This is a genomic window from Vibrio sp. Vb1337 (assembly GCF_033338715.1).
Lineage (GTDB): Bacteria > Pseudomonadota > Gammaproteobacteria > Enterobacterales > Vibrionaceae > Vibrio > Vibrio alginolyticus.
Map to the genome: position 1 here is coordinate 170,643 of NZ_JAWOTD010000005.1, position 57,671 is coordinate 228,313.

At 44.0% G+C, this 57,671-nt stretch carries 55 protein-coding genes and 1 pseudogene (1 of these 56 only partly in view); 27 read left to right on the forward strand and 29 right to left on the reverse strand.

The annotated features are described in order from the left end of the window. Nucleotides 1-189, reverse strand: the start of a protein-coding gene (locus R7E42_RS07880) for a chitinase C-terminal domain-containing protein (protein WP_213871098.1). It extends 2,973 nt beyond the left edge of the window; 189 of the gene's 3,162 nt are visible here — the first part of the coding sequence; the start codon lies at nt 187-189; its stop codon lies beyond the left edge, outside the window. A 277-nt stretch (nt 190-466) separates the two neighbouring features. Then, complete coding sequence (locus R7E42_RS07885) at nt 467-1,348, reverse strand: AraC family transcriptional regulator (RefSeq protein ID WP_017634187.1); 882 nt, start codon at nt 1,346-1,348, stop codon at nt 467-469. Between the two features lie 206 nt (nt 1,349-1,554). Here R7E42_RS07885 and R7E42_RS07890 point away from each other — a divergent pair, with 206 nt between their 5' ends. The 7 genes from R7E42_RS07890 (at nt 1,555) to R7E42_RS07920 (ending at nt 8,089) form a co-directional block, all read left to right on the forward strand. Beyond that, entirely contained in the window at nt 1,555-2,703 is a 1,149-nt protein-coding gene (locus R7E42_RS07890; protein ID WP_054700944.1) for an iron-containing alcohol dehydrogenase, read from the forward strand. A 294-nt stretch (nt 2,704-2,997) separates the two neighbouring features. Next, complete coding sequence (locus R7E42_RS07895) at nt 2,998-3,654, forward strand: lysoplasmalogenase (RefSeq protein WP_005376394.1); 657 nt, start codon at nt 2,998-3,000, stop codon at nt 3,652-3,654. A 162-nt stretch (nt 3,655-3,816) separates the two neighbouring features. Then, complete coding sequence (locus R7E42_RS07900) at nt 3,817-4,551, forward strand: amino acid ABC transporter ATP-binding protein (RefSeq protein ID WP_005376395.1); 735 nt, start codon at nt 3,817-3,819, stop codon at nt 4,549-4,551. Further along, a complete protein-coding gene (locus R7E42_RS07905; protein ID WP_005376396.1) occupies nt 4,551-5,348 on the forward strand; it encodes an amino acid ABC transporter permease in 798 nt (265 codons plus the stop codon). The genes R7E42_RS07900 and R7E42_RS07905 overlap by 1 nt, the downstream gene beginning before the upstream one ends. 9 nt (nt 5,349-5,357) lie before the next feature. Continuing rightward, on the forward strand, nt 5,358-6,176 hold the full coding sequence (locus tag R7E42_RS07910; protein WP_318072565.1) for a transporter substrate-binding domain-containing protein: 819 nt from the start codon (nt 5,358-5,360) through the stop codon (nt 6,174-6,176). Between the two features lie 81 nt (nt 6,177-6,257). Next, nucleotides 6,258-7,178 (forward strand): amino acid ABC transporter permease, encoded by a 921-nt coding sequence (locus R7E42_RS07915; RefSeq protein ID WP_062730991.1) that lies wholly within the window; start codon nt 6,258-6,260, stop codon nt 7,176-7,178. A 92-nt stretch (nt 7,179-7,270) separates the two neighbouring features. After that, nucleotides 7,271-8,089 (forward strand): EAL domain-containing protein, encoded by an 819-nt coding sequence (locus R7E42_RS07920; RefSeq protein ID WP_318072566.1) that lies wholly within the window; start codon nt 7,271-7,273, stop codon nt 8,087-8,089. 106 nt (nt 8,090-8,195) lie between these two features. Here R7E42_RS07920 and R7E42_RS07925 read toward each other — a convergent pair whose 3' ends face one another. Then, on the reverse strand, nt 8,196-8,729 hold the full coding sequence (locus R7E42_RS07925; RefSeq protein WP_005376400.1) for an RNA-binding S4 domain-containing protein: 534 nt from the start codon (nt 8,727-8,729) through the stop codon (nt 8,196-8,198). A 226-nt stretch (nt 8,730-8,955) separates the two neighbouring features. Between R7E42_RS07925 and R7E42_RS07930 the strand changes: the two genes are divergently transcribed. Beyond that, nucleotides 8,956-9,909, forward strand: coding sequence for an endonuclease/exonuclease/phosphatase family protein (locus R7E42_RS07930; RefSeq protein WP_213893435.1), 954 nt, complete (start codon nt 8,956-8,958; stop codon nt 9,907-9,909). A gap of 17 nt (nt 9,910-9,926) precedes the next feature. Here R7E42_RS07930 and cra read toward each other — a convergent pair whose 3' ends face one another. Then, the gene (gene cra / locus R7E42_RS07935) at nt 9,927-10,907 is read right to left on the reverse strand and encodes a catabolite repressor/activator (RefSeq protein ID WP_062730994.1); all 981 of its coding nucleotides are present in this window, start codon (nt 10,905-10,907) and stop codon (nt 9,927-9,929) included. 373 nt (nt 10,908-11,280) lie between these two features. Between cra and fruB the strand changes: the two genes are divergently transcribed. From fruB to fruA, 3 genes are read left to right on the forward strand one after another with little or no spacing between them, the layout of a single operon-like run. Further along, nucleotides 11,281-12,414, forward strand: a complete 1,134-nt coding sequence (fruB, locus tag R7E42_RS07940; RefSeq protein ID WP_053307673.1) for a fused PTS fructose transporter subunit IIA/HPr protein — start codon at nt 11,281-11,283, stop codon at nt 12,412-12,414. Nucleotides 12,415-12,423: 9 nt separating this feature from the next. Continuing rightward, nucleotides 12,424-13,395: a 1-phosphofructokinase gene (gene pfkB / locus R7E42_RS07945; protein ID WP_213970397.1), complete on the forward strand. Its 972-nt coding sequence runs from the start codon at nt 12,424-12,426 to the stop codon at nt 13,393-13,395. Between the two features lie 18 nt (nt 13,396-13,413). After that, nucleotides 13,414-15,153, forward strand: a complete 1,740-nt coding sequence (fruA, locus tag R7E42_RS07950; RefSeq protein WP_213871093.1) for a PTS fructose transporter subunit IIBC — start codon at nt 13,414-13,416, stop codon at nt 15,151-15,153. 82 nt (nt 15,154-15,235) lie between these two features. On the opposite strand, the gene R7E42_RS07955 is transcribed toward fruA, so the two are convergent. From R7E42_RS07955 to R7E42_RS07970, 4 genes are all read right to left on the reverse strand, one after another. Further along, nucleotides 15,236-15,946, reverse strand: a complete 711-nt coding sequence (locus R7E42_RS07955; RefSeq protein ID WP_064377087.1) for a hypothetical protein — start codon at nt 15,944-15,946, stop codon at nt 15,236-15,238. Nucleotides 15,947-16,121: 175 nt separating this feature from the next. Continuing rightward, nucleotides 16,122-19,181, reverse strand: coding sequence for an efflux RND transporter permease subunit (locus R7E42_RS07960; RefSeq protein WP_005386052.1), 3,060 nt, complete (start codon nt 19,179-19,181; stop codon nt 16,122-16,124). Next, nucleotides 19,181-20,242 carry an efflux RND transporter periplasmic adaptor subunit gene (locus R7E42_RS07965; RefSeq protein ID WP_005376420.1) on the reverse strand — a complete coding sequence of 354 codons (1,062 nt, stop codon included), beginning with the start codon at nt 20,240-20,242 and terminating at the stop codon, nt 19,181-19,183. The genes R7E42_RS07960 and R7E42_RS07965 overlap by 1 nt, the downstream gene beginning before the upstream one ends. Beyond that, a complete protein-coding gene (locus R7E42_RS07970) occupies nt 20,242-21,315 on the reverse strand; it encodes an efflux RND transporter periplasmic adaptor subunit (protein WP_017820965.1) in 1,074 nt (357 codons plus the stop codon). The genes R7E42_RS07965 and R7E42_RS07970 overlap by 1 nt, the downstream gene beginning before the upstream one ends. A 160-nt stretch (nt 21,316-21,475) precedes the next feature. Between R7E42_RS07970 and vdeR the strand changes: the two genes are divergently transcribed. Beyond that, a complete protein-coding gene (gene vdeR / locus R7E42_RS07975) occupies nt 21,476-22,204 on the forward strand; it encodes an efflux transporter transcriptional repressor VdeR (RefSeq protein ID WP_005376423.1) in 729 nt (242 codons plus the stop codon). A gap of 70 nt (nt 22,205-22,274) precedes the next feature. On the opposite strand, the gene gcvT is transcribed toward vdeR, so the two are convergent. Further along, nucleotides 22,275-23,393 (reverse strand): glycine cleavage system aminomethyltransferase GcvT, encoded by a 1,119-nt coding sequence (gene gcvT / locus R7E42_RS07980; RefSeq protein WP_042520787.1) that lies wholly within the window; start codon nt 23,391-23,393, stop codon nt 22,275-22,277. A 260-nt stretch (nt 23,394-23,653) separates the two neighbouring features. Continuing rightward, nucleotides 23,654-24,277 (reverse strand): helix-turn-helix domain-containing protein, encoded by a 624-nt coding sequence (locus R7E42_RS07985; RefSeq protein ID WP_005376429.1) that lies wholly within the window; start codon nt 24,275-24,277, stop codon nt 23,654-23,656. Between the two features lie 379 nt (nt 24,278-24,656). On the opposite strand from R7E42_RS07985, the gene R7E42_RS07990 reads away from it, so the two are divergent. The 3 genes from R7E42_RS07990 (at nt 24,657) to gcvP (ending at nt 29,377) form a co-directional block, all read left to right on the forward strand. Further along, nucleotides 24,657-25,952 (forward strand): serine hydroxymethyltransferase, encoded by a 1,296-nt coding sequence (locus tag R7E42_RS07990; RefSeq protein WP_005376430.1) that lies wholly within the window; start codon nt 24,657-24,659, stop codon nt 25,950-25,952. Between the two features lie 53 nt (nt 25,953-26,005). Continuing rightward, complete coding sequence (gene gcvH, locus R7E42_RS07995) at nt 26,006-26,386, forward strand: glycine cleavage system protein GcvH (protein ID WP_005376432.1); 381 nt, start codon at nt 26,006-26,008, stop codon at nt 26,384-26,386. Nucleotides 26,387-26,512: 126 nt separating this feature from the next. Beyond that, the gene (gene gcvP / locus R7E42_RS08000) at nt 26,513-29,377 is read left to right on the forward strand and encodes an aminomethyl-transferring glycine dehydrogenase (RefSeq protein WP_318072567.1); all 2,865 of its coding nucleotides are present in this window, start codon (nt 26,513-26,515) and stop codon (nt 29,375-29,377) included. Between the two features lie 241 nt (nt 29,378-29,618). Here gcvP and R7E42_RS08005 read toward each other — a convergent pair whose 3' ends face one another. The 3 genes from R7E42_RS08005 to R7E42_RS08015 form a co-directional block, all read right to left on the reverse strand. After that, nucleotides 29,619-30,020, reverse strand: a complete 402-nt coding sequence (locus R7E42_RS08005; RefSeq protein WP_005388788.1) for a VOC family protein — start codon at nt 30,018-30,020, stop codon at nt 29,619-29,621. A gap of 250 nt (nt 30,021-30,270) precedes the next feature. Next, nucleotides 30,271-31,098: an MBL fold metallo-hydrolase gene (locus tag R7E42_RS08010; RefSeq protein ID WP_225455282.1), complete on the reverse strand. Its 828-nt coding sequence runs from the start codon at nt 31,096-31,098 to the stop codon at nt 30,271-30,273. Between the two features lie 266 nt (nt 31,099-31,364). Then, nucleotides 31,365-32,270 (reverse strand): LysR family transcriptional regulator, encoded by a 906-nt coding sequence (locus R7E42_RS08015; RefSeq protein ID WP_054730378.1) that lies wholly within the window; start codon nt 32,268-32,270, stop codon nt 31,365-31,367. A gap of 93 nt (nt 32,271-32,363) precedes the next feature. Here R7E42_RS08015 and R7E42_RS08020 point away from each other — a divergent pair, with 93 nt between their 5' ends. The 3 genes from R7E42_RS08020 (at nt 32,364) to R7E42_RS08030 (ending at nt 34,779) form a co-directional block, all read left to right on the forward strand. Next, a complete protein-coding gene (locus tag R7E42_RS08020; RefSeq protein WP_047104114.1) occupies nt 32,364-33,275 on the forward strand; it encodes a DMT family transporter in 912 nt (303 codons plus the stop codon). 197 nt (nt 33,276-33,472) lie between these two features. Next, nucleotides 33,473-33,934 (forward strand): carboxymuconolactone decarboxylase family protein, encoded by a 462-nt coding sequence (locus R7E42_RS08025; RefSeq protein WP_005376442.1) that lies wholly within the window; start codon nt 33,473-33,475, stop codon nt 33,932-33,934. 104 nt (nt 33,935-34,038) lie between these two features. Further along, a complete protein-coding gene (locus R7E42_RS08030) occupies nt 34,039-34,779 on the forward strand; it encodes a helix-turn-helix domain-containing protein (protein ID WP_172563782.1) in 741 nt (246 codons plus the stop codon). Between the two features lie 119 nt (nt 34,780-34,898). Here R7E42_RS08030 and R7E42_RS08035 read toward each other — a convergent pair whose 3' ends face one another. The 4 genes and pseudogenes from R7E42_RS08035 to R7E42_RS08050 form a co-directional block, all read right to left on the reverse strand. After that, on the reverse strand, nt 34,899-35,393 hold the full coding sequence (locus R7E42_RS08035; RefSeq protein WP_318072568.1) for a YcxB family protein: 495 nt from the start codon (nt 35,391-35,393) through the stop codon (nt 34,899-34,901). 224 nt (nt 35,394-35,617) lie between these two features. Next, nucleotides 35,618-35,878, reverse strand: coding sequence for a DUF5062 family protein (locus tag R7E42_RS08040; protein WP_005376453.1), 261 nt, complete (start codon nt 35,876-35,878; stop codon nt 35,618-35,620). An 82-nt stretch (nt 35,879-35,960) separates the two neighbouring features. After that, nucleotides 35,961-36,329 (reverse strand): annotated as a pseudogene (locus R7E42_RS08045) (threonine aldolase); the annotation flags it as partial. Continuing rightward, the gene (locus R7E42_RS08050) at nt 36,330-37,190 is read right to left on the reverse strand and encodes an immunity 49 family protein (RefSeq protein WP_017820973.1); all 861 of its coding nucleotides are present in this window, start codon (nt 37,188-37,190) and stop codon (nt 36,330-36,332) included. Between the two features lie 355 nt (nt 37,191-37,545). Between R7E42_RS08050 and R7E42_RS08055 the strand changes: the two genes are divergently transcribed. From R7E42_RS08055 to R7E42_RS08070, 4 genes are all read left to right on the forward strand, one after another. After that, on the forward strand, nt 37,546-38,160 hold the full coding sequence (locus tag R7E42_RS08055; protein ID WP_017820974.1) for a PolC-type DNA polymerase III: 615 nt from the start codon (nt 37,546-37,548) through the stop codon (nt 38,158-38,160). 252 nt (nt 38,161-38,412) lie between these two features. Then, on the forward strand, nt 38,413-38,940 hold the full coding sequence (locus R7E42_RS08060; RefSeq protein ID WP_248486356.1) for a carboxypeptidase-like regulatory domain-containing protein: 528 nt from the start codon (nt 38,413-38,415) through the stop codon (nt 38,938-38,940). Nucleotides 38,941-39,057: 117 nt separating this feature from the next. Next, on the forward strand, nt 39,058-40,818 hold the full coding sequence (locus R7E42_RS08065; RefSeq protein WP_318072569.1) for an ABC transporter ATP-binding protein/permease: 1,761 nt from the start codon (nt 39,058-39,060) through the stop codon (nt 40,816-40,818). A gap of 499 nt (nt 40,819-41,317) precedes the next feature. After that, nucleotides 41,318-41,710 carry a hypothetical protein gene (locus tag R7E42_RS08070; RefSeq protein ID WP_213969411.1) on the forward strand — a complete coding sequence of 131 codons (393 nt, stop codon included), beginning with the start codon at nt 41,318-41,320 and terminating at the stop codon, nt 41,708-41,710. Between the two features lie 40 nt (nt 41,711-41,750). Here R7E42_RS08070 and R7E42_RS08075 read toward each other — a convergent pair whose 3' ends face one another. The 4 genes from R7E42_RS08075 to R7E42_RS08090 form a co-directional block, all read right to left on the reverse strand. Next, nucleotides 41,751-42,755, reverse strand: a complete 1,005-nt coding sequence (locus tag R7E42_RS08075; RefSeq protein ID WP_213891365.1) for a metal-dependent hydrolase — start codon at nt 42,753-42,755, stop codon at nt 41,751-41,753. A 328-nt stretch (nt 42,756-43,083) separates the two neighbouring features. Continuing rightward, entirely contained in the window at nt 43,084-43,542 is a 459-nt protein-coding gene (locus tag R7E42_RS08080; RefSeq protein WP_005388759.1) for a hypothetical protein, read from the reverse strand. A gap of 93 nt (nt 43,543-43,635) precedes the next feature. Further along, nucleotides 43,636-44,664, reverse strand: a complete 1,029-nt coding sequence (locus tag R7E42_RS08085) for a phospholipase A (RefSeq protein ID WP_017820977.1) — start codon at nt 44,662-44,664, stop codon at nt 43,636-43,638. Between the two features lie 226 nt (nt 44,665-44,890). Further along, on the reverse strand, nt 44,891-45,394 hold the full coding sequence (locus R7E42_RS08090) for a DUF2938 domain-containing protein (protein ID WP_005376471.1): 504 nt from the start codon (nt 45,392-45,394) through the stop codon (nt 44,891-44,893). Nucleotides 45,395-45,478: 84 nt separating this feature from the next. On the opposite strand from R7E42_RS08090, the gene R7E42_RS08095 reads away from it, so the two are divergent. Continuing rightward, nucleotides 45,479-45,886, forward strand: coding sequence for a helix-turn-helix domain-containing protein (locus R7E42_RS08095; RefSeq protein ID WP_021707542.1), 408 nt, complete (start codon nt 45,479-45,481; stop codon nt 45,884-45,886). A 72-nt stretch (nt 45,887-45,958) separates the two neighbouring features. Here R7E42_RS08095 and def read toward each other — a convergent pair whose 3' ends face one another. From def to R7E42_RS08120, 5 genes are all read right to left on the reverse strand, one after another. Next, nucleotides 45,959-46,465 carry a peptide deformylase gene (gene def, locus R7E42_RS08100; protein WP_005388756.1) on the reverse strand — a complete coding sequence of 169 codons (507 nt, stop codon included), beginning with the start codon at nt 46,463-46,465 and terminating at the stop codon, nt 45,959-45,961. 233 nt (nt 46,466-46,698) lie between these two features. Then, nucleotides 46,699-47,163: an ABZJ_00895 family protein gene (locus R7E42_RS08105; RefSeq protein WP_017635325.1), complete on the reverse strand. Its 465-nt coding sequence runs from the start codon at nt 47,161-47,163 to the stop codon at nt 46,699-46,701. A 537-nt stretch (nt 47,164-47,700) separates the two neighbouring features. Then, nucleotides 47,701-49,146, reverse strand: a complete 1,446-nt coding sequence (locus R7E42_RS08110) for an AGE family epimerase/isomerase (protein WP_085569062.1) — start codon at nt 49,144-49,146, stop codon at nt 47,701-47,703. 107 nt (nt 49,147-49,253) lie between these two features. Beyond that, on the reverse strand, nt 49,254-49,796 hold the full coding sequence (locus tag R7E42_RS08115; protein WP_170960430.1) for an AAA family ATPase: 543 nt from the start codon (nt 49,794-49,796) through the stop codon (nt 49,254-49,256). A 288-nt stretch (nt 49,797-50,084) separates the two neighbouring features. Further along, nucleotides 50,085-51,428: a magnesium transporter gene (locus R7E42_RS08120; protein WP_171342916.1), complete on the reverse strand. Its 1,344-nt coding sequence runs from the start codon at nt 51,426-51,428 to the stop codon at nt 50,085-50,087. A gap of 215 nt (nt 51,429-51,643) precedes the next feature. Between R7E42_RS08120 and R7E42_RS08125 the strand changes: the two genes are divergently transcribed. After that, nucleotides 51,644-52,519, forward strand: a complete 876-nt coding sequence (locus R7E42_RS08125; RefSeq protein WP_025767825.1) for a universal stress protein — start codon at nt 51,644-51,646, stop codon at nt 52,517-52,519. 43 nt (nt 52,520-52,562) lie between these two features. On the opposite strand, the gene R7E42_RS08130 is transcribed toward R7E42_RS08125, so the two are convergent. Then, entirely contained in the window at nt 52,563-52,952 is a 390-nt protein-coding gene (locus R7E42_RS08130; RefSeq protein ID WP_005376487.1) for a MazG nucleotide pyrophosphohydrolase domain-containing protein, read from the reverse strand. 26 nt (nt 52,953-52,978) lie between these two features. Continuing rightward, nucleotides 52,979-53,407: a PaaI family thioesterase gene (locus R7E42_RS08135; RefSeq protein WP_031781242.1), complete on the reverse strand. Its 429-nt coding sequence runs from the start codon at nt 53,405-53,407 to the stop codon at nt 52,979-52,981. 211 nt (nt 53,408-53,618) lie between these two features. Between R7E42_RS08135 and gloA the strand changes: the two genes are divergently transcribed. Then, entirely contained in the window at nt 53,619-54,005 is a 387-nt protein-coding gene (gene gloA, locus R7E42_RS08140) for a lactoylglutathione lyase (protein WP_005376490.1), read from the forward strand. A gap of 11 nt (nt 54,006-54,016) precedes the next feature. Beyond that, on the forward strand, nt 54,017-55,117 hold the full coding sequence (locus R7E42_RS08145; protein ID WP_137282681.1) for an alkene reductase: 1,101 nt from the start codon (nt 54,017-54,019) through the stop codon (nt 55,115-55,117). A gap of 117 nt (nt 55,118-55,234) precedes the next feature. Here the strand turns inward: R7E42_RS08145 and R7E42_RS08150 are convergent, their stop codons facing one another. Next, entirely contained in the window at nt 55,235-55,510 is a 276-nt protein-coding gene (locus R7E42_RS08150) for a nitrogenase-stabilizing/protective protein NifW (RefSeq protein WP_017635333.1), read from the reverse strand. A 241-nt stretch (nt 55,511-55,751) separates the two neighbouring features. Between R7E42_RS08150 and R7E42_RS08155 the strand changes: the two genes are divergently transcribed. After that, nucleotides 55,752-57,602, forward strand: a complete 1,851-nt coding sequence (locus R7E42_RS08155; RefSeq protein ID WP_262629102.1) for an acyltransferase family protein — start codon at nt 55,752-55,754, stop codon at nt 57,600-57,602. Nucleotides 57,603-57,671 lie beyond the last annotated feature (69 nt).

The following is a 57,671-nucleotide window of genomic DNA, read 5'->3' on the forward strand; positions in this document are numbered from 1 at the left end:
GTAACGCGCTTTATAAGCATTACCTTCATGCTGAACTTGGTCGCCACCGTTATAAACTTTTGATGATTGCCAAGTTTCTAGAGGGGCACAGTCAACTGCTGCGTAGCTATTGAAGGCCATAAGACAAGAAGCGGTGAGTGTGCTTAGTGTGAACACGTTTTTCACTGCGTTGCCGTTTTTAAGGTGCATAATCGCTCTTCCTTAAGTTATTGTTAAAACAATACTAAATGCGCTAAACGAAGCGCATCTATACTTTTATTTCGACGTAAAATAACTTAAGTACAAGTTGGTGATTTCACACTATCTATTTACGAGTTTTCCACACCGCCTCGCAACAATCCACTAAATGATTGCAACAACGTACCTATTATTTGGCACCAGTAACTAATTTTATAACTTAAATAAATATGTCACTCGCAAATTAATAAAAAAGGTAAAAAAAGTCGCCATTTTGAAATAAAGATCACTAAGCCTTTGTTGACCTTGGCGTTTCATTAAAATGCCGCTTGTACTCGCGACTAAACTGTGATGGGCTCGTGTACCCAACCATTCTCGCTGCATCATTAACACGTCGCCCCTCTAACTGGATCAATTCGCGCGCTTTGTTAAGTCGAACTTTCTTAATATATTGCAACGGAGATTCAAGCGTGACATTGCGAAATGCTTGATGGAAAGCAGACACACTCATGTTGGCTTCTTCAGCCAATGCTTGTACGTTCAACTGTTCGTGATACGCTTGATGTACACGATTTAGTGCTTTAGCTACCCTCGCGTAAGAACCTTCTTGATGTGCTAGGTCAAATAAAACATACCCCTCTTTGCTCACCAAAGTACGATACACAATTTCCTCAAGAAGCAGCTCGCCAAGCATGATGACATCAAGCTCGTCACACATTGCTTTCATTAACCGCTTGCACGCATCCAACATACCTTCATTCATACGTACCGACTTAAGGCCGCAACGGGTCGCATCCAGACACTTATTACTGAATTTCTCACCCTCTAATTTTTTAACGAGTTTATGAAGAAGCGTTGGCGAAATATCTATCGAAATGCCAAGTAAAGGCTCATTGTTTGTCGCAAACGCTTCGCACTCTAGTGGCATGGGAACCCCGACAACAAGGTAATCATCGGGCCCATATTGCACTGGTGTATCACCAATATGAATGTTCTTATGCCCTTGACCCAATACGATGATGCCGGACTGATAGACAAACGGCTGGCGATGATTCCCTTTGCTACTGCGATAAAACCATACGCCATCTATCGCTGTTTTCTTCATACCTTCTAGGTCATGCAGCCCCTGCTTTTCAACATATTGCTGCATGATATCTGCGAGAGTGTGCATTAGAGCGCTCCATCAATGACCAACGAGTTTGGTCTCTATTATCGTTTCGAGCACTATACTTCCTCTCGACTTTAACTTTCTAGCTCAAGAGCATTAATTTTGTAGAAATAGGCAAATTATTTGCAGAAATCGACCTGTTAACCATCGTTAATCAGGACTAATATGCATGTATTCAATCTCCTTCACTGGAAGCAAGAGGGCTAATAATGAACTTTTCTTATGTAAACCCAACCAAGATTTTCTTTGGTCAAAAACAAATCGCAGCAATCAAAGAAGCTATCCCATCCGACCAAAAAGTTTTAGTGGTATACGGTGGTGGCTCCATCAAAAAAAATGGCGTGTACGACCAAGTAGCGGAAGCTCTTGAGGGACATGAATGGCTAGAGTTTTCAGGTGTTGAACCAAACCCAACCAAAGAAACACTCGATAAAGCAGTCGCAATGGTAAAAGAGCATGGCGTTGACTTTATTTTAGCGGTAGGTGGTGGTTCAGTCATCGATGGTTCCAAATACGTAGCAGCGGCATCAAAGTACGATGGTGATGGTTGGGATATCATGATTGGTAAGCACCAAGTCACTGAAGCGACGCCTCTAGCTGCAATTTTGACATTGCCAGCAACAGGCTCAGAGTCAAACATGGGCGCAGTTATCACTAAAAAAGAAACTCAAGACAAACTTCCGTTCATGTCTCCAGCAGTGCAGCCAAAATTTGCCGTGTTAGACCCAGATGTAATGAAAACACTGCCAGAACGCCAGCTTATCAACGGCATTGTTGACGCATGGGTGCACGTATGTGAGCAATACTTGACGCTTCCTACCGGTGCAATGGTTCAAGATGGTTACGCAGAAACACTGCTGAAAACTTTAAAAACACTCGGAGAACAGTTTGCGGAACGAGACGACGATATGTGGCGCGCAAACTTAATGTGGTCTGCTAACCAAGCATTGAATGGGTTAATTGGTAGTGGCGTTCCACAAGACTGGGCGACACATATGATCGGCCATGAATTAACGGCTCTATGGGGCGTTGATCATGCGCGTTCTCTTGCAATTGTCCAACCGTCGTTACTTCGTAACCAAATGCAGTTTAAGCGCCCTAAGTTAGAACAAATGGGTCGCAACGTATTTGGTCTTGAAGCAGGTGAGGATTTAGCAGAGCGCACAATCGAAGCTATCGAAGCGTTTTATCATCAACTTGATGTCGCAACTAAGCTCGAAAACTATGGTGAGAGCCGTGAACAAGCTATCGATGCCATCATTGATCAACTAAACAAACACGGCATGACTGTTTTAGGTGAAAACCAGGCGATCACACTTGAACGTAGCCGAGAAATCTTAGAGTTAGCTGTCTCATAACTGCAACAATTCTTCACTGCCCTTCCTAGGGTTTAACGGTATTGTGACTTAACAGTCACAATACCGTTTTTTTATGCTATTTTGTAAGCCACATCACGTTCAAAACGAGGAGGCTTCTAAAAACAACGATTCCCTCCAGACAAAAAATCGGCCGTGTTGGTTAGTAAAGAGACAACTGTCCAGCTTTACACAAATAAAAATAATTGAGATCAAAGAACGAGTTAACTCGTTAATTAAGTTTTGATTTGTTGTAGTGATGTACTACATAATTTTGTCTGTTCGAGAAAACACTTTATGTGGCTAGTTGTTGTCGTATTAGCATTCATACATATCATCAGTATCCGTAAAGGCTCTAAATGGCTCTTTTACGTTTCTAAACCATTACCAGTGCTCTGTATGCTTGGTATTTTAATTCAGTCCCCGGCTTACCCAATGCCATATGCGCATTGGATTTTGATTGGCTTATCGCTCTCGTTGCTTGGTGACGTGTTATTAATGCTCCCTAGAGACAAGTTCATTACAGGATTAGTGCTCTTTTGCTCTGCCCATCTCTCCTATAGTTATGGTTTTGCCATCATGTCAGCGTGGCATTTTACACCTTGGCTCCCAATTGCCTTGTTCGGACTCGGTATATGCGTCTACTGGTTGTTCCGACCGGATCTCGGTAAAGAAAAACGGCCAGTTGCTAGTTATATATTGGTACTGATGACTATGTGCTGGGCTTCGATCGAGTATTATTTGAGTGGGAAAACACAATCCTCCTCTTTTGCAGTGCTCGGAAGCTTTATCTTTATTATCTCTGGCATCGTATTGGCTTTCGAACGCTTTGGAGGACGGTCAATATTTTCACGACAAGTTGTCATGGTGACCTACTATTCTGCACAGACACTAATGGTTATGTCTGTTGTTGCGATTGTTGTTCGTTATCCGTATCTCGTTGAACTGAGTTAGTCATACTCTAGACTGCACCAACATTAAAGAAACATGGATGTCTCTTGTAAGCGATCTGAATAGAGTCTTAAAATCATCGCCTAAACATTAGCTTATTCTTAATGAAATTACGCGCACAACTTGCTATTGTAAAAGGATATTTTTCCGTTATAGCGTGCCCCTTTGAAAGAGAATACTCCCGTCGTTGAGTTTAGCGACGTAAATAAGTGGTATGGCGATTACCACGCTCTAAAAGACATCAACTTCTCCGTGCATTCTGGCGAGATCGTCGTGGTGTGTGGCCCTTCAGGTTCCGGAAAATCAACGCTCATTCGTTGCATCAACCATCTTGAATCGATTCAAGAAGGCCAGCTTCATGTGTTCGACCAGCCTTCTCACGCAAAATCTCTCAAGCCCGGTAAAATCGGCATGGTGTTCCAACACTTTCACCTTTTTCCTCACTTGACTGTACTGGAAAACCTCACCTTAGCGCCGATTCGCACACTCAAATTATCAAAACAAGAAGCTGAAAAACGCGCAAAACATTACCTAAAGCGAGTCAATATTGAAGAGCAAGCGAGTAAGTATCCTATCCAGCTTTCTGGCGGTCAGCAGCAACGCGTCGCGATTGCCCGCTCCTTGTGTATGGAACCGGATTTACTCCTGTTTGACGAGCCAACTTCAGCGCTTGATCCGGAAATGATCAACGAAGTGTTGGATGTCATGGTTGAGCTGGCTCAAAGCGGAATGACGATGATTTGCGTCACGCATGAAATGGGATTTGCCAAAAAAGTAGCGAACCGCGTGGTATTTATGGATGAAGGCCAAATCTTGGAAATGAACTCTCCAGTCGCCTTATTTGAGACACCACAGCATCCACGCACCCAAGCATTTTTGAACCAAATTTTAAGTTACTGATGATAGTTCGCGTAATCAAACCTGTCCTTCAAGCTTTACTGCAAATGACGCTCCTCTTCATAGCGATTGTGTGGGTGTTGGACTCTGGTGCCGACGCTATGGGCTATCAATGGCAATGGGAGCGCGTACCTGATTACATCGCTTTTTATGAAGATGGCGAATGGTGGCCGGCAGAACTTATTGATGGGCTATTGGTCACGCTTAACATCTCTGCTATTAGTCTATTTTTTACCTTAGTGTTGGGGTTGGTCACCGCGTTACTAAGGCTTAGCGATTCGAAAGTCGGCAATGTTATTGGTACCACTTATGTCGAAGTAATACGTAACACGCCGTTGTTGGTGCAAATCTATTTACTCTACTTCGTGTTTGGCCCCGTGATTGGTTTGGACCGATTCAGCACCGCCGTTTTGGCATTATCCCTTTTCCAAGGTGCATACACCGCGGAAATATTCCGTGCAGGTTTAAACAGTATTCCTAAAGGGCAATTCGAAGCAGCACAAACTCTCGGACTATCACCGTTTTACACCTACAAAGACGTGATTTTGCCTCAGGTTTTACAGCGCACATTACCGCCATTAACCAATGAAGTGGTTTCTTTGATCAAAAACTCTTCCATTGTAAGCGTGATGGCGATTTTTGATCTAACGACACAGGCACGCAACATCGTCTCAGAGACGGCGATGCCGTTCGAAATTTGGTTTACCGTGGCAGCAATTTATCTTGCTCTCACTCTGTCACTTTCTGGCTTGTCTGCATGGCTAGAACACAAACTCGGAGCCAGTTGGCGCAAATTATAAGGAGATAACATGAAGTTATTCAAAGCGACCATTACTGCATTATTAGGGCTAGCCATAGCTATGCCTACAATCGCGAAAGAAGATGTCGCCACACCCAATGTAGATCAAATCAAACAACGAGGCACTTTGCGCGTTGGTATGTCAACATTTGTACCTTGGGCAATGCGTAACAAGCAAGGTGAGTTAATCGGTTTTGAAATCGATGTTGCCAAACGCTTAGCACAAGATTCAGGTTTGAAAGTGGAATTCGTACCGACTGCGTGGGATGGCATTATTCCCGCACTACTGGCGAAAAAGTTCGACGTGATCATCGGTGGCATGTCGGTTACGCCTGAGCGTTCCAAAAGCGTCTTGTTTACTGAGCCCTACTCGCACTCAGGCGTTCAAGTAGCAGCAAACAAAGAACTCGCCTCTGGTTTTAGCGAATTTTCGGATTTTGATTCACGACGCGTAAAAATAGCGGCTCGTCGCGGCGCATTCACCGTTCAAGTCGCCAGAGAAACCTTCCCGAAAGCGAAGATCCTGCAATTTGATGACGACGCGCAAGCGTTCCAAGAGGTACTGAATGGTAACGCCCATGCGGTAATTGCTTCTAGCCCAAAACCAGAACATGAGACAGTGAAACACAGCGACAAACTATTCCTTCCATTCTCTGAGCGACTATCAAAAGGTAACGAAGCCTTTGCAGTTCGCTTGGGGGAAGAAGATAAAAAGGCCTTTTTCAATAAATGGATTGAAGCAAGAACCCAAGATGGATGGTTAAAACAACGTTATGAATACTGGTTCTCGACATTAGATTGGCAAGATCAAGTCGCGCAAGGCCAGTAATCTAAATGGCTCGTGGACGCCGCGAGCCTATACTCTCCAATCATCCATTTTACTTTTCCATAACTTATCGGAGTCAAATTTTTGGGCGAACACACTACCACTCGCACAGCACCCGCGAAATCCAGCACAGGCTACCTTTTACCGCAATTAAACACACTAGACTGGGTACTACTTGTCATGTGCGGTATCGGTGGTGTTTGGCTGTACCATCGGTCCACTATTGGTGTGCATTATTTGTGGCAGTGGAAAGAGGCGCTTGAATTACTTTTCACGCCTGGAGCAGATGGTGGTTTGCCCTACTTCTTCCAAGGTTTGATTTCGACGTTAAGGCTCAGTGTTTGGGGCATCAGCTTCGCATTAGCGTTTGGCACTTTGTTAGGCTTAGCACGCTTCTCTCGTTCCGTTTGGTTGCGCACACCTGCCAATGCGTTTATCCAGTTAGTGAGAAACATCCCTCCGTTGGTATTTGTTTTTATTTTCTACTTTTTCATTTCTAACCAATTGATCCCGTTACTTGGTTTGGAAGATCTTCTACGAAACTACAACGGCGAACCAAATGCGCTACAGCACTTTCTGTTTGGGCCTTCGAACCTTTGGGAAAACCTTGCCTCTGGCGTGTTATGTGTCGGCTTACTCTCTTCTGCCTACATTGCAGAAGTTGTGCGCGGTGGTTTACAAAGTATCGACCAAGGTCAGTGGGAAGCGGCTGACTCATTGGGCTTGTCTCGATGGGTGAAATACCGATTTGTTATCGCGCCACAGGTGCTTAAATCAATCACACCTGCACTTGCCGGTCAAACCATCTCTTTGGTGAAAGACACCTCTATTGTTTCACTGATTTCGATACAAGAAATGACGTTTGTTGGGACAGAGATGGCAAATTCATCAGGGTATATATTTGAAATTTGGTTGATTGTCGGCCTTGCTTACTTCTTAATTTGTTTTGGTCTGTCACTTATTTTTCGCCATATTGAAGCAAAATCGGAAGCCATTTCAAATTAACTCAACCGCATATGTAATTAGGCACATTTGATTCTTCAAATCAGAATTGCACCCTGTTACATTGACAAGATGCTAAATTTTCGGCGTTTTTCATGGAGTTAAAGAATCAATCCGACTACGAGCGATACATAAAACAAGATAATCTTGGTGAATATTACGTAGTTCTCAATCAATTCACTTTTCACAGTGTTTATCAGCCAATTTTTGATAGACGCCAACGTATTATTGGTATGGAAGCCTTACTGCGTATTCGTGGCATTGATGGTTCCCTAATTCGTCCTGACGTGTTTCTGGCCAATAATGGTCTTGATCCCTACTTTCGCTTATGTGTAGAGTTTTTATCCAGAGCAATGCACATTCGAAATTTTGCACGCTATTTCGCGGGGACGCCGATCAAACTGTTTCTTAACGTCATGCCTCAAACGCTACTCACACTAACCAAAGACATGGGCTTTAAAGATAACGGCCTGCTTTACAAACGCCTTTCCGAACTTGGTATGAGCCCAACAGACGTAGTTTTTGAAGTAGTCGAAGAGTCACGCGGAGATACGGATTTGTTAATCAAAGCCGTACAGTTAATGAAAGCGAATGGTTTTATCTTTGCTATCGATGATTTTGGCGCCCAACATTCTGATATCGCACGTGTTCAGCAGCTCTGCCCTGACATCATCAAAATCGATCGTTCCTATTTGCTAGACTACTGCGCCGGAGAAACCTTTTCCATACATAGCGCCGTTGATCTAGCGGATCATATGGGAGCAAAAGTCATTATAGAAGGGGTTGAAGAAGACGTGCAGCTACAAGCTATGTATCAACTTAATTTGGATTATTACCAAGGCTTTTACTTAGGAAAGCCTTGCGCCATTCATCACTGGACAGATAGCCTAAACATCGAGACGACAGTGCATTAACACTGCCCACTTACAGCACAGTGAAACCAAAAAAGCGCCGATATAATATGCTCGGCGCTTTTTAGTTTTACTCAGATGTCACTTATTTAGTTAAGCGTTCATTTCCCTAGAAAAAATCAATAGAATTACGTCCGCTCTTCGGATCACGAGTGGCTTGCGGTTTGTCTTCTTTTTTGCCTTTCTTAGCAGACTGAGACAACGCTTCTTTCTGCGCTTTACGCTCTTTATGTGCCGCTTTACGGCCTGTTGATTTAGGCCCAGAGGCTTTAGGTGACTTACTTTGACGAGACTTATCTTTACGAGAAGACTGCGCTTCTTTTTTCGCTTTCTTTTCTGCTTTTTGCTCTGCCGTTTCAGGTTCGGTTACTGGCGCATCGCAAACCACAACATAATATTCCTGGTTAAACTCAAAAAAGTCACCATCATACATCTTGCGGCGCTTACGTGTTTCTAGTTCACCATTCACCGCGACGTAGCCTTCCTCGATGATATGTTTTGCTTCGCCGCCACCGCTGACCAAGTTTGCGATTTTAAAAAGCTTGTACAGTTCGATTGGATGCGCATCAACATCGATGCCAATCGCTTCGATCTCAATCTCTTCGCCTTCTAAATACTCTTCGTGGTCGTAATCTTGGGTCATGTTACTTACTCTTACTATTTGATGCCCTGAAGTTTAAACGCAATGCTTAAAAATAGAAACCTCTGCCGATGTTCAATCACCGATTCGCCTTGGCATTTGAGCACCTCTTAACCCATTTAACTTGTCGCTTGTTAGCTTGTATACCGATGCGTAGCTCAAACGAAGCTGCAATTACGCAACCTGAAGGTATATACTCTCTAAGTTATTGTTGAAAAGAGCGAATACTTTGTCTCAACCAAGTAGAATTACCTTTGTCACTGCGAACTTGTTTAATTTTGTCGCACCGCCTAACGCCTACTATGATTTCGAGAACATATACTCGTTAGAGCAATGGCGAGACAAACTTTCGTGGACGCAACGTCAAGTTGAAAAACTGGAAGGCGACGTGATTGGCTTACAAGAAGTATTCAGTATCGAGAAGACCCAGGCATTCTTTTCAACCATCGGCTACCCCTACTTTGCGACCGTTGACACCCCACATGTTGAGGATGAGTACATTTACTCAAGCCCTGTTGTGGCAATCGCATCTCGGTTTCCAATAGAAAAAGTACAAGCGGTAGAGTTTGACTTAGCAACGCTTGAGCCTTTTGGAGTAAGTGTTGTTCCAGAGTTCAGTCGCAAACCTATCTATGCCCAAGTAATACATCCTGTACTTGGTCATATCGCCGTTTACGTAACGCACCTGAAATCTCAACGCCCAGCCGACTCAGAACAACCAGAAACGTCTAGCACGATTATTGGGCGCTGGTTATCCACCCAGCAAAGAGGCTGGGAAGCAGCGATGTTAAGAGACGCGATGCAAAAGAGGTATCGAAAAGAACCAATGCCGACAGTGTTAATGGGCGATATGAATCAGCCTATCACTCCTATCAGCGTTAACAGCACATTGGTATCCAATACTGGTGACAGCGTCACTGAATTACAACTCAAAGATGGTTGGTTATTGCAAAGTGACACCCTGAAGGATGAACGCCCAGCCACGCACTATCATTTTTCCACTGGGAATGTACTCGACTATATCTTGCTCTCACAAGAGTTTGACACCTTATCAGATATATCGGTTGCCGAGGTTGTTGACTATCAGGTGTCTAACCAACATCTGATCAACCCGATTTATGACAGAGATAAAAACGCCAGCGACCACGCATTTGTGGCACTGACGGCTGAAGTAAAGCTTTGAGCAACCTATTTAGTTACTTAGTGACGTTTCACAATTTTACGCGGGATAAGTTCTACGCCAGGCTTGTAACGCTTGGCGGAAGCATTGAGTGCTAACTCCATTGCGCTGTCCGCGATCAACTCAAACTGTTGAGGCAAAGAGTTGATTTTCACAGGCAAAAAGTCCAGCAGTCGATTATCACCAAATGTCGCTAAACGCACCTTTCCCATCAGTTCTGGTTTTTCTAGCATTACATCCAACACACCTTCTAACAGTGTGTATGACGTTGTAACAATAGCATCTGGCAATGCGTTCTCTGTTAACCATCTCTCTAAGACTTTCTTGCCTTCTTCCCGGGAGAAGTGTTGTCCATAACCCACTGTTGCCGTTTTACCACCTTGTTGAGAAGCAGATAGAAAACCAAGCTCACGCTCTTTTGAGACTTGAAGATCTTGCAATGCACCGATTAAGCCAATGGACTTAATATCCTCTGACAGTACTGACTGAGTGAGTTCAAGTGCGGCATCAAAATCTTCGCTGATGACACAACAAAAGTGCTCATCATCCATTGGACGGTCTAGCGCGATAACTGGCGTACCAGAATTTTGCAACTTAAGATAATACTCGTTTGCAGTGGGCATACCACTTGCCACAAACAACGCATCAATACGACGACTGACTAATGCTTCCGCCACCTTTTGCTCTGTATCAGGATCATCATCAGAGCAGCCAATCAAAATTTGGTACCCCGCTTTCCGAGAGTTTTGCTCTATCAGCTTTGCAAGACGCGCATAACTGGTGTTCTCTAAGTCTGGGATGATAAGCCCAAATGAGCGTGAATTACCTGCCCGCAAGGAAGACGCCGCATGATCTGGCTTATAATTGTACTCTTCTACAACGGCCATCACCTTTTTCTGAGTCTTCTCGCTGATGCGGTATTTCTGCGCTTTTCCGTTAATCACATAGCTTGCAGTTGTCTTAGAAACACCCGCTAATTTGGCTATTTCATCCAGTGTCATATTCTAAACCTTATTCTGTGCGCGCGATCATATTAATACATCAACGATCTTTCGATAAGTTGAATTATAAGCTGAACCGATTCAGTATAAAAGCTGAAAGGATTCAGCAAAACTTAAAAATTGACGTAAATCACCCGAACACGCAACAAACCAATTTGTGAGCTAGGCTATAGGACAGCGGCAAAGGCTCGTTTGTTAACGTCAGTTTTTAAAACAGTTTTTCTGAGTCTTTTAAAAAATTTACCAACAAGCTGAATCGATTTAGCTGGAAATATAAAAGGTTTGAGGAGTGATAAGCGCTCAGAAGAAGCGGCGTTCAACTTCTCACACAGAATACATTTTTAAATTGATACCTTAAGGCTGGAGAAGCACCATGCTTAAGCTAAATAAGAACGACATTACCCTCTCGCAATCAGCGACAGATAAGTTTGAAGCAATAAAGAGTATTGCTCATAGCCTGACTGATAAAGGCCTAGTTGAACGCGGTTACGTTGAAGGCATGCTAAACCGTGAAAACCAAAACTCTACGTTTCTGGGGAACGGTATCGCCATACCGCACGGTACAACCGACACTCGTACAATGGTGAAAACAACGGGTGTTGCTGTGCATCACTTCCCACAAGGTGTCGACTGGGGTGATGGCAATACTGTGTTCGTCGCTATCGGTATCGCAGCTAAATCTGATGAGCACCTTGGCATTCTTAAACAGCTCACCAAAGTGTTAGGCGCAGATGGCGTAGAAGAGCGTCTGCGTAATGCAAAAAACGAAGACGAGATCATCGCCCTACTGCACGGTGATGTTCAGCTTGAAGCAGACTTTGACGCTTCTTTAATTCAACTGATGTTCCCTGCGAGCGACATGCTACAGATGAGTGCTGTTGCAGGTGGCCTGTTAAAAAATACGGGATGTGCTGATAACGAATTCGTTGCTGATCTCGTTACCAAACAACCAACTCACTTAGGTAACGGCCTGTGGTTAATTGGCAGTGACAAACATGTCACTCGCACAGGCGTGTCATTTGTCTCGACGGCAAACGACTGCGAATATGAAGGTCAAAAAGTGCGTGCACTTGTCGCGTTCGCGGCATGTAACAATGCTCACCAACCTATCCTAAAAACGCTTTCTAACATTGTGTTTAACAATGAACACGGCAAGCTTTTAGATGCATCAGTAGAACAGATTCTTGCTTTGTTCAAAGGTGAAGAAGTCACAGCCGCATCTTCAGAAGAAGGCAATACCGCTGTATTTAAAATCAAAAACTCTCACGGCCTACATGCTCGTCCGGGGGCAATGTTAGTCGCAGAAGCGAAAAAGTTTGAATCCACTATACGTGTTGCCAACCTAGACGGAGATGGAAAAGCAGTAAACGCGAAGAGCCTAATGAAAGTCATCGCGCTGGGCGTTAAGCACGGTCACCAACTTCAATTTACAGCAGAAGGCCCTGATGCGCCGCAAGCCTTGGAGTCTATCGGAAATGCAATCGCTTCTGGCCTTGGTGAAGGTTAAGGATCCGATATGACAAACAAAACAAATAAGGTTGTCACTATTACGCTCAACCCAGCATTGGATTTAACAGGTTCAGTAAATGAACTAAACGTTGGTTCCGTGAGCTTAGTACAGCAAAGCAATCTCCACGCTGCTGGTAAAGGTGTCAACGTAGCAAAAGTATTGAGCGATTTAGGCGCAGACGTCACGGTTACCGGCTTTCTCGGTAAAGATAACCCTGAGCTATTTCATCAGCTTTTTAATGACATCAACGTTAAGAATGAATTTGTGGAAGTAGAGGGTGCCACTCGTATCAACGTTAAGCTGGTTGAGGCCAATGGCAACGTCAGTGATATCAACTTCCCTGGCGTTCAAGTAGCGGCCGACGAAATTACTCGCTTTGAGGAGACACTATTTCGTCTAGCGGAGACGCATGATTACTTTGTACTTGCAGGTAGCTTACCTGGAGGCGTAACCGCTGAACAATGCGCTGCATGGATAGAAGCACTGCATCAACAAGGCAAAAAGGTGTTGTTCGACAGTAGCAAAGCCGCATTGAAGTCAGGTATTGATGCTCACCCATGGTTGATTAAACCTAACGATGAAGAACTTGGTGATTTTGTTGGCGAACACCTAGAAACGACTGAACAATGCCAAGCTGCTGCGCAAACACTGAGCGACAAGGGCATAGAAAACATCGTGGTTTCTATGGGACCTGACGGTGTTATGTGGCTCAACCAAGGCGAATGGCTTAGTGCAAAACCGCCTCGAATGCATGTCGTGAGCACCGTTGGCGCAGGCGATACGCTGGTCGCTGGCTTGTGTTGGGGCCACATGCAACTGATGCCTAAAAACGATTTATTGCGCTTCGCTACGGCACTTTCTGCTTTGGCAGTTAGTCAAGTTGGCGTAGGGCTAACCAGTCAGGAAGAACTGGAAAATATCAAGCGACAAACTGAAGTTAGCGCGCTTTACCCTATTACAAACTTAGAACAAAACTAAGGAACAGAAGGTTATCGTATGAATATTGCCATTATTACTGCCTGTCCGAGCGGTGTAGCAAATAGCATCCTTGCGGCAGGATTACTAGAACAAGCCGCCGCAAAATTAAACTGGAATGCCAAAATAGAATGTCAATCAAGTGTGGTTGAACCAACACTATTGACGGAAGCTGACGTTGAACAAGCCGAAGTCATTGTCATTGCGGCAAATACTAGCGTCGACACTTCTCGTTTTGTAGGAAAAAAGGTTTACCAAGCGGAAATTAGCGAAATAGCAAAAGACGCAACTGCGTTTCTCCAGCAAGCGGTTGAAAACGCCACTTTACTTGAAAAAGCAACCACACTTGCAGCCCCTATCACTGCAGATACAACATCAGCAGCGAAGAAAATTGTTGCAATCACCGCTTGCCCTACTGGCGTTGCGCATACCTTTATGGCGGCAGAAGCTTTAGAAGAAGAAGGCAAGCGTCGTGGCCATCAAATCAAGGTGGAAACTCGTGGTTCAGTTGGCGCTAAAAACCAACTGACTGAGCAAGAAATTGCAGACGCCGATCTGGTGATCATTGCTGCGGATATTGAAGTGCCACTTGATCGCTTTAACGGCAAAAAGATGTACCGCACGAAAACTGGTCCAGCTCTGAAGAAAACAGCCGAAGAGATGGACAAAGCATTCGAGCAAGCCACGGTGTATCAACATTCTGGTTCAGCTAACTCTTCATCTTCCACCGAAGAGAAAAAAGGCGCTTACAAACACCTAATGACGGGTGTTTCGCACATGCTTCCTGTCGTCGTTGCAGGTGGTTTGATCATCGCTCTATCTTTCGTGTTCGGTATTGAAGCATTTAAAGAAGAAGGCACACTAGCAGCAGCCTTGATGAACATTGGTGGTGGCTCTGCATTCGCATTGATGATTCCTGTACTTGCTGGTTACATCGCGTTCTCAATTGCTGACCGTCCGGGTCTGGCTCCTGGTCTTGTTGGCGGTATGCTAGCAAGTTCAACGGGTGCTGGTTTCCTAGGTGGTATCGCAGCTGGCTTCATTGCCGGTTATGCAGCGAAGCTCCTTGCGGACAAAGTAAAACTCCCACAATCGATGGAAGCGCTTAAACCAATTCTGATCATTCCATTTGTAGCAACATTGTTCACTGGCCTTGTCATGATCTACATCGTAGGCGGCCCAGTTTCAGGCATCATGAACGGCCTGACTGACTTCCTAAACAACATGGGTTCTGACAGTGCAGTACTACTGGGTATTATCCTTGGCGCAATGATGTGTTTCGACCTAGGAGGCCCTGTCAACAAAGCCGCTTACGCATTTGGTGTTGGCCTTCTGGCTTCACAAACTTACGCACCAATGGCGGCAATCATGGCCGCAGGTATGGTTCCTGCGCTAGGTATGGGTTTAGCGACCTTCATTGCGAAGAACAAATTTGAACAAAATGAACGTGAGGCTGGTAAAGCATCATTTGTCTTGGGCCTGTGTTTCATCTCTGAAGGCGCAATTCCATTTGCTGCGAAAGATCCAATGCGCGTGATTCCATCTTGTATGGCAGGTGGCGCGCTTACTGGTGCCCTATCGATGCTATTCGGTGCGAAATTAATGGCACCACACGGCGGTCTATTCGTGCTGCTAATTCCTAACGCAATTTCACCAGTATTAATGTATTTAGTGGCTATTGCAGCGGGTACAGCGGTAACTGGCTTTACTTACGCATTCTTAAAAAGCAAAGCAGAAGCGAAGCAAGAAGTCGCAGCTTAATTAGAGCGACTCCGGTTAACAATGCCACCCTCGAATTTGGCATTTAGCACCTCCCTTTAATTCCGGTTAAGGGAGGTGTTTTTTATTCCGCAGCCGGAACGGCTACAATGTCTACTTCCCCACTGCTCATATCCACCGTTGCTTGATAAGCGCTATGCGGGTCACCGTAGTGCTTGAAGGTAAAGTGGTAAACGTTAGCTGGCGTCCACAAGGTTTTTGACTCTGCGGGCAGAATGTCATAGCCGTCTTGCTGATAAAGCTCTGTCGCCATTACATTTGCGATTGCCGCCTGCTGGTTAGCGTCTCGATCCACCTTTGGCTCTAGTGACGGGTTACTTGGATAAGACTCACCGTTGTAACTCATGAGTCGATATGAGCCATTACTCCAAACGATAAAGTCCTGCCAACCATTACTGTAACTATCGGCTAGTACAATAGGCGTGCGAGTTACCGACATTCGATTAATAACGTTTCCCTCATTATCAAACATATATGCAGAGCAGCCACCACTACCACAGAAATAGCGATCTTGAAGCAACACTATGTGTTCTGCCTTTCCGTCGCTGTTTAGGTCGGCGCTACCCGATAGATAACGTAGATTGTCTTGCTCGAGCGACAACCCTTCAGGGGCTAAAACCTTACTATCAATCCAACTGGAAATGACTTCAGCACTAACACTGTTAATTTTAGGGGCAGGTTGTTTGGTTTCTGTCGGCATGCTATCCGTCGCGGTGCAGCCAACCAAAGTGAAAGAACCAACGAAGAAGAGTCCGTTTAATATGCGCTTATTCATGTAATCTCAATCTTTGATGTGTCGTTACATCAGTATACGCATGATTTGCATTGTAATCGTAAGAAAATCATTAAAATCAAGCAAATGAATGGTTTGGTATGTATTAGTAAGATCAAAAAAGCCCTGAAGAAAACCTTCAGGGCTAGACAGGAAGCTGGCAAATAGCCAGGAGTCCCTATGCAGTGGTCGGTTTTACCCTAAACAGAATTGCAAACATCACTGGCACCACTATCAGTGTCAGTACAGTAGCAAAACCAAGACCTGCCATAATCGTTATTGCCATCGAGCCAAAGAAGGCGTCGAAGACCAGTGGAATCATCCCCAAGATAGTTGTTAGTGCCGCCATACTTACCGGACGAACGCGGCTTATCGCACTATCAACAATCGCGAGGTAAGGATCTTTACCAGACTCCAACTCAAGGTTAATTTGGTCAAGCAACACAATACCGTTTTTCAAAATCATGCCACTTAGGCTTAACAAACCAAGGAATGCTGTAAAACTGAACGGCATGTTCGTGGTAAGCAAACCAAAAGCAACGCCAATGATCGCTAACGGAACGGTGAACCAAATGACCAACGGCTTTTTGATTGAGTTAAACAATAAAATAGTAATGATGAACATCAACAAGTAACCCATCGGCAATGAACCGAATAGGCCTTCTTGTGCATCTTTGGATGATTCGTACTCACCACCCCATGTGATTTCGTATCCTTCTGGAACATGCAATGCCATCACTTTAGGCTGTACACGAGCAAATAAGCTTGCTGCCGTGTCGTCACTCAACACATCATGGTCCGCGAGAACGGTTAACGTACGCTTACGGTCACGACGCTGAATTAGCGGCTCACTCCAATCCAGTTGAACGCCATCAATCACTTGATCAACCGGAATATACGTTTGCAACGAAGGACTCCAAATGGTCACGTTTTGTAGTGATTCAAAATCTACGCGTTCTTCTTCAGGAAGGCGTGTCATAATTGGCAACGTATGTGTACCATCACGCAAGTAACCTAAGGTGCTACCACCAAATGCCATTTGCAGTGTGCTTGAAAGATCTTCTTTCGAAATACCTAAGCGACGAGCTTTAGACTCATTGAAAACGGGTACAAGTTCCTTGGTGCGTTCTCGCCAATCGTGACGAATGTTTCGGGCACCAGGATCGGTATGAAGGATGTCTTCAACTTGCACCGCCAAGTCACGTAAAACTTGTGGATCAGGGCCAGTAATACGCGCTTCGATCTTAGACGCTGGTGATGGACCAAATTCCATCAATTTAAACTGGAACGTAGGCGCATCAAATGTTTTCGCAAGATTCGCATCTAACTTATGCAGCAAACCAAACATTTTCTCACGATCAGTCGCGCGAACTTGGAACTGAGCGTACGCTTCGTAACTTTTTTCTGGTTGATAGGTTAAAGCAAAACGCTGTAGGCCCTGCCCAATCGAAGCAGAAACAAAGTCAATATCATCTTGCTGACGAATGTAGCTTTCGACCTCTTCAGCTTTTTTGATCGTTTCACGAATGTCAGTACCCTCTGGCATCCACATATCCACGTAGAACATCGGCGTATTCGATGGTGGGAAGAACTGCTGTTTTACATTACCAAATGCCACGACAGCACCCACTAATAGCGCCACCATGCCAGCAACGGTAAGCCAGCGGAATCGCAATGCAAATTTCAGCGATGCCCCAAATACGACAAACAACCAGCCTTTATAAGGATCATCTTCGCTAGTACCCTGCTCTTTGTTTTCCTCTTTCAACAAAAGATCGGCAAGGAAAGGCGTCAGTGTAATGGCGGTAATCCAGCTTAAAAATAGTGAGAAACACAGCACCCAGAATAGAGAGCCCATGAACTCACCTGTCGCATCTTGCGACAAACCGATAGGTGCAAAAGCCGTAATTGCAATAACAGTTGCGCCCAGCAAAGGCCATTGTGTTTGCTTTACAATATCGACAGCCGCTTGAACTTTGGTACGCCCTTTCTTTAGGCCAACCAATATGCCTTCCACGACAACAATCGCGTTATCAACCAGCATACCCAAGGCAATAATTAACGCGCCAAGAGAAATACGATGCAGTTCGATGTTGTTGTAATTCATCAAAATGAAGGTACCAAATACCGTCAATAACAACACAACTCCAATGATGACACCACTGCGTAAACCCATAGTAAACAGCAACACAATGATTACGATCGCCACTGCCTCCGCTAGACTAATTACAAACGCTTTAACAGATTCATCCACCTCATTGGCTTGGTTGTAAAAGTAGTTCATATCGATGCCAGCAGGCTTGATAGACTCAAGGCTCGCGAGCTCCGCATCCAAACGTTCACCAACCTCAACCACATTCACACCCGATGCAAACGAGATACCGATATTAATCGCTTTTTGACCGTTAAAGAGTACGACGTTGCTTGGCTTCTCTTGAATACCGCGAGAAATCGTTGCTACGTCTTTTAGACGAATTAGATTTCCTGTGTCACGGCCATGAATGATCAGATTTTCTAGTGCTTCTACTGTGTTTAAGGTGCCGCTTGGGCGAATAACAAGGCTTTCGCCATTGACCATCACTTCACCTGCTGAAACCACATTGTTTTGCTGGTTCAACAAGCTCGAAACCACATTCATGTCTAAGTTCAGTGCAGCAAGGCGATCAAGTGAGATCTCAACGAATAGCATTTCTTGCTGATCGCCCGTGATGTCTACCTTACCAACACCATCAACAAGCTCGATTTCACGGGTCAGGTAATCCGCATAACGTTTCAGCTCTACATAGTCGTAATCGTCACCAGTGAGCATTAACATCACGCCATAAACGTCACCGAAATCATCAATGATCTGTAAAGACTGAACACCTTGAGGCAATGATGGTCGTAAATCATTAATTTTACGGCGCATTTCATCCCAAATTTGCGGCAGTTCATCAGGACCATAGTCCATTTCCATGCTCACCGTTATTTGAGACATACCATTAGAAGACGTAGAGGTAATTTTGTCGATATAAGGGAGTTTTCGAATCTCTTTTTCTAGAGGATACGTCAGCTCTTCTTCAACTTCTTTTGACGTCGCGCCAGGGTATGTTGAGATGATCATGGCATCTTTGATCGTAAATGCCGGGTCTTCTAATCGTCCAAGCTCCAAAAATGACGTTAAACCACCAACAGCAAGGATAATAATGAACAACCAGCTGATGACTTTGTTTTTTATTGAATACTCAGCAATGTTCATTATTGGTTATTCTCCACAACATCCACATGTTTACCTTCGCGTAATTTACGCAGATTTGAATTAATCAGAATATCGCCCTGGCTAACACCTGACGACACAATGGCTCCATTGCCATTCACTTGAGAAATCATGACAGGCACTCGTGTGACAATGTCACCTTCTTTTTTCCACACAAAGAACTCATTCCCTTCACTGCCTGCTTGAAGCGCCGTGACAGGAACACTGTAACCATCAATAGAGGTAATGCCCGCCTTCACCATATCGACCAAAACGCTTACGCTGGTTCCCGGCAATATCTCTGTTTTTGGCTGTGGCATCGTCAAGTACATTTCGTAGGTTTGAGTTTCAGCGTTGGGTTCACTTGTGTGCTCTAAATAGTCCAAAGCAAATCTGCCATCGATGCCGGAAAAGGTTGCTCTAGGCTTGTAGCTCATGCTGTCTGAGTTTGGGTCTACCATCGCTAAAACATTGTCGGAAAGCTCAATACGCACGTAAACCAAATCGTTTTGGTATAGGTTTAACACGGGTTCACCAATTGCCACACGCTCAAAACGTTCTTTGAAAACATCAGATACTTTACCGGCGAAAGGGGCGAATAAACGGGTGTAATTCAATTGATTGGTCGCGTTATAGAAAGTAGCCTCAGCTAGCTCTTTATTGGCGGTTAGCTCATCAAGTTCCGCTTTTGAAATCATTTGACGTGCATGCAAGTCTTCACCGCGTTTAAGCTGACGAATTGCAAGTGTGTATTGTGCTTCTGCGTCATTCACGGCTTGCTTCTCTTTGCTATCATCTAGCTTTGCGATCATTTGCCCCTGCTTAACAACGTCACCCGCTTTAACCAATACGTGCTGAACTTCCCCAGCGCGGCGAAATGCCATTGGCGTTTGCTCTGCAGGCACTACTATGCCTTTGAACGCGCGATGTTGACTTTGTACTGGTGCATCCACCGAGATAGTCGACACAAAAAGTGGCTGCTCGACGATAGCTTGGTTTTCATTTTTGCACCCTGTTAAAACTGCAAGTGCAATCGCAGAGATCGTAAGTAGAGAACGTTTCATTAAATGCCTCCCTCACGAACCCAAGCTTTCACCACTTGTCCTTCAACCAGTCTCTCAACACCAGCAATAACAACGTAATCATTGTTATCAAGCCCGGCTTTCACACCACCTGCTGCGTCAAGTGAGACAGTGACTTTATTGACCTGCTGCGTGCTTCTGTCCATTACCCAAACTTCACCTTGCGTCCCATTTTTGTTGACCCAAGCAGACTGAGGTAACGTCATCGCGTCCGATACATGTTGTTTAGCAATGTGTACCTGCCCTGTCATACCTGTCAGCAAATTGCGATCTTCTGGTCGAGTGATGGTCACGATCGCCTCATAGCTATTGGTATCGATGTTTGGCTGCGTCGAAATTTCTTTAAATTGCCCAGGAATACGTTTTCCTGGCTCGCTATCCATCGTCACCCACATATCGGAGTTTTGCAGTGACTCAAGTGATACAGATTCCGCATAACTTACAGGCAAGGTGAAAGATACATCCAACGTCGTGTTATCAATGAGATTCAAGATCTCCTGCTTCTCTGCTACTACTTGAAACGGGTTGACATAGGTATATGACACAATGCCATCAAACGGTGCGTGAATTTTGGTATAGCTCAAATCGGTTTTAGCTTGTTCGTAGTTCGCCAATGCCGCTTTATATTGAGTTTCTTTCTGATCGTACTCATCAGTACTAATGAGTTTTTTTCCGTAAAGGTTTTTCGCGCGGTCCCATTGTGTTTTCGCTAACGCGTACTGCGCTTGAGCGGCATCTAACGCAAGCTGAAGATCTTTAGGGTCTAACGTTGCAAGCACTTCACCTTTTTGGACCTTTTGGCCCATGCGTACACGTAATTCATCAACCTCTCCACCAACCTGAAAAGAAAGCTGCGCGCGATGTGTTGCATCAATACGCGCTAAAAAGGCGTGCGAGTCTTCAAGTTCTAGGTCTTTCACCGCCAGTAATTTTACAGGTTTGATTAAAGGTTCAGACGGCTCAGAAATGGCTTTATTACACCCAGTTAGCATCCCAGAAAGACTTAATGTCACCACTGCGCCAACTAAAGTGCGCTTTAAATATTGTTTTCGCACCCGCTTTCTCCGTAGGTTTTATATATTACACAGCCGTGCAGTATAAGCAGAATTTGAAATTGATCAACATATTTTCCAGGTGGATAGCAAATTAATTAGTCAAAGCGTTCGGTTTCTGGTAAAAGTAAGCGCGTGATTAATATTCGGGAAAATTCGAACTATGAATGAAAGAAAGCAGGGGCGTAGAAGTGCTGAAGCAGCAGAACAAACTAAGTGTCTGATCCTTAAAGTGGCAGCAGATATGTTTTGTGAACTTGGTTACGAGCGTGTCTCGCTGCGCAATATCAGTGAAAAGGCTGGTGTTTCACATAGTTTGATCCGTCACCACTTCGGCAGCAAAGAGAAAATCTGGCAAGCGGTTAGCGATGCAATGGACGAGTTCATGCAGTGCTATATGGCTGAACTCATCAATGAAATGCCGGAGAACACACCTTCGAATAGAAAAATTTATCTGTTTATGGTTCGCATGCTAGCATTTGCTCTCGTCAATCCTCATCCAGTACAGATGATCGCCGATGCCATTCGACAAGGCGATGACGGTGCTCTACTGCAGTATTTCTTAAAGTCAAAAGATGAGTTCGCTGCAATATTTACCGGAATTTTCGAGCAGTACAACAGCGAAAACCCTAATGCACAATTTGATCAGTGGGAATCAAAGTGGCAAATGTTGATCTTCGCACATGGTGCTGTCAGTCTCGCGCCAATGATGCAAGAAACATGGCCGGATATTGCAGATAATCGCGAAAAACTGCTGATCAAGCATTGGGAATTGTTTAATACCATTATGGCCTCTCAATTTGGGATCCCAAAAGAAGAGATGATTCATCCGGAAAAGCTTGAAGATATCGTTATTGATATGTGCTGTACTATTGATGAAGCAGTAAACTAAAAGCAAACAAGCGAAAAGAAGACATAAAAATGCCGAGCTACAAAGCTCGGCATTTTTGTTTCAATTCGTTTTAACCACGGTAGTAGCGTTGTGGTACGAACGGCATTTTTTCAACTGTCATTGGTAGCATTTTGCCACGCACTTCAGCGAACACTTCAGTACCAATCGCCGCCAAATCCGCACGAACATACCCCATTGAGACTGGCTTACCTGCATTCGGGCCCGCCGTACCGCTGGTTACAACGCCAATTTTAACGCCGTCAGCATCAAACAGTTCAACACCTTCACGCACTGGCGCTTTGGTTTGACCTACTAGCCCCACACGCTTACGCGCCACATCTTTAGTCTCAATCTGCTTAAGAATAATGTCTGCGCCAGGGAAACCACCTTCACGTTCACCACCAATACGACGAACTTTTTGGATACCCCATAGCAAGCTCGCTTCAACGGGTGTTGTTGTTGTGTCTAGGTCATGACCGTATAGACAAAGGCCACACTCAAGACGAAGTGAATCACGAGCACCAAGGCCAATCCATTCAACTTCATCTTCCGCAGTCAGTTTACGTGCTAGCTCTTCCGCTTTGTCAGCAGGAACCGAGATTTCGTAACCGTCTTCGCCTGTATAACCACTACGAGAAACAATGCACTCGGCGCCTAAAATATCGACTTTACGAATATCCATGAACAGCATTTCAGAAACTTCTGGTGCAAAACGCACCAATACAGCCGCCGCTTTAGGGCCTTGGATTGCAAGTAGAGCTCGGTCTTCGATAATTTCTAGCTCAACACCAGATGGTAAATGCGCTTGTAGGTGTGCGATATCTTGCGCTTTACATGCTGCGTTCACAACCACAAACAGATGATCGCCTAGGTTAGCCACCATCAAGTCGTCCATGATGCCGCCCTCTTCATTAGTGAAAAAAGCGTAACGCTGTTTACCAGACTCAAGATCCACAATATCCACTGGGACTAATGTTTCTAGGAACGCAGCTGCACCGTCACCAATTAGGCGAAGCTGTCCCATGTGAGAAACATCAAACAGACCTGCCGCATCACGAGTATGTAAGTGTTCCTTCTTTACGCCTAGAGGATACTGAACAGGCATATCGTAACCCGCGAACGGGACCATTTTGGCACCAACTTCAACGTGAAGTGCGTGTAGTGGTGTTTTCAGTAGTTCTTGAGTCATTTTCGTCTCCATTTAGATAGACCCGAGAATGCTATCGGCATTCGATGTGTTTCCAATAATAAACATGGCTCATTCTATTTTGCACGAACAAGACGTAGATCGACTTGCAAAAGTGTGACTCTTAACATTTTAATCACAACAAATCGTACAAAAAAAGCGCTTTAATGAGCAAGTTCTCATCAAAAAAGCGCTTTTTCATCATAACGACCACCAACAGCAATCGTTTGCTTTCACTATAGGAAATTTACAAGTATTTATCACTATTTGGCTGTCACCCACAAAATGAGCGCATCTTCCTCGCTAACACTGGTCAACATATGTCCCATATTTGCATCGTAATAAACGCTGTCTCCCTCGCTTAAAACAACAGGTTCGTAAAACTCAGAATAGAACATAACCTCGCCAGATAAGATAAGTAAAAATTCTTCGCCGTCATGACGAACCCAGTCTTTATATTCATCAAAACTACGAGCTCGAATTTGGCTCTTAAACGGCATCATTTTCTTATTGGAAAGTTGTGTCGCGAGCAGTTCATGTTCATAGGTTTGTGTTGGGTGTGGTTTACCTTCATTCTTCTTGGTAACATCCCTGCGCCCTGTCGCTACCTTTTTTCTAGGTGGCTCAAAGAGTTGTGGCATGTCAATTTGTAAGCCTAGTGCCAATTTTTGCATCGCTTGAAACGTCGGGGAGATCTGCTCATTTTCTATTTTGCTCAGTGTAGATCGAGCAAGCCCGGTTCGCTGACTGGCCTCTTCTAATGTGATACCGAGTTTCGAGCGGATATCCTTAATACGCTGGCCCAGTTTTAACGGCTCAATATTTTGGTCATGTTGCTCTTTTGCCAACGTCATCGATGGGTATTCATCGTAAATACTTTCTGCCATAAATCCCTCTATAGATATCCATATTTTTTGTCTTACTCGCATTGTGCATGAAGCACATAGTGGATAGAAGTCCACCAAGTGAATTAAACCGTGCTCTTGTTAACAAATTTTGAAATCTTGTTTCCTATAGGAAATTTTTGGTTGATTGTTCCCGTCACAGGCGCTATGTTACCAACTTGTTAGATGTAGAGATGCATATTTCCGTAAGAGATTGGTAAAGGAAACACGCAATCCAACGGAGTTTTTGCCCAAATTTAGGGCCGGATGTTCACTCTGTTCTGCTACGCAGTTCAGCTGTTTTTGAGGACAAATGAACCACAACCGCAAATCATAACTCATCTATTGCGGGTTCATTTTCAGATTTGGAAGGTCAACTACCATGAATAAGAGTTACCCTAACCACAGCTTGGAAAACTTTTTCTCTACCAACCTCTCTGCGACAGATGATGCTGTCTTTGCTGGAATTCAAGCGGAATCCGCTCGCCAAAACGAACAAATCGAACTTATCGCTTCTGAGAACATTGTTTCTAAAGCGGTAATGCAAGCTCAAGGCACATGCCTAACAAACAAATACGCTGAAGGTTACCCAGGTCGTCGTTACTATGGTGGTTGTGAGCACGTAGATACAGTGGAAGCCATTGCTATCGAACGCGCAAAAAAACTTTTCAATTGTGAATACGCAAACGTTCAACCACACTCAGGCGCACAAGCAAACGGCGCAGTAAAACTGGCACTGCTTCAACCTGGTGACACCATTCTTGGTATGTCTTTAGACGCAGGTGGTCACCTGACTCACGGTGCACGCCCTGCACTTTCCGGTAAATGGTTTAATGCAGTTCAATACGGTGTTGATCGCGAAACACTAGAAATCAACTACGAAGATGTTCGTGAGCTAGCACTTGAGCACCAACCTAAAATGATCATCGCAGGTGGTAGCGCCATTCCACGTACTATCGACTTTGCAAAATTCCGTGAAATCGCAGACGAAGTAAATGCAATTCTTATGGTCGACATGGCGCACATCGCTGGTCTTATCGCAACAGGCGCACACCCTAGCCCACTGCCACACGCACACGTTGTTACGACTACAACACACAAAACATTGCGTGGCCCTCGCGGCGGTATGATTCTTACTAACCACGAAGACATCATTAAGAAAATCAACTCAGCCGTATTCCCTGGCCTACAAGGTGGCCCACTGATGCACGTTATCGCAGCCAAAGCGGTCGCATTTGGTGAAGCGCTTGGCCCTGAATTTAAAACTTATATTGATTCGGTGATCAATAACGCAAAAGTCCTAGCGGAAGTATTGCAAACTCGCGGTTGCGACATCGTAACTGGTGGCACAGACACGCACCTAATGCTGGTTGACCTTCGTCCGAAAGGGTTGAAAGGCAATAAAGCAGAAGAAGCTCTAGAGCGTGCTGGGATCACATGTAACAAAAATGGCATCCCATTCGATACAGAGAAGCCTATGATTACATCGGGCATCCGTTTAGGAACGCCTGCGGGTACAAGCCGCGGCTTTGGCGCTGAAGAATTCAAACTCATCGGTAATTGGATTGGTGACGTACTGGACGGTTTAGTGAACAACCCTGAAGGTGACGCAGAAGTTGAAAAACGCGTTCGCAAAGAAGTAAAAGAACTTTGCAGTCGCTTTCCTCTATACCAGTAAACGATTTTTTTGAAATCATAATAATTCCTGACAAGTTATGCGGAGATTAAGCAATGGACAAAACACTGAAGTTTGCAGATAGCCACGAGTGGGTACGTGACAACGGTGACGGCACAGTAACAATTGGTATTTCTGAGCATGCACAAGAAATGCTAGGTGACGTGGTATTCGTTGACCTACCAGACGTAGAAGACGAAGTTGAAGCAGGTGAAAGCTTCTCTCTCGTTGAATCTGTAAAAGCAGCGTCAGACATCTACGCACCAATCACTGGTGAAATCGTAGAAATCAATGAAGAACTAGAAGACAGCCCAGAGCTAATTAACGAAGAGCCGTACGAAGGTGGCTGGATCGTAAAAGTGAAGATGTCTGATGTATCTGAACTAGATAACCTGAAAGACGCAGACGAATACCTAAACTCTATCGAAGAAGAGTAATTAGGATGTGACGAAAGCTGTTCCCTAGCCTGTTTAGAGAACAGCTTTTTTTCTAGGTTCGGACGTATAATTTAATTTATCAGTAACGCAAATCCGTTACCCGAACCAAGGAGTAGGTAAAGGACAATGACTGAATTACTTCAAAGCCTCAGCACACAAAACGAGTTCGTTGCTCGCCACAATGGACCAAACAAACCTGACCAACAGAAAATGTTGGAAGCGATCAACGCAGTTAGCCTAGATTCGCTTATCGACGAAACCGTACCAGCACAAATTCGCTTAGAGCAACCAATGAGCTTGGCAGAAGCGAAAAGCGAAGCAGACATGCTGGCAGCAATGCGTAAGTTCGCCGATCAGAACCAAGTTAAACGTACATTCATTGGTCAGGGTTACTACAACACCTTCACGCCGAACGTGATTCTACGCAACGTGATGGAAAACCCGGGCTGGTACACTGCTTACACCCCTTACCAACCAGAGATCTCACAAGGTCGTTTAGAAGCACTTCTAAACTACCAACAAATGGTGATGGATCTTACTGGTATGGAAATCGCGAACGCGTCATTGCTTGATGAAGCAACGGCAGCCGCAGAAGCGATGACACTTTGTAAGCGTGCGGGTAAAAGCAAGAGCAACGTATTCTTCGTTGCTGACGACGTTCACCCACAAACCATCGAAGTGGTAAAAACTCGTGCGAAATTCATCGGCTTTGAAGTCTTGGTTGGTTCTTTAGAATCACTACCAGAGCAAGACGTGTTCGGCGCACTAGTTCAATACCCAAGTACAACAGGTGAAGTTCGTGACCTAACGGACATCATCGCTAAAGCGCAAGCAAACAAAACACTAGTGACTGTAGCAACGGACCTTCTTGCTTCTACCCTACTTAAACCTGCAGGTGAAATGGGCGCAGACGTAGCAATCGGTTCAGCACAACGTTTTGGCGTGCCGATGGGTTACGGCGGTCCACACGCTGCTTTCATGGCAACGCGTGATAAGCACAAGCGTACAATGCCTGGTCGCGTTATCGGTGTTTCTATCGATACCAACGGTAACCAAGCACTTCGTATGGCAATGCAAACGCGTGAACAGCACATCCGTCGTGAAAAAGCGACATCAAACATCTGTACTGCTCAAGCACTGCTAGCGAACATGGCGTCTTTCTACGCGGTTTACCACGGCGCAGAAGGTCTACGCACGATTGCTCGTCGTACGCACCACATGACAGCCATCCTAGCCGCTGGCCTAACTAAAGGCGGCTTCGAGCTTGCTCACAACAGCTTCTTCGACACCATCACTATCAACACAGGTGCACAAACTGAAGACCTATACGCGAAAGCACTAGCCGCAGACATCAACCTACGTAAGTTGGGTACTCAGCTAGGTGTGAGCTTCGACGAAACCACAACCGTGGCAGATGTAGAAGCCCTATTCGCAGTATTCGGTGTGAAAGAAGAAGTCGCAGCACTATCAACTGAAATCGCAGGCAACGAGTTTGCAGCCATTCCAGAAGCATTGCGCCGCACAACAGAATATCTAACACACCCTGTGTTTAACACGCACCACAGCGAAACACAGATGATGCGTTACCTAAAACAGCTAGAGAACAAAGACTTCTCACTCACGCACGGCATGATCCCACTGGGCAGCTGTACGATGAAGCTGAACGCAGCAGCAGAGATGATTCCAGTAACTTGGCCTGAGTTTGGTTCGATCCACCCGTTCGCACCAGCAGAACAAGCAGCTGGTTACGCAGCACTCGCAAAAGATCTTAAAGAAAAGCTATGTGAAATCACTGGCTATGACGCATTCTCACTACAACCAAACTCTGGTGCATCGGGTGAGTACGCAGGTCTTATCGCGATTCAACGCTACCACGAAAGCCGTGGCGAAGGTCACCGCAACGTATGTTTGATCCCAAGCTCTGCGCACGGTACTAACCCTGCGACAGCATCTATGGTGTCAATGAAAGTGGTTGTGGTTAAGTGTGATGAAGAAGGCAACATCGACATCGACGACCTAGCAGCGAAAATCGAGAAACACAAAGACAACCTATCAAGCATTATGATCACTTACCCTTCTACGCACGGCGTTTACGAAGAGAAAGTGAAAGAAGTGTGTGAAATGGTTCATGCCGCTGGTGGTCAGGTTTACCTAGACGGCGCTAACATGAACGCGCAGGTTGGTCTAACATCACCAGGCTTCATCGGTTCAGACGTTTCTCACCTAAACCTACACAAAACCTTCTGCATCCCGCACGGTGGTGGCGGTCCGGGTATGGGTCCTATCGGTGTGAAATCTCACCTAGCTCCTTTCCTACCAGGGCATATTGAAGACGGTGTAGAAGGCGCAGATTTCGCAGTATCAGCAGCAGATATGGGTAGCGCTTCTATCCTACCTATCTCTTGGGCTTACATCGCAATGATGGGCGAAGCTGGCCTAACAGATGCTACAAAAGTAGCAATTCTGAACGCAAACTACGTGATGGAAACACTTCGCCAACACTACCCTGTTCTTTACCGTGGCAAAAATGGCCGCGTAGCGCACGAATGTATTATCGACATTCGTCCGCTGAAAGAAGAAACAGGTATCAGCGAAGAAGACATCGCGAAACGTCTAATGGACTACGGTTTCCACGCACCAACTATGTCGTTCCCTGTAGCGGGCACGCTAATGGTTGAGCCAACGGAATCGGAAGATCTAGAAGAGCTGGACCGCTTCTGTGATGCGATGATCGCTATCCGCGAAGAAATGGAGAAAGTGAAAAACGGTGAATGGCCACTGGATAACAACCCACTTGTTAACGCGCCACACACACAAGTTGATCTTTCAGCTGAAGATTGGGACCGCCCTTACTCTCGTGAGATTGGCTGCTTCCCGTCTAAAGCGACCAAATCTTGGAAGTACTGGCCAACGGTAAATCGCGTAGATAACGTATACGGTGACCGTAACCTAATCTGTTCATGCCCAAGCATCGATAACTACGAAGATTAATTTTTGTAGTCTCTAAATCGACAAAGGCGAACCGTTTGGTTCGCCTTTTTGTTTTTGGTGTGCCGCCCTAACACTTGTTGATACATCGAGAAGGAATGATGGCTAGTTATTGTTTGCACAAAAGTGATTTAGAAATACAGTAACTTCTGAGAACCTTTGAATTAGCACTAATATCTCAGAGCCTTAAAGGCTTGTTGGAAACTCCTCATGAACACTATGCTATGCAGGTGCTATGTAGTTTCTAGTTCAGTTGCAGTAAGTCCCATTTATTACCATAGAGATCTTGGAACACCACCACTGTCCCGTATTCTTCCACACGAGGCTCTTCATTAAATACAACACCATTTTTCTTCATCAACTCGTAGTCACGCCAAAAATCATTAGTTTGCAGAAACAGGAAAACACGACCACCTGTTTGATTTCCTACTGCATGCGTTTGCTCCGGTGTACTCGCTTGAGCTAAAAGTAGGTTTGTACCATTGGAGTTTGGAGGAGAAACTTGAACCCAGCGTTTACCACCACCTAGGTTGGTATCTTCAACCAGAGTGAATTGAAGTTTTTGAGTATAGAACTCGATAGCATCGTCGTAATTTTCAACGACTAGAGCAATGTTTCCGATTTGCTGCTGAACAGTTTTGGCCATGATGATTTCCGCTGTGTCAAAACGCTAATTGTACGCTATTTTGAGACTTTTCCAGAAAGCACGTAACGCCTTGCAAAGGTTTAAGGCACACAATACGAATGTTTACGCACAGCGCCTTTGTCACTAGAACCGACAAACAATATAGCTGCCACCAGTGTCGAATCTTGATTGAGCAACTTATTAAAGCCTTAGCTATAACTCAAGAGTAAACCTCTAACCTAATAACGAAGGCTGCTCGTATACCATGGTATTATAGTTCTTCTAGTTTTCCCTTAGCTAAATCTTCTTGTTGCTTAAGGAACATGAAGAAGTTTGCCTCACTGATAAACGGGTTACCGCTTGTGCCGAGCTTCTTCCTATTTTCAAAAAGGAAATTTTTATGTGGATGGTTCGAAAGGTTAACGTTCACAATAGGTGCCTGTAGTGAAATTTTTCTAATTTTCTCCATGCTAGTCAGGAACTGGCCAATAACTTCTGGATCATTGCTACTTACGCTATGCCCACCAACGATAAAAGCACGATATTGTTCGCCATTATCTTCAACAGCGAAGTCTAAGGAATAATCACCTTCCGTGTGGCCAGGTGTGAGATAGAACTTAAACTCATGTCCACCAATAACCATGGAGCTATCGCTTTTTATCTCTATGTCTAAATTTGGAGGAAGGAACTTGTTCTCACCTTCGCTTTTGTTTGATTGCTGTATAGATAGTTCATGAGCGCTTTTGGTCATCACGACTTTGGAACCATACTTCTCTTGAAGTAACTGGGCGCCCCCAACGTGGTCAGAATGCCCATGAGTTACCAATATGTGCGTTATTGGCTTATCTTTTAGCCCTAGCTTCTCTAGGTTGATAGGTATCCACTCAGAGTAAGGGAAGTCAAGCGTATCAATGATAACAAGTCCGTCTTCTGTAGCAATGGCATATGATGAGACCCACTTGTCTCCTACATAATAGACATTATCAAACATCTGAAATGGTTCTACATAACCGTTCTTATCATTCATTGCTGGAACATATTGACTTAAGGAAGCAAAAGACGAAGCACTGAAAAGTAAACCTACAATAATTTTTTTCACGAAATCGCACACAAATATATCCTTAATAATTTCTTATAGAACTTCGCGGATGAGAAAGCTCTAAACGATTTTCAGAGGCAAATACAACTGCAAATACTTTCTACTTAGCTTGAGTTTTAGCTGACCGAATCACTTGTAAACTCGAATCCCATTAACTGCCTATGTATTCATGATTCTTTTAGAGGTTAAATAAATGAACTCAATTGAAGCAGAGTCATGAAGCTTCACTTGAGGTTACCGGCACAGCACAATGTGATAAACCTCTTTCAAGCAAACATTTGAATGCGATTTTTCCAATTTAAGACATGTTCAATAAATGCATCAACTCTTGCAGGCCTTTTATCGCGGTCTCGATACATAATGAATACTTCTTTACCCGAGCATTGCCATTCCGGCAACAAAGGCAGCAGGTTATGTTGATCATGATTTAGCTCATGAAAGTAATAGGTTGGAATCCACGCAATTCCTAAACCATGGATGACGGCGTCTCTAACTAGTAGTACATCATTTGAAGTGAATTGAAACTTTAGCGGATGATCAAATGTTTCATTGGTGATTTGATTAACTAATTTCCATTGGCTGTCGTTGTTTACCGTAATTAGGCGATGATGAACAAGTTGTTCTGGATGGGTAATCGGTTGGTGTTGTTCTAAATAGCTTCGTGATGCACAAAGCGCAAATGGAATCGACCATAATTTCTGAGCAATCCAGTCTTGTTCAATAAGATCACCAAGACGAAAACTAACATCGACACGGTTAGATACAAGATTGATTTTTTCATTCTGTACATCTAAATCGATACATATCTTCGGATGTTGCTCTGCAAATTCATAAACGCACCGCTTTAACCACATCTGTGTCATGTTAATTGGCGCTGATAGTTTTATCGTTCCGCTTAAAGACTGACGCTCAGTCGCAATTCTCGATGTCACATTATTTAAGCTAAGAAGTAATGGCTCACAGAGTTGATAATATTTTTCGCCATCAGTTGTTAACGCAAAGTGGTGTGCACTGCGGTTAAATAGTCTGCAATTTAAGTTTGTTTCCAGCCTTTTTAACTTCCGGCTTAGCGTGGCTAACGGGACATTAAGACGCTCAGATGCTTGTGTTAGGCTTTGATAACGAGCAACAGAAACGAATAACAAAAGGTCATCCAAAGAGTGACGTTCCATATTTGGGATTAACCCTCTTAAATTTGGCTATTAAAAATCAAATATGAAATATATAGCATTATCGCGTCAAGTTAATTTTTATCAGGAAGATCTATGTCTAAGCATTTATCAATTTGGTGCGGTGTTGTTGTCGCTATCTTTTTTTGGTCTAGTAATTTTAACGTAATAAAGGCTATTAATAGCGATGTCTCTCCTTTGGATTCAGCGACGTTACGGTTTTCCGTTGCAGCTTTAATACTCTTGTTGATAAGAGGTACTAAACGCTCTCCATATGGAGCCAAGCTCACACGAAAAAGTATGTTGTCGTTGTTTGTTATAGCAACCGTGGGGGTAACTATCCAAAACTTCTCTATTTTCTCTGCAATGAGCTTTACTACCCCAGTTAACGCAGCGGTTGTTCAGGCAAATCTACCACTTGTCACTATCTTGTTGTCGGGCTTTATTCTCAAAACTTCCATTTCGGTTAAAACTATTTTAGGTGCACTAATCAGTTTTTGTGGAGTGGTAATCGTCATTACAGGGGGAAATATTCATTCTATTAGCAGCAATAGTAATATTGGTGATCTATACATGTTATTTGCTTTAATTAGTGGGTGTTTATACACAATTCTAGCGAAGCGTTTAACATCTCATATCCCAGTAACTCAGCAGTTACGTTGGGTGTTAAGTATTGGTGCCATTCAAATGGTCGCTATAGCGATGTACCACGGCGACTTTAGCCGTAGCTTAAATGCCATAACATTTAAAGACCTATCACTAATAGCGTACATGAGCCTGTTTGGCACTTTGATCGCTTATTACTTTTGGATGAAAGGTGCTATCGTTCTTGGTCCAGATAAAATGTCTCCATTATTTAATATTATGCCGGTATTCACTCTACTGATTTCGTTCATTTCTGGTGAGCAGGCTCAATGGGAAAATGTTTTAGGCGTCTTTATCGTTGCGGCTGGTGTGTATATAGGTAACTCAGCACCTTTTGCTCGTTTACGGAAGGTGGTGGAGTAAAAATAGACGCCAACCTTAAGTCGCATTATTTAGAGCAATACTTTGTTAATTGGCATAAGTTTTCTTGGTTTCCAATAGGTACATTTTTTCGCTTTCGTCGTTCACTCTTTTATCTAACTTTATTGAGTGCATGTCGAAAATCTTCAATCTTTTGCTAAGAGCGTTTTTTACTATGTAAAAAACAAAGGAGAATGACCATGAAAAAACGACTCAACTATATTGAAGTAGCGCCAAAAGCAATAGAAATCCTATACGCTCAGGAAGCTTACTTCCATGAACAATTTAGCCAATCAGAAACTATGAACATGATCATATGGGAACTGGTTAAGTTACGCATATCGCAAATCAATCAATGTGCATTTTGTATCGACATGCATAGTAAAGATGCGCTTAAGTTAGGTGAAAAGCCGGAACGCATATGGGGGCTTAGTGCATGGAAAGATATGCCATTCTACAGCGATGCAGAACACGTTGCACTAGGTTGGGCTGAATTACTAACTGCTGGCCTACCAGTAGATGATGATACCTATCAGCTGACCTTGAATACCTTCGGAGAAGAAGCTATGGTCAACCTAACAATTGCAATCAACGCGATCAATAGTTGGAACCGAATAGTTAAGGCATTTAAGCCAAAGGTTGGAGTCTATAAACCTCGATAATTCTATTTGACGGTTCTTACTTGTAAGCCACTGCTTATACCTCAACTTAATAGGATGAAAAGTACATGTGTATCACTTTCTCATTTAAGTTGAGGTTAAATAGGATGATTCATTTGAACTTAGAATTTGATATTTTAAAACCTCAAAAGGCTTTAGCTGGCTATGTTCAAGCCATTTGGTCAGCATCCGTCAAACCTGATACGACGCAAACCGTACGTAAACAATTACTCAGTGATGCTGGTACAGGTGTGGTATTCATTTTACAGAATGAAGTACAAATGGATGGTGAGTGGCAAACGCCAGGGGTTGTCCTACTACCTATAAGCATTCTGGCACATCAGGTCTGCCTACCGCCAGGTGCGGTGATGACTGGCGTACGCTTTCATCCTGCTGTTAGTTATCAACTATTTGGTAAACGTCTAGAACAGCTATTGCGGATTCAAGACGACCACCCTTTGGCTTCTTCTGCGCTAGCAACATTTGAGTCTCTGCAAACAGCGCGTTCGCCATATGCAAGGATTTCTACGTTATATCGCTGGGTTCAAACACTGATTGACGAATATGAACCGCGGTATGTCGGCCACATTATTGACCAACCTACAGGGACCATCAGTCAGCGCCAGAGAGAGCGCAATTTTCAGAAATGGTTGGGGATTACTCCTAAACATTACCAACGCATTAAACGAGTTAAGCACACTTTAGAGCAACTCCGAGCGCAACCCGATCTTACTTTATCGGAGTTGGCGCTAGAGCAAGGTTTTTCCGATCAAGCACACATGACTAGAGAGTGTAAGCAGATTGCGCGCATGACACCGAAGCAGTATGTCCGAAAGAGAAACCTCTAAACCTTATTAGCTTTCTACATCAAACCCAATTGATTCAGAATCGACCATATACTTGTTACAATGTTCGATCATATATCACCTACTTTTTCGATCGCTCATTCCAGCTTGATGTGAGTTGGTTAGCTCGCTTTTGATGCCGCGTGCCGCTCTACCATAAACGCGATCGCTTCTTCATTTAAGCAAGATTTGCTGATGTATTGGCGTTGTTTACCAAGGTGAAGGATAAAGCCCAAATCAGTTTGTTCGAATTGGTCGATATCATTCCAAGCGAGGCTGCGGTCAACTTTACCGCTTTTGTAGCGTACGCCATCTGCATTCACTTCAAACACCACTTTACTGCCGCGGCTTGAGCTGATGGTTTGACGCCACAGCCACCAAGTTCTTTTGAAGTAAACGCTGCACGCTTCAATCACACTCAATACGATAAAGAACCAACCGACATAACCGTTAGGTAGCAGTTCAAACTCCAATAAAACCACACCAAAGATAAGAAACAGCATCCCTTTTAGGTACGCTTGTGGGAACTTCGTTGGCTGGCTAGTTTGATCATAACACTCAGCAAAGAAAGGCTTGTCGAGTATGTATTCTGTAGTGAATTCGAAATCTTTAGACATGTATGGTTACTTCAAGGCTTCTGTAAATGAGTAATCTTGGTTGCACTCTCGCAACACCTGCATTGTAGCGCTTCTCGGGATTTATCTTTAGTCCTTTTGATTCTGTTTTGTAAATCAATGATACCGCCACGCCAAAAGACCTCGGTGCACTCGCCAAGATCAAACAAGGCGAACCATTTGGCTCGCCTTGCTAATTAATAACCTGTGTGACTTGTTGAGGTTTTCTACTTTAGAGGGTCGTTGTCTGGCAACGCACTGTGTATCCATACTGCCAGTCGGTGTTTGATGCTTGCGCCGTCTAGCTTGCTTTCCGGTAGTGGCGTGATCTGTTTAGCATCAACCAAGAATAGGTAAATCGCTTTTACTCTTAGAGGTTGTGGTGACTGAGGAAGGTCAAAGCCTTGTAGCTTCGCCATCTTCCCACCAATCTCTAGTGCCTTCTTAACCAGTTTGTCTTCATTGTGAAGCTTGGAGCTTTTTGACATTTATAAATCCTCTTCTTCGCTTCAATTAAGAATACATGAAGTGTCGCGTATGGCGTGTTAGTAAGCTCGCATATTGATAAGTTTATGCCTTCTTACCGAGTAACTGATTGAAAAACGACCTTAATTCGTCATCACCAAGATTGAGCAGGTAGTCACCAATATACCATTCAACAATCGATTGATTTGGATGTGCCGTGACTTGCGGGTTACCAAACCAAATGCCCTTTTCCGTGGCAAACGTGTGTTGGAGTTCTTTCAACTCTTCGCAGCTAAATGGCAGGATAAGGTGCAACATATTTGCTTGAGGCTGGGTTGGTCTTACCGCCAAAGATGGGAACTCATCAATGATCTTGTAGATTTGTTTTGTTCGCTCAAACAGAGCCCGCAGCTGCGCCAACCTTTCATCGAACGGCATTGCCGCAGACACTACATAAGGTGTTCTACTAATGATTTATTTAGAACAGAGATCATGCTCACCGTAAACGAGCCACTTTGGCAAATATGCGGTTTCTGGAATTGTCCAGCCATACTTATCGTATGCCAATGCAGCAAGACCAATCAGTTTCAGAGAAACATTTCCTTTTGGCGAATAGCGAACATCTTCATTTATGTAGAACTGGTAATGCGCCTCTAACGCATCCCTCAGTGCCTCTTGATAATGTGCCTCATCGCCATCGATAATGGCAACAAACACATTCACAAATGGAATAAACAAAGAGTGTACATATGGCACTCTGGTTGATTCTAAGTATTGCGGGGAGGATTTCTCCATCACAGTTTGCAATAACTCTGGTAACGCTGATGAATTGCTAAATACACCGTTAACGAACTCGACTAGCGCAACATCGAATGGATCTTTTAAACGCACTAACGACTCATCCATGATGGTCATCAGCTCTACGCAGCGCCAATCTCTCGCGGCCATCGCTAAACAGATTTCATCCAACCAAGCATCCATCGTTCCCCCTGCAATAGAACGGTTACCTACTTCCGAAAAATGTCGGTGCCCAACGGAGAATTCAACCACTTTGTCTGAATGATTGGCCAGCAAGTACACGTTATTCAGTAACTCAAGCGCTCTTTTTATATAAGCTGGCGAGGCCTGATGTTGTCCGTATTTTGAAGCAGTGAAGAATGAATCAAGCGAATACCAAGCGTCGCCTTTCATTCTTTTGAGAGGTTGCTGATAAAAAGATTGTTTTTCATCAAGCATTTCTTCCCAGAAGTTGTAAAAATCTTCATCTTCCTCACGAAAAATACGCAATTTTCTTTCTTCAGGTATATCTAAATAGTGATTTTTTATTGTTTCCATCGTTCCCTAGCCTCGCATTATAAATTGTTCTAATTTTTTGCTGTGATGATATTCATCCTCAAAATCAAGCCGTGAATGATGCCGAAGTTGATTTATAAAATCAATTTATAATCAGTATGTTGTATCGAAAGTTAATGCTTAATTGAAATGAATCGAAAAGCCGAAAAACATTTGAAATATAAGGCTACCGCACAAGCCGCGATGGGTAAGCCAGAACGTACCTGTCCATAAACAGTGGACGACGAATACTGACTTTGTGGAGTAAAGATAGACAGATATTCACCATTGTGTTCGCCTTTCTTTTTCTGTCGCTTTCGATAATACTCTTGCGCAATATTACTCAGCTGGAAATTTTATGCCTCAAGCAAACTCTGTGGTCGTACTCGACTTTGAAACCACAGGTCTCTCTCCTACTTTAGGTGATCGCGCAATAGAAATTGGTGCAGTAAAGTTAGTCAATGGCGAGGTTGTCGATAGTTTTCAGCAACTCATGAATCCCGGTTTCAGAGTGAGTTCTTTCATTGAGAACTACACCGGCATTACCAACAATATGTTGCGATCGGCACCAAGCTGCGAAGAGGTAATGGCGTCATTTAGTGAGTTCATTGCTGGCGAGAACCTTATCGCTCACAACGCGTCCTTCGATAAACGATTTTTAGATGCAGAGCTTGAACGAATCAACTGTGGTTATTCGGGTGAGTTTGCTTGCACCTTACTGGTGGCAAGACGGCTCATTCAAGATGCCCCATCACATAAGTTAAGTGAACTTGTTCGCTATAAAAATATCGACAACGACGGCGTTTTCCACCGTGCACTAGCCGATGCGCAAATGACAGCCAAGCTTTGGCTCTTAATGGTCGAAGGGATAGAAAACTCAGGCGTCGAAAAACCAAGTTTTCAGTTGATGCAAACGGTCAGTAAAACAGCCAAAGGAAAAGTCGACCTGCTACTCGCCAAAAGCCGTGCGTAACACCCTCCGAACTAAAAGCTGATTCTAGTCTCTTAGACGTTTAAGTGATTTTCGATATACATGCGATATTGGTTATATCTGTCAATATCGCAGTGCTTCTTATTCAAAACAAAGATCGCTTGGGTCACTCTATCCTCCAAAACTTCTAAAAAAATCGTGAATTATGTCTCACCGATTTAGATACTCGCTATAGTCACTCGAGACAATACGCAACAATTCGAGGTGTATTCACTGACTACTGATTTGTAAGCTATGATCAACAATGTTTTTCTGTTCTTAGAACAGTTTGCAGCTTTACTCATACTCGTACTGATTTCTGTTTTTGCTGTTGGCTTTTTATTTTTTGGTAAGGAAGCTCAAGAGTTTACACCAAGCATAAAAGGACGTATTACGAAGAACGATACTCCCATAAAGAATGCAAATGTAGTACTTAACATTCGGTCAGCAAATCGTTCTTTCGAACGTAGCTTCACCACGAATACAAATGGGGAATTCAAGTTTGATCCTGTTTTCAGAAAAAGGAACAAAGTTCTAAGTATTTTCGATGGCCTATTTCAAACAATATGCAGTGTAGAAGTGACCACAACCGTTGCCAATCAAAAGGTTGTTATTTGGAAAGGAATTTTCAGGCATCATGTCATCGGTATGAAGGAAAGAGTAAATATGTCTAATTTAAACTGCGAAGCCACCAACCCCATCAGAAAGTTTGAATTTCAATCCCATGGGGATTCCGTAAGTAGTCAATGTGACTTAAGTGATTACTTAAAAGTAAACAGATAGAGTAATGTTTACTCTATCAAACTCCTCAACTTCCTAATCCGAACGCGGCAGTTCGCTGGTCTCACCAACCAAACTGGCTTACTATGCCAGGTACCTAAAACGCTTTGTGAGTCACTCATGAGCAGAAAAAATAACAAAAATCTCAGCATTCTTCTTAAACTCAACACCTTTGTTTCACCTTATAAATGGCGTGTTGCTGCTGCCTTAGTTGCCCTAATCGCAACAGCCAGCCTAACGCTATCCGTCGGCTACGGCGTGCGCATTCTTATCGATCAAGGCTTTGCTCAGCAATCATTGCAAGAGCTTACCAATGCGATTCAGTTTATTGTCGGTGTCACATTGTGTATTGCCATTGGGACTTTCTTTCGCTTTTACCTTGTCTCTTCCGTAGGTGAGCGCGTTAGTGCGGATATTCGCCTTGCGGTGTTTAACCATGTGATTACGCTGCATCCGAGCTATTTTGAGACCAACAGTAGTGGCGACATTATGTCGCGCTTGACTACCGATACCACATTGCTGCAAAGCATTATTGGTTCATCGTTCTCGATGGCGATGCGTAGCGCTTTGATGTGCTTTGGGGCCATCATAATGTTGTTTGCCACTAACGTTAAGCTCACGCTGATTGTGCTTGCTTCTGTGCCTTTGGTTCTGGTTCCGATTTTGTTTTATGGACGACGCGTGCGTGCGCTCTCTCGCCAAAGTCAGGACTCAATGGCCGATGTCGGAAGCTACGCTGGAGAAGCGATAGAGCATATTAAAACCGTGCAAAGTTTTAGCTCAGAGTCGCATGAACGAGCGGCTTTCGCTGTCGAGGTGGAAAAAGCTTATGAAGTAGGCAGACAGAGAGTAAAGCAGCGAGCGATCCTGATATCAGGCGTTATTGTGATTGTGTTCAGCGCGATTGCAGGCATGCTTTGGGTAGGCGGCAGCGATGTGATTCACGGAAAAATGTCTGCGGGTGACCTAGCCGCATTTGTGTTTTATGCCATTATGGTTGCCTCATCGACTGCAACCATTTCCGAAGTCATGGGTGAATTGCAGAGAGCCGCAGGTGCTACCGAACGGCTGATTGAGATCCTTCAAGTAGCCAGTGATATTAAAGCGCCAAGCAACCATTTGCCTGTCCGTGCCGACATGCCTGCTGAGGTTAACTTTAATTCAGTGAGTTTCAACTACCCTTCTCGCCCAAATCAACCAGCTATCAAAGAGTTAAATCTAACTGCTGAACAAGGAAAAGTGTTGGCGTTGGTCGGCCCTTCTGGTGCAGGTAAAACAACACTATTCGAACTGCTGCAACGCTTTTATGATCCGCAAAAAGGGCAAGTGTTGTTTGGTGGTGAAGATATTCGACAGTTCGATCCAAACGAGCTTCGACGTCAAATGGCGCTCGTACCACAACAACCAGCGCTGTTTAGCCATGATGTTTTCCATAATATTCGCTACGGTAATCCTGAAGCGACGGATGAACAAGTTATCGAAGCCGCGAAAAAAGCCCATGCCCATGAGTTTATTGAGAAGCTTCCCGAAGGCTATCACAGCTTTTTAGGGGAGCGCGGCGTTAGGCTATCAGGCGGACAAAAGCAGCGCATTGCGATTGCTCGCGCGATTCTAAAAGATCCAAAAATCTTACTGCTAGACGAAGCTACCAGCGCCCTTGATAGTGAAAGTGAACATCACGTTCAGAAAGCACTTGAAGCTCTAATGAAAGGACGCACAACGCTGATCATTGCTCATCGTCTTTCGACTATCCAACATGCGGATAAAATTGCGGTGCTCGACAATGGCGAATTAGTCGATGTTGGTAACCACCAATCATTAATGCAAAGCTGTGAGTTGTATCAGCGACTTGTGGCATTGCAATTTAAGCACTTGGAGTAACGCCTAGTTAAGCGCTCAAAAATAAGCAAAGGCGGACCAAATAATTTAATAACAGGAGTTTAACGATGTTTTTGTGTCAGTCCAGCGAGCCCTTGCGAGACTAGGAATCTAATAGCAGCGCTCTGAGTGGTTAATGAGATAATTTAGACCATGAAAAGCTAGGATAGAAGATCCCACATCATATCCCATCGTCGCTGTACAAGGTGACGAAATACAAAAGATGCCACTCGCAGTTAAACGAGCGGCATTAAACCAAGCAGCTCGCCTTTTAACAAAGGAATTCCAGTAAGAATCCAGTAACCAGCGTATTCTTCCTTCAACTAGAAACACCGTTCACAACCACCATATAAAAACCATTCAACTTCATTTGTAACAATCTAGGTTTCAAAAATAGGAAATCATTGCTGAAAAAGTTTACCGCGTTTTGTGTTGCTATCTATGGTTACAATGTTTGAGACATCAATGCCTTTAAACCAAGCAACACAAAAGCGGCACCGATATGAACAGCGAAGCGAAACAACTATTTTCTTATCTATGTCAGCGATACGATGCGCTTTCTCAAGAGCTTGAGTCTCGCCCTTTTCCTGAATTTTCTGAGACTATTACTCATCCTCTTGGGCACTGTTTAGTCCGTTGCCCATCAGGTAGCCAACGCTTTTCTATTGTAGCAGTCAACTTTGCACCCTCCGTTCGCGGGCAAGGCGTGCTTACTGCATTTATCGACTACATCAAAAGCAATCCTTACCACTACCAAGGTGTTGAGGTTGCAATCATTGAAAACAAGAATTTAGCTAAACGGCTTTTGTCTCTTGGCTGGAAGTACAAGTCCCTGTTTGGCAAGATTTTCTTCGCTAGCAAGCCGACCCTAGTAAAGGACTTTCAGTCTGCGTAATAGTTATTACGAAACCGCATCGACATCCAAAGTAAAACCATCACTCAAAATCCGTAAGCATGTTGAAAAAAACTTGGCGATCTTCTGCAGTACTTCCTCGATGAGCAGTGTATTCAACGTGCGCGTCTGCGCTGGCTTTTGGGGATAGATTGATGCCCCATAACGCATTAATTTGGTTTGGTACGATGGAATAACGCATATCAACAATTCGCATTTCATTATTCGGATCCGTCGCTACAAAACCGTTTGAAAACCAACGGAAACGTTCGATGTCTCTTGCTTGTTGCGATTGCGGGTTTAGCCACGGAAATTGCTCTTTTATATTTAACTTTGGAGTTGATTCGCCAGGGTAAATTTTTATTGAACGCCCCACCCTTACGGCATCTACATAGTAGCTCTCTTCCGTTTCATAAATTAGTTTCCAAACCAAAAGATTGCTGAAACTTGGTTTGGCTTTTAATTGTATAGCGTTGTGTTGTCGCTCTTTGACGATTTCCCAACCAGCTACTTCTGCTCTATCTCGCTGGATCATTCCAAGACTTAGGTAAGCCAGGCACCATAAAAATGCAATGCGGGCATAGTTTGGGCTTCGCTTCAGTGCAACAAACAAAAGCAATATTAAAATAGGGAGTGTGAACGCGGGGTCGATTACCGAAATAGTGTTCCAAGCATAACGCGTGTTGCTTATCGGCCATAGAAGCTGTGTTCCATAACTGGTGCATGCGTCTAATAACGCATGGGTACTATAACCAAGCGCGCAGTAAAACCAACTCTGCCGGAAGCTTAGTCCTCGCTTTTTTGCGAACAATGGATACAACAACAAAGCACAAATGAAACTACCAAACGGGATAAACAAGAGCGAGTGAGTAAATTGGCGATGGTATTCCAAATACAGCAAAGGATCAGTTGAAGAACGGATTAGCACATCTAAATCCGGAGCCATCCCAGAGACCACGCCCAACACGCCAACAACTGCAAGGTTTCGCTTGTTGCTCACCGCCAGTGGCAAAGCTGCACCCAATAAACCTTGCGTTAACGGATCCATCGTTCACTTCCTTTAGATAGATGAAGCTCAGCTGGAAAGCGTACACGCTCAATAGTCGGTTCCAATTTAAAAACCAGAAGGTTCTTCGACATAAATTATCCGCATTTAAGTGGAAAACAATACACGACTTAGTCATGCATTTGCTTGTTTAGCAACAAACACCTTGATTTAGTGTAAGAAGGAATCACGCCGTTCGCTAGTGAACGAACAAATCTGAGTCTAGGCTTGTTTGGTATTTCAAACCCGAAGGTTTATCTGACGCGAAAAAACAAGGCGAACCCAATGGCTCGCCTTGTTTCTAATTTACTGAACGATAAACGACAGGTGTTTAGTCTTGAGGATTCTCTTTCGCGTTGATTTCAGCGTAAGTGTGCAGCAGCTCCGTCAATGTTTTTACCCACGCAAAAACATCCGAAGGTGCATTTTCGATTAGTTTTTCCACTAGAGCACAGTGTGTTTCTAGCGTGATGGCCTCTTCCAAACGGAATGAGATCGCGTAGAAATGCCAAAGCACCAATCGCGTCATTCGCTCGCTATTTTGCTTTGCGTTGTCTGAGTCATCAAACGCTTGTTGAATTTCACTCAGTGCGATTGCTGTCATGCGTAGCATTGCATCAAGACGTGCAGACAACATGCGGTCTTCACTATCCACTTCTTCTTGATCAAAAGTGAACAGCTCATTCATCACGTCTTCTGGCACCATTTTACTGATCATACGAGCACTAAACTCTTCCAGCTCATGGCGAGGCATAGTTACAAGACAATCGAAGGTGTAATCACGAAGCATAAAATCACTCTAGGTTAGAAATCAATTTCAGCCTCGCATTCTAAATATTGAAATTTCAATTGCCAGTGTTAATTTCTATCCATCTACGAAAAACTACAAAACACCGTTGATTGCAATACCAACACCAATCCGCTGCTGATTATGATCATAGTCGATCAAGCTCTTACCATAACCCGCTGAGTATTGTGCGTACCCCTGAACTTTGCCCCAAATCGGAAATGACACACCCAGTTCTGCAAAACCCTTATGTGTTTGAAAGTTCTGGCGACCTAAAAAGGTAAACTCGTAACCATTCCACTTGTAAGCACTCGATAGCTCAAAGTGTCCCATATAGTCTTCGATATCCGGGTTATCATCACCTTTGGGATCATTAGGCGATGTCTTTTCATCTTCAGGTATACGCCACCAAGGCTGGATAGAAACCGCAAAATTGTCTTTTGCAAAGGTTAAGTTGGCATAGACACGGTTCCAACTGCGCGATAGCTCCTGTCTCTGACCGTTAGACTCATGTTCAATACCAAAACCTAACCAAGTCGAACCATCAAGTGGTTTCCAGTCTGTTGGGGTGTAGTAAAAAAGCTCTGGACGATAATTGGTTTCACGGAATGGACGAGATGCTGCACCCGTGTATACCTGCCAAAATGATTTAAGAGTCATTCCAAAAAACAGACCATCGCCATCAAACAACAAGTCATCATAGTTCATTGGTACTTTAAAACTGATTTGGAACTCCGCCTCTTCCTTACGCAGTTCATCGCCGTATTTGGTGTCGGCATACGCGCGTTTATTTACACGATCACTGTATGTAAACGGAAGAATATAGTTAACGCGATGCGCGACTAGGCTAAACGGTTCGAACGCGTTTTCTCGTTCTGATTCCAAACGCTTGTCGACCAAACTTTCCTGAAGTTCTTCAGGCTCTTCAATTTCTGGATCTGCGGGCACTGTGCTGGTTACTGTGTCAAGCTCACACTGCGCGCGAATGCTCTTTATGGTTTCTTCACCTTTGCTTTGCTTTATTTTGTCTAGCAAACATAAATCATAAGCACTGGCTGTTTCTCCCATCGCAACTGGCGCTGCCAATAAACTCAGTATTGATATCCCTGCCACTTTTGAAGCCATCTGAAACCCTTAATATTCTTTATGTCAAACCAGATAATTTTAGTTTTTCTTGGTAAACCGCTTGCCATTCTGACGTTAAGGCAATGTTAAATGTCCGCCGACTTTACGTCTTGGATAAATGCAACAGACTTTAGACATATCGGTCAACTATGATCAAAGCGCAAAAAACAACCAAGAGTTGAGCATCATAGATAAAAACCACTCGTTTGCATGATGCTCATGTTATCTATGCAAAATACTGGCTCGTAACTTTGATTGCAAACCCGGCTATGAATAAACCCAAACCATAACCCAAATGCGCCAATGTGCTAAGAAAACGGGCTTTCCAAGGTGTTGGGGTTTTACTCGCAGCAAAACCAAATCCTAGACAAGGTTGAATGACCAAAAATGGGAAGATCAACGTTACCACGCCTGTAATTAAGCTGGGCATTAGACTGGGCTCTACCAACCAATGATGACCAAAAACAGTAACGTGAGCCAAAGCGAAAGTAACGCCGATGGCATAATGCAAAAACCAGCCAAGTGACTTTTCTCCCGGCATCGCCTCTGACGCCATAATTGGCGCATGCATAAGCTTTCCTTGGGGCATGTACAAAACCCAGCGCGCAACCAACGCATAGTTTAATGAAGGAATACCAAACACTCTCCTTTGTAACCATGCCCATAAATCCATTATCAAAGTGGCACCAATCCCTATTAGCACCGCTTGCAATCCCATTAAAAGCAGCATTTTTCTCTCCTCAAGTTTTTGATTTGTTAAGGTCTTAGTTGCATGCTACAACTTAAAGCCAACTTGAAGTCAATGGGGAATAATATGGATATTGCAGAAGTGGTTAGAAAATCAGGATTGCCGACTTCAACGCTCAGGTACTACGAACAGCTGGGGTTAATTCGCTCGATAGGAAGGAATGGATTGAGACGCCAATATTCACCAGAGGTACTCAATACACTCAATTTAATTAGTTTGGGGCGTATCGCTGGAATATCGCTTAACGAAATGGCAGAAATGTTGAATCAATCAGAAGTTTCAAAGCCATATATCGATCGTGACTTACTAACGAAAAAGGCACTTGAGATTGATGAGCAAATAAAACGTTTGAAAGCGGTGCGAGACAGCCTAAACCATGTTGCCACCTGCCCTCATGAGTCACATATGGACTGTTCTTCATTTCAAAGGCTTATGAAGGTCGTAAAGCGTTATGTCCCCCAAAAGCAGAGATAAACCGCTCTCCCTACCGTCCTATTCTTGATTTACAAGGAAGTAACTCGCGGTTGTGAGTTACTTCCTTTCATATTACTTAGCTTGCGATTTTACGTACTTCTTCACTTTTTTCATCGCCATTTTTTGCTTTAACGGTGAAAGGTAATCAATGAACAAGTTACCAGATAGGTGATCAATTTCGTGCTGCATCACAATCGCCAAGAACTCATCGCTCTCGATTGTAATCGGGTTGCCATCACGGTCTAGTGCAGAAACAACAACTGACGTGTAACGCTCTACATCTGCGTAGTACTCAGGAACAGATAGGCACCCTTCTTGACCAAGTGCTTTGTTTTCTCCGCTCACCACTTCTGGGTTAACCAAGATTAAAGGATCATTGCGTTCGTCAGAGATATCGATGACAACAACCGCCTCTTTTCTGCCTACTTGGGTTGAAGCTAAACCGATACCATTGCCCGTTGCGTAAAGTGTTTCTAGCATATCGTCTATCAGCGTTTGTACTGTCGATACATCAGTGACTTTTTCTGCTTTTACTTTAAGCCTTGGGTCTGGAATGGAGAGAATTTCGAGGACTGCCATACTTACCTTTCATATCTATAAATCGTAATTCGTGGCGAATTATACACACGTTTCTCGATACATAAACCTGCTAAGCTATCTTGCGCACAAGGTATAAACCATTAACTCAAACTACAACACAATAAATGGGTTTGCCTTTTAGATAAAAATCCTACAAACAGGAAACTAAAACGCCAGCACATTATGGCTGACGTCTTGTCATGATCCTAATTGAATCGTTTGTTGTATTTTATCTACTGACTTTCCTTGGCTTTGAGTAATACTCTAATCGCCATTTTCTCACCACTTTTTAAAATTAAGTAGGCGATGCCAATCGTTATTAGCATTATGATAGCAATAAAAATACTTACCCCACCGAGCTCAGATAATAAATAAAACGGAGAAATATCTAACGACATTAAGATAAGAGAGAACACTACCAAACTTGCTAAAGTCCACAGTAAAACAGCATACCATCTTGTTTTTGATGGCATTACATCTCCAGTCTTGTAGCCGAAGTAATAACCAACACTCATGGCTGGGATTAACGTGCTAAGAAAGCCTGTACCACTCATTTCTATCCCAACAATATATTCAATGGCCAACAGCAATGCAGCCCAACAAACGGACGCCAGACACAACAGAGACGTAACAAGAAGTACCGATGGTGGCTGGTTTATTTCTGATTCTGAATAGTTATTTTTTAATTCCACTTTCATTTCCTTCCATTTATTTGAATAAAATAAGCGTTTTAGATCATGCTTCCGCTTGGACAACCTAGAGAAACAACACCACAAGAAATACAACTTGTAGCTTTTTAAATAGTTTTATTTTCATTTAACCTAGATTCCAACTAACTGTTATTTTTTAAAACTAAACCCTCTCTCTCAAATTGTATATTCAATAAGTTTACTCATATGGGCCCAGTGCAACCATGTTAATACGTTCTATGTATCAGAAACAATTCATTTATTTCCAATGACACTAGTGAGACTATGCGACGTGATTGGAATCTCACTTAAGTTTTCATGGACCTATCGCGCTGAAAATTGAATCCTCTACCTGTCATAAAATAAAAAGCCGTCAAAACCAGTGGTTCTGACGGCTTTTTATAAGCGCCCAGGGGTCATTACCTACACAATTACTGCTTGAAGCTTATCTAGTGACAGACCTAGATAGCTAATAGTCATCCTTGCTATCGGAGGACTTTATTGGCTTTTACGCGGACTTTAACTAACACATCACCATCGACCAACCTAAGGTCGAATATTGGTGAATGTCGCGGTGGCGACTCCATCACTTTGTGACGACAACGATTTTACGTCTGCGCTAAAGTAATACGGATTAAGTGGCATTTTATTCTCTGCTGGTCGCGCGTAGTAAAGCTTGGCGGGCTGTTTTGCCATTTGTTGCGCGTACAAATACCCGACCAACGCATGTTCAAACTGGTGGTAACCATTTCCCCAATGGAACGCTTTGGTTGATTTAGGACTCAGACCGACTCCTCCATATTGATGATCCACCCATACGTCCATAAAAGTGGGTAACGTGTATTGAAGCGTTTCTTTCATCGAACCATCGACAAGAGAAACTGTCATCGCCGCTTGATCGAGTTCTGCCCATTCCCAAGACGAGCTATAGTGCTTGTATGGTCTTGATTGCCAAGCAGGAATGCTCTCTTGTGCCCATTTACTCTGCCATTCTGGTGAGAAAAGTGCTTTGACTTGCTCAAAGTTTTGCTGATATTGCGCTTGCTTAAGCGTGTGTTTCATTCCTTTGAAACCAAACTCTGTCCAATTGGAATTTTCCAACAACTGACCAGTGAGATACGTCATCCAATACGCTTTGATGGTGTGTCCAAAATCATTGTGTTTCGCATCTGGCATCATTACCGCTTTGTGGTGTATCGCGCCATAAAAGCGCTGCTCTTTGACGGAATGGTAGTTATCTAGCATCACTTTCGTCAGCCATTGCAGATCTTGCTTCCACTTGGCTTGCGCTGGCGCTGGTAAAAGTGGCGCCGTTAACAACAGATAGCCATTGATCTGGTCAAGTTGAGCGACTAGCTCTTGCTGCTTCGCACTTTCCCCATCACCGTCTTTCAAAACCCAAGCCAGACCGCGATCATCGCTTCGTCGGTATTGTTTAAATATAAACGCTTGCTGGTCGATGAGCGCTTGTTCGACCTTTGGATCTTGAGTCAAGTAGTAGTACATCGCCAAACCCACCAAGGCGTAAGCTTGGTCTTGAGAAGTTCGTTGTTGCCACTCCATCCCCGGTTTCCCACTACGCGTAAAGCTCACAAAGCCGCCGTTTTTCTCATCTTGTAGATGATCAATCAGGTAATAAGCCCCTTTCTTTGCCAGCTCTAATGCTTGCTTGTCACCCGTAAGATGAAAAAGCACGCCATAAGCGTAAGTTTGGCGCGATTTCATGCGGGTGTATTCGCGATCGAAGTGCGGGCTAATCCACCCTTTGTTTAATTCTCCACACGGCTTTTGTGGGTCGAGAATGACACCGTTATCACAACGAAAAGTCGGAAAATTCCCCGCAGGTTGTCCATGCGCGCTTTCCATCATCCAATATGGGGCTAGGCCATTCGTCACATGGTTTAACCAATCATCCCCCGAAGGCAGGCCTACATCAGCAAAGCTGCTCATGCTCGTCGTTGCGAGCAATAAGGTAAGATATTTAAAAGACATAACACTCAATTAAGTTATTGAATTTTATCCAGTATAAATAACTCCCTTTACGCATATTGTTGTCGTGCTCACAATCGCCTTACGCATTTGTTTGCATCAATCATCTTTCAGCCTTGTTCGATGACTGAGCCGAGAATAAACGCTACTCTGTCTTCGACTGACATTTTGGGCACTTCGATCAATTGATAACCAAATTTGTGATAAGCGTTGACCATCTGTTGATACGTAGCCACCGCTTCAGAAAAATCTTGCTTTCGCTCTTCGTCGTTGCTGAATATCGACGTCCACGGTGGAAAAATGAATACTTGAGAATGATAACGAAGCGTCTGGCAATGCGTGATGAGCTCATGCGAGATTGGCAGTTGTTCCAACTTACTGTAGCCATATACGTCCACAATACTGCGATCAAAAAACACATTCCCTTGGTGGACATTGAAAGCTCGGTAATTGCTCACTTCTGCCTTCATCATTTCGTCTCGAAAAGCTTGTTTGTCATTCCAAGGTAATGCTGAACCGTGATTGGCAACCTGCGTTTGTATTATTTGACGGCCGGTTTCTGGCGCGCAGATAAAACCTTGTGTTTTTAGCTGTTCGATTACCGAAGTTTTCCCTGCACCGGGACCACCAGAGAATACGATAAGTTTATTCAAAATCTTTTCCTTATTTTTTGTTTGAGTGAAGTAATGCGTGTACAGCCAAGAAAATGGGCATCATCTGGCGTTTGAAATTGGCATTTGGCACGCCAGCGTTAGCGAGATCGGTAGTGGGAAATTTGGGGAATAGAACTGGGCAGTGAAGAGATATACAAAGTAAGAACCGAAACGACGTGTTCATCGGTTATGGAAAACGGAGGAATGCTGAGCGAAACAAGCTCGCCCAAAATACTGGGTTGGGAAATGGTGCGATTGGTCCTGCTGGTTAACGCGTCAATTGGATATCTATATCAAGAAAATGGCACCTAAGCCTAAGAACGCAAAGAAACCGACGACGTCGGTAACGGTCGTCAATACTACCGAGCCAGCCACGGCGGGGTCAATGTTAAACTTCTTCAACGTGAATGGTATCAACGTACCCGATGCCGCGGCCGCCAAACTATTGAGGAAAATGGCACAGCAAATAATAAGTGCCAATGGCCAAGAGTCAAACACCATGTAAACGACACCCGCGATCACCAATCCCATAATTAAACCATTAATGGTGGCGATTTTTAATTCCTTATTCACCAATAGCTTCAAGTTACTTTGGTGCAAGTGGTTCAATGCGATACCCCGAATGGCCACCGCTAAGGTTTGGCTACCTGCGATGCCGCCCATACTCGCCACAACAGGCATTAAGATAGCAAGCGCAACGACTTGCTCGACCACATTATCAAAAATACCAATGATGGCAGAGGCAACAAAAGCGGTCAGCAAGTTAATCACTAGCCAAAGTGCTCTTAACCTTGTCGCCACGCTTAATGGTGTGAACAAATCTTCTTCGCTTCGTACGTTTTCTGCCACTACAGCTTGTAGGCTGAGTTCGCGCAACGTAATCGCGATGGTCGCCATCGACAAGACGCCCATAATTTTGCCACCAGCCATGATAGGAAACCAATGTGCTCCACCATCAATCGAGACTTGTTTGCTGACGCTTTGAATCGTTTGAATATCTTCTAGAATTGGCGTAACTACGGTCAAGTCGGTAAGTTTGATATGATTTTCGTGCAGCAACAGGGTTTGCGGCTCTATCGTACCAATCACACCACTTGCATCACGCACAATAATCAACCGCACTGGACTTTGCCCACGTTTTAGCAGCTCGGTTTTGATGCCTCCTACGCTGTTTTTAGGGTTTGCGACCAGAAAGTGAGGCTCGGCATAACGTCCAACTTTGTTGTCTTCATACGACAATGCTTGTTGGATATGCGCGACAGACTCTTCACTTTGATCAATAAGGTATTCATCTACAAATTCGGTCGGTAGAAAGTCCGCAAAGATGATCAGTTCTGAATCCGTTATGTACGCCAAGCGTTCATGTTGTAAGTCTTTATTGAGTGATTGATGAATGTGCTTGGCGGTGTCGTATCGGAGCAAATTTAATACCGTCCAATACTTCTCAGGCGGCACTGCTTCTATGACACGCTTACGGTAAGCAATGTTGACCGATTCCAAAATGTTCGCAATCTGTGCTTCTTGATAGTCTTTCAAAAAGCTCAAGTCTTCGGTCGATTCTATCGCTTTAATGATCTCAGCAAGCAAATGTGGCACTTTGCGGTTAATTTGCAATTGGTTGGAATCTATCATTACTTTTACCTATAGCTTTCACTACCACATTCGCCACATTGACGATATGTGCTATCCGAAGGCATGAATTCTTGATGTTAAAATTCTAGGCGATAGTTGACTTAATTGCGGAATTTATATTTCGCTCGCAGAAACAAAACGCCTCTGCATCAGTTCATGGTATAGACTTGAATGTGTGTCAGGCTCATTCGCCTTGTTTGATAATGGAGTAATCAATGGCACCTGTATTTTTTCTGACTCAGCAGGCCGCCTTACCAAGTCGTAAGGTGCTTCGTAAAGTGATTCAATTTTCGACAGCGTTGGCTCAGCCTATTGTGGTTTTAGTGGAAGACCATCGCCGAAGTGAAGATCACGCATTCGCTCATTTTCTCAGTTTCAACTCTGACCATATAGAAAAAAGACAAGCTGAGTTTGAAGCTTGGACCTTAAAGTTCAACGCATTAATTGTCGAACTTTGTGAAGAAGAAGAGCTTGAAACACCAACGCTCTCTTACGAGCATTTCAAAGGGAGCCATTGGGTTGAGCAAGTTGCGAAACGACTTGTTGACCACACTGACTTACTGCTCGTGGGACACTTTAACAAACACGAGATTCAAACGATGCTCACAGAACTAGCACAACAAGATTGCGACTTGTTGCTACTGAGTGAGCGGTCATGGCCTTCTCACGCCAACATGCTTTGTGCAATCGACCCACTTCATCGAGGGGATGAAAAGTCGATAGTAGATAAAGCCATCGTCTCGCGAGGCTCAAAATTAGAACAAACCTTAAGCGGGAAAATGACGCTCGTTTACTGCCGATACGTCGCACCATACCTCTCTCGCTATCGTGCAGAGATATTAAGCAATCAAAAAGCAGGCATTACAGATTTTATTAGTGCGCAAAAGTTAACGCGAGTTCCATTACTATTACCGGAAGGAAACCCTGAAACGGCGTTACCAAAAGCAGTTAAGCAATCACAAGCAGCGATTTTGATTATGGGGGCATGTAAACGAAGCATGTCATCTCAATTTTGGTCTGGCAGCACTGTAGACACGTTACTTGATCAACCACCTTGTGACCTACTGTTGGTCAACAGTTCCAAGGGCTGACTAGGTATTCCCTATTAACCAACCCTTTCAATACCAAGCGCAGTTATTGGCTCTTTACATCTTCTAACTGCGCGGCTTCATGCTCTGCGTTCAAGGCTTGTTTCTGCTGCTGTTTTATCTCATCCCAACTGCGTCCCGACTCAATCGCAGATACACGCTGATCGTATTTGTTGCAGGCTCTTTCGAGTACTTTCTCAGGATCTATGCCCTTTTCTCTTTCCAGCGCTTTTAATACGTTAAGATAGTTCCACAACACATCGCCTAACTCGTCTTCCAAATGACAAAGGCGATCCTCACGAATCTCTTCGCGGACTTCATCAACTTCTTTGCCAATGGCCTCCAGATAAGTCTCTACGCCTTTAAACCAAGTGTTGGTTTGGTCATATTGAGATTTTCTCGTCGCAATTGCATACAGCTCATCAAATTTCTTCATTGCCTCTCCGTAGAACACGTTTTTATTTATGCCTTTTTAGGACGAATAAACTTCCCTTTAGCCGTCACTCTAACTTCGCTTTCGACCCGCAATTGAGCCACCAGTTGATATATACCGCGTCGTTCACCTTCACAGTGTGCAGTAATCGTGACTCGATCATCTAACTGAATAGGTGCATGGTAGCGCACATCCAACTGCGCCGTAAGGGCTTGAATGTCTCTAGATAACAAACAATGCGTCATTGCACCATCGAGAAGCGAACTGGCAATACCACCATGCAACAGGTCTGTGTAACCTTGATGACGCGGTAAAACGTGAAACTCTCCGACAACAGAACCATCGGCTAGGTATTGGTAGTTCACGGCCAAAGAGTTCGGATTCACATTAATTGAAGAACAAACCGCACATTGATGATGAGATTCGTGAGTGTAATGACAATAGCTGTTTGTAGACATGATAGTTACTCGGTTTCTCAAAAGAGTAATTAGCATATGCCAACAATTAAAAAGAAACGGCGAGTAATCTTTGTTTGCATGTTGCAGGGCCAGCAACCTCGCTTTTCATAACACTAAATAATCATTTTAATAATTAACGATAATTTCCAGTTTATTTAGAGTGGCGATATGGTTTGCATAGTGATTACGCAACGTTATGAAAAGGCGACTTATGAAGTTTCTCCACACGATGATCCGTGTAGCTGACCTAGACAAATCTATCGAATTTTATACAAAAGTTCTGGGAATGAGTGTTTTGGATCGTTTTGAAAACCAAGAATACCGTTACTCACTGGTGTTTGTTGGTAACCCTGATCAACCAGATGGCGCGACCATCGAGCTAACTTATAACTGGGATACCGACAGTTACGACTTGGGTAACGCATTCGGACACATGGCACTGGGGTCTGAAGATATTTACGCCGCTTGCGAAAAAATTAAAGCGCTTGGTGGCAACGTTACTCGCGAGCCAGGTCCAATGAAAGGCGGAGAAACTCACATCGCGTTCATTAAAGATCCCGATGGTTACCAAATCGAACTCATCCAAACTCAAAAATAACGAGGTTTCCTATGACAGACGCATTATTTCAACCCATTCAACTTGGCTCTCTCTCATTAAAAAACCGTATCGTTATGCCTCCGATGACGCGTTCTCGTGCTTCTCAACCAGGTAATATCGCTAACGACATGATGGCGACCTACTATGCTCAACGTGCTGAAGCGGGCCTAATCGTTGCTGAAGGCACACAAATTTCGCCAATGGGTCAAGGCTATGCATGGACACCAGGCATTTACAGCCCAGAGCAAATTGCTGGCTGGAAAAAAGTAACTGATGCAGTGCACGAGAAAGGCGGCACTATCTTCGCGCAATTGTGGCACGTTGGTCGTGTGACTCACCCTGATAACATTGGCGGTGAGCAACCTATTTCTTCTTCTGCGCTAAAAGCAGAAAACGTGAAAGTATTTGTCGATAACGGCACAGACGAACCGGGCTTTGTCGACGTGGTTGAGCCACGTGAAATGACCAAACAAGACATCAAGAACGTTATTGAAGAGTACCGCCAAGCCGCACTAAACGCGATAGAAGCCGGATTCGATGGTATCGAGCTTCATGCAGCGAATGGCTACTTGGTTAACCAGTTTATCGATTCTGAAGCGAATAACCGCACCGATGAATACGGTGGCTCTATTGAAAACCGTCTGCGTTTTCTTGGTGAAGTGATAGAAGCGATGACGCAAGCCATTGGCGCTGAGCGTGTTGGTGTTCGTCTTGCGCCATTCACTTCGTTAAATGGCACCGTTGATAGTACGCCAGTCGAAACCTACACCGCCGCTGCAGCGCTGCTTGATAAACTCAATGTGGTTTACATTCACATTGCAGAAGTAGATTGGGACGACGCGCCAGACACTCCGCACAACTTTAAAACCGCAGTTCGTGAGGCGTACAAAGGCACACTGATCTATGCCGGTCGTTACAACGCAGAAAAGGCGCAACACGCGATTGAAAGTGGTTTAGCTGACATGATTGGCTTTGGCCGTCCGTTTGTTGCAAACCCCGACTTACCAAGCCGCATCAAGCATGGCTATCCACTGGCAGAACATGACCCTGCCACATTGTTCGGCGGCGGTGAAAAAGGCTTAGTGGACTACCCTGCGTACCACGCGGGTTAATTCATCTACGTAAAGCTGATTCGCAACTCGCGACAAACCAATAGCTAACCCAAAAGAACCTTGCTCTTCCCCCTGTGACGCCAAGATGCAGGGTTCTTTTTAGGCAAGCCACCAGAATTAACGTCTTTGACAAGATGTACAACCTCGGCACGCAGAGCGCGTCGTTTTACTGAGCAAACGGCGTTGTACTTTACAGTAAGCATTCTTTAAAGCACGACGACCTGAAAACCAATCATCCGGTTTAGTGAGGATTAAGTAGCCGTTAAACCTCTTAACCAACTCGGTTCGGTTGTTTTCTATAAATCGGCTATCAAACTCGATGTCGAAGTAATCCAAAGCCTCTTCGATACAAGTAAAGCTGGCAATTTTTTCCTGAATCGTATTCTCTGTCATCGTTTCTTTAGCGTAATCATTTTCAATGAAGTCTAAGTGCCTCGCGCTTTACGTTCTTTGATTTAGCGCTTCTTAAGATCATTCTTTATGGGTTTTCCATATTGAAATTCAATTTGGGAATTCGTTAACCCACCTAGCATTTTCATTTTGACAATTACTTTAAGACACTGATTTAAATAAACATTATTTCTGGTTCATATTTTGCTCTACTTCATTAAACGGAATGTTGGAGCAACACGATATGACTTACAGAGCAGAAGTAGACGGATTAAGGGCGATTGCTGTCACGTTGGTGATTTTGTTTCATGCAGGAGTTGAGCAATTCGCTGGTGGCTTTATTGGCGTCGACGTGTTTTTTGTGATCAGCGGCTATTTGATCACCACCATCGTGATTAACGACTTAGAAAACCAGAAGTTCAGCCTTGGTGATTTTTATGAGCGACGCATTCGTCGCATACTCCCCCTCTTACTGGTGGTGATCGCCGTCAGCTATTTGATGTCTTGGTGGCTATTTTTGCCGCAAGCACACAAAGACGTTGGTCAGTTCGCAGTGTCTTCCATTCTCTCTTCATCCAACATTCTTCTGTATTTGAAAGGCCACAATTACTTCGGTTTAGAAGATCAAGCCAACCCGCTGTTCCACACATGGAGCTTGGGCGTTGAAGAACAATACTACATTGTCATTCCTTTGCTACTCATGCTACTCGCTCGTGGCAAAAACGCGTTTTACTTGACTTTTTTTATCACGGTATTTGTGCTGAGTTTGATGACTATTGTCTACGCGAGCAACGATCCTGATTTCGCTTTTTACATGATCTTCTCTCGCGCTTGGGAGCTGGCAACCGGTTCATTACTCGCATTAGTGATGAGAAAAGTCCAAGTTCAATCTAACGATACTCTAGCAACCATTGGCATCGTTTTGATATTGGCTTCCGCGCTTTTGTTTGAAAAATCGCAAGATGGCGCGGGCATTACGCTGCTGGTGCCGGTCATCGGTAGCGCGTTGGTGATTTTGTTTGCCTCTAAAGACAATGTCTGCGGTAGATTACTGAGCCTAAAATGGGTCGTGTTCGTCGGATTAATCAGCTACAGCTTATACTTGTGGCACATTCCATTATTTGTCTTTTACCGCTACGTGTTGGACACAACACAAGACGTCAATATCCCGCTTTACGTTATCGCTCTTTTTGTATTGTCTTACTTCACTTGGCGCTTTATTGAAAAGCCGTTCCGTAGCCGAAAAGCCATGAGCATGCGCACTGTGTCCGCGGTTATTGTGTTGTTGACGTTGCCCTTGCTAACGCTCGGCGTTATCGGTCATCAAAACGGTGGTTTTCCAGAAAGAAGCGCATTTTTCGAGGCCATGCGCGTTAACAACGGTTATGGTTTAGATTGCAACGGCAACACCAACGTTAACGATGTGTGCTCGTCTGCGCCGCAGCCCGCCATCGCTGTGTTAGGCAATAGTCACAGCATGGTTTACGTGAAGCGTCTATCTGAAGTAACACCAACTGGCGTGGTGCAACTTACTCAAGACTCCTGTGCGGTCGGTTATGTCGACATCCTAGAAGCTGCTGGCTCAATTTCTTGCCGACAGTTCTTCAATGAGGCTGTCGATACCATCCTAAGTACCCCTTCCATTCGTCGTGTGGTTATCTCTTCTAATTTCAATAAAGAGCTTTCACAAGCCGATTATGAAGCATCATTAACCAAATTATTGAATGAACTGAAAGGAAAGGAAGTGGTCGTTTTCGGTCCAACCCCTTCTGCACCGTTTGCGGTAGGAGAATGCCTTTGGAAAGCGCGTTTGTTTGGCGAGACAGAAGAGTCTGCCTGTGACTTTTCTCCCAAACAACATCACCCTCAAAACGTGGCGAAGTTAGTGAACTACTTTGAGCAATTTGAGCACGTTGAGTTTGTCGACTTGACCGATGCCATTTGCAGAAATGGCGTATGTCGAATGAGAGTTGGAGCAAACAATGCGATGTATACGGATGACAGCCATTTATCTTACAAAGGTGCTGAGTTGGTGCTTGGGCATTACCACAACAGTACAAATGAAGCGCAACAGTTCACTTACGACCGACATTAACCAAGGGAATAAACTTTTATGCTTCAGCGCTTATCTCAGGTAAGCGCTGAATGCTTTAAAGCAAGACAA

Bases quoted from the DNA above. Each gene is read 5' to 3' on its own strand.
- R7E42_RS07885 (WP_017634187.1), bottom strand. From the start codon at position 1,348: ATGCACACTCTCGCAGATATCATGCAGCAATATGTTGAAAAGCAGGGG.
- R7E42_RS07890 (WP_054700944.1), top strand. From the start codon at position 1,555: ATGAACTTTTCTTATGTAAACCCAACCAAGATTTTCTTTGGTCAAAAA.
- R7E42_RS07895 (WP_005376394.1), top strand. From the start codon at position 2,998: ATGTGGCTAGTTGTTGTCGTATTAGCATTCATACATATCATCAGTATC.
- R7E42_RS07905 (WP_005376396.1), top strand. From the start codon at position 4,551: ATGATAGTTCGCGTAATCAAACCTGTCCTTCAAGCTTTACTGCAAATG.
- R7E42_RS07910 (WP_318072565.1), top strand. From the start codon at position 5,358: ATGAAGTTATTCAAAGCGACCATTACTGCATTATTAGGGCTAGCCATA.
- R7E42_RS07920 (WP_318072566.1), top strand. From the start codon at position 7,271: ATGGAGTTAAAGAATCAATCCGACTACGAGCGATACATAAAACAAGAT.
- R7E42_RS07925 (WP_005376400.1), bottom strand. From the start codon at position 8,729: ATGACCCAAGATTACGACCACGAAGAGTATTTAGAAGGCGAAGAGATT.
- cra (WP_062730994.1), bottom strand. From the start codon at position 10,907: ATGACACTGGATGAAATAGCCAAATTAGCGGGTGTTTCTAAGACAACT.
- fruB (WP_053307673.1), top strand. From the start codon at position 11,281: ATGCTTAAGCTAAATAAGAACGACATTACCCTCTCGCAATCAGCGACA.
- pfkB (WP_213970397.1), top strand. From the start codon at position 12,424: ATGACAAACAAAACAAATAAGGTTGTCACTATTACGCTCAACCCAGCA.
- fruA (WP_213871093.1), top strand. From the start codon at position 13,414: ATGAATATTGCCATTATTACTGCCTGTCCGAGCGGTGTAGCAAATAGC.
- R7E42_RS07955 (WP_064377087.1), bottom strand. From the start codon at position 15,946: ATGAATAAGCGCATATTAAACGGACTCTTCTTCGTTGGTTCTTTCACT.
- R7E42_RS07960 (WP_005386052.1), bottom strand. From the start codon at position 19,181: ATGAACATTGCTGAGTATTCAATAAAAAACAAAGTCATCAGCTGGTTG.
- R7E42_RS07965 (WP_005376420.1), bottom strand. From the start codon at position 20,242: ATGAAACGTTCTCTACTTACGATCTCTGCGATTGCACTTGCAGTTTTA.
- vdeR (WP_005376423.1), top strand. From the start codon at position 21,476: ATGAATGAAAGAAAGCAGGGGCGTAGAAGTGCTGAAGCAGCAGAACAA.
- gcvT (WP_042520787.1), bottom strand. From the start codon at position 23,393: ATGACTCAAGAACTACTGAAAACACCACTACACGCACTTCACGTTGAA.
- R7E42_RS07985 (WP_005376429.1), bottom strand. From the start codon at position 24,277: ATGGCAGAAAGTATTTACGATGAATACCCATCGATGACGTTGGCAAAA.
- R7E42_RS07990 (WP_005376430.1), top strand. From the start codon at position 24,657: ATGAATAAGAGTTACCCTAACCACAGCTTGGAAAACTTTTTCTCTACC.
- gcvH (WP_005376432.1), top strand. From the start codon at position 26,006: ATGGACAAAACACTGAAGTTTGCAGATAGCCACGAGTGGGTACGTGAC.
- gcvP (WP_318072567.1), top strand. From the start codon at position 26,513: ATGACTGAATTACTTCAAAGCCTCAGCACACAAAACGAGTTCGTTGCT.
- R7E42_RS08005 (WP_005388788.1), bottom strand. From the start codon at position 30,020: ATGGCCAAAACTGTTCAGCAGCAAATCGGAAACATTGCTCTAGTCGTT.
- R7E42_RS08015 (WP_054730378.1), bottom strand. From the start codon at position 32,270: ATGGAACGTCACTCTTTGGATGACCTTTTGTTATTCGTTTCTGTTGCT.
- R7E42_RS08020 (WP_047104114.1), top strand. From the start codon at position 32,364: ATGTCTAAGCATTTATCAATTTGGTGCGGTGTTGTTGTCGCTATCTTT.
- R7E42_RS08025 (WP_005376442.1), top strand. From the start codon at position 33,473: ATGAAAAAACGACTCAACTATATTGAAGTAGCGCCAAAAGCAATAGAA.
- R7E42_RS08030 (WP_172563782.1), top strand. From the start codon at position 34,039: ATGATTCATTTGAACTTAGAATTTGATATTTTAAAACCTCAAAAGGCT.
- R7E42_RS08035 (WP_318072568.1), bottom strand. From the start codon at position 35,393: ATGTCTAAAGATTTCGAATTCACTACAGAATACATACTCGACAAGCCT.
- R7E42_RS08040 (WP_005376453.1), bottom strand. From the start codon at position 35,878: ATGTCAAAAAGCTCCAAGCTTCACAATGAAGACAAACTGGTTAAGAAG.
- R7E42_RS08050 (WP_017820973.1), bottom strand. From the start codon at position 37,190: ATGGAAACAATAAAAAATCACTATTTAGATATACCTGAAGAAAGAAAA.
- R7E42_RS08055 (WP_017820974.1), top strand. From the start codon at position 37,546: ATGCCTCAAGCAAACTCTGTGGTCGTACTCGACTTTGAAACCACAGGT.
- R7E42_RS08060 (WP_248486356.1), top strand. From the start codon at position 38,413: ATGATCAACAATGTTTTTCTGTTCTTAGAACAGTTTGCAGCTTTACTC.
- R7E42_RS08065 (WP_318072569.1), top strand. From the start codon at position 39,058: ATGAGCAGAAAAAATAACAAAAATCTCAGCATTCTTCTTAAACTCAAC.
- R7E42_RS08070 (WP_213969411.1), top strand. From the start codon at position 41,318: ATGAACAGCGAAGCGAAACAACTATTTTCTTATCTATGTCAGCGATAC.
- R7E42_RS08075 (WP_213891365.1), bottom strand. From the start codon at position 42,755: ATGGATCCGTTAACGCAAGGTTTATTGGGTGCAGCTTTGCCACTGGCG.
- R7E42_RS08080 (WP_005388759.1), bottom strand. From the start codon at position 43,542: ATGCTTCGTGATTACACCTTCGATTGTCTTGTAACTATGCCTCGCCAT.
- R7E42_RS08085 (WP_017820977.1), bottom strand. From the start codon at position 44,664: ATGGCTTCAAAAGTGGCAGGGATATCAATACTGAGTTTATTGGCAGCG.
- R7E42_RS08090 (WP_005376471.1), bottom strand. From the start codon at position 45,394: ATGCTGCTTTTAATGGGATTGCAAGCGGTGCTAATAGGGATTGGTGCC.
- R7E42_RS08095 (WP_021707542.1), top strand. From the start codon at position 45,479: ATGGATATTGCAGAAGTGGTTAGAAAATCAGGATTGCCGACTTCAACG.
- def (WP_005388756.1), bottom strand. From the start codon at position 46,465: ATGGCAGTCCTCGAAATTCTCTCCATTCCAGACCCAAGGCTTAAAGTA.
- R7E42_RS08105 (WP_017635325.1), bottom strand. From the start codon at position 47,163: ATGAAAGTGGAATTAAAAAATAACTATTCAGAATCAGAAATAAACCAG.
- R7E42_RS08110 (WP_085569062.1), bottom strand. From the start codon at position 49,146: ATGTCTTTTAAATATCTTACCTTATTGCTCGCAACGACGAGCATGAGC.
- R7E42_RS08120 (WP_171342916.1), bottom strand. From the start codon at position 51,428: ATGATAGATTCCAACCAATTGCAAATTAACCGCAAAGTGCCACATTTG.
- R7E42_RS08125 (WP_025767825.1), top strand. From the start codon at position 51,644: ATGGCACCTGTATTTTTTCTGACTCAGCAGGCCGCCTTACCAAGTCGT.
- R7E42_RS08130 (WP_005376487.1), bottom strand. From the start codon at position 52,952: ATGAAGAAATTTGATGAGCTGTATGCAATTGCGACGAGAAAATCTCAA.
- R7E42_RS08135 (WP_031781242.1), bottom strand. From the start codon at position 53,407: ATGTCTACAAACAGCTATTGTCATTACACTCACGAATCTCATCATCAA.
- gloA (WP_005376490.1), top strand. From the start codon at position 53,619: ATGAAGTTTCTCCACACGATGATCCGTGTAGCTGACCTAGACAAATCT.
- R7E42_RS08145 (WP_137282681.1), top strand. From the start codon at position 54,017: ATGACAGACGCATTATTTCAACCCATTCAACTTGGCTCTCTCTCATTA.
- R7E42_RS08150 (WP_017635333.1), bottom strand. From the start codon at position 55,510: ATGACAGAGAATACGATTCAGGAAAAAATTGCCAGCTTTACTTGTATC.
- R7E42_RS08155 (WP_262629102.1), top strand. From the start codon at position 55,752: ATGACTTACAGAGCAGAAGTAGACGGATTAAGGGCGATTGCTGTCACG.